This is a genomic window from Pelagerythrobacter sp. Soil_C_18 (genome assembly GCF_057657235.1).
The window spans coordinates 165,448-222,118 of the sequence record NZ_JBDGIU010000004.1; the positions used below are offsets into that span (position 1 = coordinate 165,448).

The window sequence follows — 56,671 nt, forward strand, 5'->3', positions numbered from 1 at the left end:
GGACGGTGCGATCGCGCTCTCGGGCGGCGAGCGGGCGCGCGTCGCCGCCGAGCCGATCGAGCGGGTGGTCGATACGACCGGCGCAGGGGATCTCTTCGCCGCGGGCTTCCTCTACGGCCACGTGAACGGCGAACCGCTCGCGACCTGCCTGCGCCGGGGCGCGATCGCCGCCGCCGAAGTGATCAGCCACTACGGCGCGCGGCCGGAAGCCGACCTGCAGAAGCTGATGGACGAGCGGCTGACCGCCTGACGGCGCACTTTGGGGAGGTCGGGACCCTCCCCCTTTGGATTAGAACCGAGCGTGCCTGGGCGGATCAGTGCACGAAGCGCGCGACCACGTCGCGGTAGCTGCGGCTGACTTTCACTTCCGCGCCGCTGTCGAGCACGAGGAAGCACTCGCCGTTGGTGTGCGGCCGCACCTGCCGGACCTGATCGAGATTGACGATGGTCGAGCGGTGGACGCGCTGGAACTTGCGCGGGTCGAGCCGGCGCTCGAGATCCTTCATCGTCTCGCGCAGGATCAGCGAATTGTCGCCGGTGTAGATGCACATGTAGTCGCCCGCGGCCTCGATATGCTCGATCGAGCCGACCTCGACGCGGAAGATCTGCCCGCGATCCTTGATGTTGATCAGCTTTTCGAACCGATCGCTCGACTCGCTCTCGCTCTCGGCGAATTCCTCGGCCGCGTCGGGCGCCACTTCGCTGAGCACGTTGAGCAGCTTTTCCGCATCTTCGGCGGAGCGCTTCTCCGCCAGGCGCTGGCGTACGCGCTCGATGGTATCGGCCAGCTTGTCCGGATCGACCGGCTTCATCAGGTAGTTGACCGCATTCGCCTCGAACGCGCGGATCGCGTGTTCCTGGAATGCGGTGACGAAGACGAACAGGGGCGGCTCGATCTCCATCACGCCCTTGACCACCGAGAACCCGTCGAAGCCCGGCATCTGGATGTCGAGGAAGACCAGATCGGGTTTCTCGGTCTTGATCTTGCGGATCGCCTCGCGCCCGTTGGCGCAAGTCTCGATCACTTCGACGTCCTCGAAAGCTTCGAGGCGGACCTGAAGGCCCTGTATGGCGAGTTTCTCGTCGTCGACGATGATGGTGCGGATGGTCATGCTTTGGTTCCGATTGGCCGCTTGGTGATCTGCGCGGCGGGAGGGGGAGGCGGAGAATTCCCGGAAATACGCGGTTGAGGGGCGGCAGGTTCCTCCGCCCCGGCGAAATCGTGTGGGATCTCGATCATTACGGTGAAGCCGCCTTCGGGCGGCGTGCGGATTTCAAACAGGTGGTCGTCGCCATAGGCCTGTGCAAGCCGGTTCCTGATATTGGCGAGGCCGACCCCGGTCGAAACCGCCTGACCCTCGCCCGTTATTGCACGCGGAAGGCTGGGACGCATCTGGCTGGCTTGCAAGCCCGGTCCGGTATCGGAAACGGTGACGCGCAGACGGTTTCCGACGAGTCGAGCGGCGACACTGATTCGCGCGCCTTCTTCCTGCGCCGAGACCGCGTACTTGATCGCGTTTTCGACCAGCGGCTGGAGCAGCATCGAGGGGAGCCGGGCGTGCGCGGCAGCCGGTTCGATGTTGAACTCGGTCCGAAGCCGCTCCTCGAAACGCATGCGCTCTATCCCGAGGTAGAGCTTGAGCGTCTCGACCTCCTGCGCCAGCGTGACTTTGCCGCCGGGCTGGCTGATAAGCGTGTGCCGCAGGAACGACGACAGCCGGGTCAGCATCGCATTGGCCGGTTCGGTCTGCTTGAGCAGCACCAGCGTGCTGATCGAGTTCAGCGTATTGAACAGGAAATGCGGATTGAGCTGATAGCGCAGCATGGCGAGCTGCGCGCTCGTCGCCTGCGCTTCCAGCCGTTCGAGCCGGTCGGTCTGCTCTTCGACCTGAAGGAAGTAGTTGATCGCGTAATAGAGCGCCGACCAGGTGCCGAGCAGAGTGAAGGGCAGCATCGAAATGCCCACCAGAATGGTAGCGAAGCTGGATTCGCTTTGCGGCCGGTAGAGCATGAAGACCCAGCCGTCGATCGCCGCGTAAACCCCCACCGCAATGGCAAGTGCGATCGCCGTAATCCCCCAGGTCACCAAAGGGCGGCGATTGATCAGCTTTCGATAGACGACCGACAGGACGAGGCTGATCGAAAAGCCGGTGACGATCTCGATCGCCAGCGGAACCATGAAGTCGAGCGACTGCCCGTTCGCGATCGCGGTCACCGCGCGCAACAGCATCGCTCCGCCCCAACCGGCGAACTGCAGGTTCCAGAAGGCGCTGTTCTTGTTGGCGAAAAACGGCGCAGGTGGTGAAGGCAGCACGGCCATGACCAGCGCTTTAGCCGATTTCCGCCGCATTCGTCAGATTGTTTTGGCGTGCCCGGCGCGGCGCGCTAGGATGCCCGCAAAGGGAGAGCTGGTGATGAACGCAACCGATCACACGCTTCACAGCGCTGCGGAGCGCGCGAAGTTCCGCGAGATGAAGGAAGGCACGGCGCAGGACTGGGCCATCATCGGCGGCGAGTACCGCCAGTTCGCCAAGGGCCTGCCCGACCGCGTGCTCGAACATCTGCGACTGCTCGACGGCGATTTCGGCGGCTTTCCGGTCTGCCGGCTCGAGCACTCGCTGCAGACCGCGACGCGCGCGCACCGCGACGGGCGCGACGAGCAATATGTCGTCATGGCGCTGCTGCACGACATCGGTGACACGCTGGGGAGCTATAACCATCCCGAGGTCGCGGCCTCGATCATCAAGCCCTTCGTGCGCGAGGAACTGCACTGGATCTGCCAGCATCACGGGCATTTCCAAGGCTATTACTACTTCCACTACCTCGGCATGGACAAGGACGCGCGCGAGGCGTTCCGCGGAAGCGAGCACTTCGACGCGTGCGCAGAGTTCTGCGAGAAGTACGACCAGGCCGCGTTCGATCCCGACTACGAGAGCGAGCCGCTCGATTTCTTCGAGCCGATGGTGCGGCGGGTGATGGCGAGGCCGCTGGCGAGCCTCTACCAGCTCGACGAGCAGGCCGAAGCCGCCGAATAAGCGGGCTGCCCGTTCGCCGGCCTAGTCGGCGACCTCGCGCACGAAATGACGGGACCAGTCGGCGCTTCCGTCGGGCGCGCGGACGGCCTCCACCAGCACGATTTCGGCCTCGATCGTCTCGGCGCGCTCGTCCCATCCCTCATGCGTCCGCTTGCGGAACAGGCCGCCGCCGTGGTCAGGGCCCCAGCGGCGCATGAAGCGCAGCGCGGCCCCGGGCTCGTAGCCGGCGTTGGCAAGCAGCCAGGGCATCATGCGGTCGGCCTCGCGCTCGGTGATGCGCACGTTGCGCCACTTGCGCCCATGCTGGTCGAGCCAGACGCGGTGCCGCAGGAGATTGTGCGCGAACTCATGCGCGATGGCCGCGGCGAATTCGTCTTCGGGATAGGAGAGACCCACGAACTTGCGCCCGATCACGACCCGCGCGCCCTCCGCCGCCGCGCCGTCGCCGCCGATGATCTCGAAGCGGCTCGGGCAGGCTTGAACCCCCTCCAGCACGATGTCACCCCGGCCGGGGAGCGTGACGAGCACCTTGCCGTCGGCTGCGAGCGAGGAGTCGATCGCATCGTGCAGGCGCGCGAGGCGGCGCCAGTCTTCTTCCTCGGCCGCAGGAAGCGCGGCGACCACCGTGCCATCGATCGCCGCGATCTCGTCGTTCGCGCGCAGGCCCGCCGTGTGCGCCGGCGAGCCGGGCGCGACGGCCTGGACGGCGATCGGGCCGGCGATGCCGGCCGCCTTGCGCATCGCTTCGGGTTCGGCGTAGCCGGTCATGTCCTGCAGCAGCAGGCCGACGGCGGGCCGCGCATCGCTGCAATAGGCCGCATTCCCGGCGGCGAGCCGCCATCCGATCGCGAGCAGCCGTGCGTCGCTTTGCTGGAGCGCGGCAAGCGCCGCTGCCGCCGGCTCCTCGCGGGATTCGGCCAGCGCCGGCTGCGCCAGCGCCAGGAGCAGCGCGAGCGCCGGCGCAGCGCGGATCACGAGCCGCGCGCTGCGGCGATCGCTTCCTGCAGCGCGTCGTAGCCGATCGCCCCCTGGAGCACGCGGCCGCCGATCACCCAGCTCGGCGTGCCCGAGAAGCCAAGCGTGTCGGCAAGCCCCATGTTCTTCGCCAACTCGCGGGAGGCCTCGTCCGATGCGGCGAAACGCCGTGCCGCCTCCATGTCGAGCGCGGCGGCCTGGGCTGCCTTCTCAATGCTCGCGGCACTGGGCGGGCCGAGTGCGAACATCGCATCGTGGAACGCCTCGTACTTGCCCTGGCGAGCGGCGGCGAGCGCCATGCGTGCGGCCTCCTCGCTGCCCTGGAAGATCGGCCATTCGCGAATGACGACGCGAAGGTCCGGGTTTTCCTCGACCAGACGCGCAACTTCGGGCTGGCTCATCTTGCAGTAGGTGCAGCCGTAGTCGGTGAATTCGACCAGCGTCACTGCGCCTTCGGGATTGCCCAGCACGGCGCCGGGGAACGGCACCTCGACCTCGTCCGCGACCTGCGCGAGCCGTTCCTCCGCCTGCTTCGCCTGATAGCGGTCGGCCATTTCGGGGAGCAGTTCGGGGTTCTCGAGCAGATAGGCGCGCGTGTGCTTGTCGCCGAGCCCGCTCAGCGACCAGGCGGCAGCCCCGGCAAAGCCGAACGCGAGCGCGAGAAGCGCGACGAGAAGGTAATGGCGTATTGTCATGGGGCTGCGAGCGCTACCGGCGCTCCCGCTCGCGTTCAAGCGCGGCGCGGGCCTGGAGCGCAATATCCTGCGCGCGGATCCAGTCGGGCGAGCCCTCGGGAAGGCCCGCCTCTGCCGCCTGTGCGCTGCGGATCGCCTGTGCGTACTGCCGGTTCATGACCTGCTGCTCCGCACTCGCGAGCCGCGCGCGCGGCATGTCGCCCTGCGCGGCGTAAACCACGCCGAGCTGGTACCAGGCGAAGGGATTGAGGCGGTCGCGGCCGACCGCCCCGCGCAGCACCCGCTCCGCCTCGTCGAAATGCGCCCGATCCTCCGTTGCGATCAGCGCATGGCCGAACATCGAGGCAATCAGCGGCTGGTTGCGGGTGAGCTCGGTCGCGCGGCGCAGCGGCTTGATCGCCTCCTCCGGCCTGCCCGATTCGAGCAGGACCTGACCCTTGAGCTCAAGGAAATAGGGATCGTTCGGCGCGGTCTCGAGCAGGGCGTCGGTCTCCGCCAGCGCCTTGTCCATCTGCGCATCCTTGTGCCAAGCGTAGGCCCGGGCATAGCGCGCGGGCACTCCCGTCATGGTTTCCGGGTAGGCCTGCAGGGTCCGCTCGGGCGTCTCCTGATAGCCCGACAGCTTGGCCTTGACCCGCTCGAAGCGCTGCTGCAGCTCGGCATCGTCCGGCGCCTCCCACGCGGGGTCCTTAGTATAGACTTCGCGCAGACGCGCGATCCGGTCGCCCGAGAGCGGGTGCGTGCGGCCGAAGGCGACTTCGTCGTCCTGACTGTAGCCGTAGCGAAATTCCTGGTTCTGCAGCTTCCCGAAAAACGCCAGCGAGCCGCGCCCGGAGATACCGGCCTTGGAAAGATATTCCGCGCCGGCGGCGTCGGCGGAGGATTCCTGCACCCGGCTGAAGGCGAGGTACTTGCCGAGCGCCGCGCGCTGGCCGGCCATGATCATGCCCATGGCCGCGTCGCCCGCACCGGCGAGTGCCGCGCCGACGCCAAGCAGCAGCGAGAGGAGCGAGATATTGGTCGCCGCGCCCGCGCCTTCCGAATGGCGGATGATGTGCCCGCCGGTGATGTGGCCAAGCTCGTGCGCGATCACGCCCTGGACCTCATTGGCGGTCTCCGCCGCGTCGATCAGGCCGGTGTGGATGTAGACCGCCTGCCCGCCGGCGACGAAGGCGTTGATCGAAGGATCGTTGATCAGCACGATCTCTACATTGCCGGACTGGAGACCCGCGGCCTCGACCAGCGGCGCGGCCATGTCGTCTAGCAGCGCCTCGGTCTCGGCATCGCGCAGGATCGACTGCGCCGCCGCGGGCTGCGCCATCAGCGAAAGAACCGCAATCAGCGCGAGGAATCGGGCGAGAAGCTGCATTTGTGCTCTTGCTAGCGGTTCGGGGGCTGAACCGCCAATGAAGATCGCGCGCGCGGCGCTCAGGGCGTCTCGTGCGCCTGCTCGACCGTTTCCACGATCCGTGCCGCATCGCCCTGCGGCCTGAGCCCGGCCGCGCGCAGGAATTCCTGGCCGACGGCATAGCTGTCGCCCAGCCACAGCGGAACGCCCGCCGCCTCGATCGCCGCCTTGCCGGCGAGTTCCTCGGGCGAGAGCGGTTCGGTGGTCGCAGTTCGGATAAACACCGCGGCGATCCGGCCGAGGTTGCCGCTCACCACGTCGGCATAGGCCGGCAGGTCCCCCTGCGTGTCGTCGCCGATCAACGCGAAGCGGATGTCGGGGTACATCGCCATGACCGTATCGATCGCCGCGCGCTTGTGCTCGCCGTGGCTCGCGCTGCCCAGGGTCGCGCGGTCGAAGCCCCAGTCGCGCAGCAGCAGCGGCCCGAGCGGGAGCTTCCGAACCCGCAGAAAGGCGACGAGGTAGGAGAACAGGTTCCACGGGCTCGACGAGACGTAGAAGAACGGCCGGTGCGTGGCGGGGATCGCATCGCCCGCGCCGCCCTTGCCCGGCAATACCGCACCGCCGCCGAGCGCGCCGTAGAATGCGTCCACCCCGGGCACCGCGATCCGCTCGTCCGGCAGCTCGGCCAGCACGCGGCGCCAGTTGCGCATCAACTGACGGAAACCGCCGGTAATGCCGGTCTCGACGATCGTGTCGTCGATGTCGGAGATTACCGCCAGCAGCGTCGCGCTGCCCGGCACGAGAATGTGCCCTTCGACGCACTGCGGCCCCTCCCGGTTCAGCCAGTGGAGGCACACGATCTCCCACGCCGGGTCACGCGGCAGCGGCCAGCCTTCGCCGAGTTCGATCTCGAAACGGACGAAGCCTTCCCGATCGGTGGTGGCGAAATGGTCGGAGGTTTCGCCCTCGGGCGACTTAATCTCGAGCCGTACGTCGAGCCCGGCAGCCTCGCGCGAGGCGAACTGCGCGAGCATCGTACGCATGGCCTGCAGGCGGCCGCCATTCTCGAAGCCGGGCTTGCCGGAGCGCAGCGCCCGCGCCGCGATCACCAGGCGATCGGCACTCCGGTAGCCGAAGTAGGGCTGCAGGCGAACGGGCTGGCCGGAGAAGAAATCCATCGCCTGCGAAGGGGTAGCGCTCGCACGCGTCCGAGGATAGCCCGCGCGGCTCTCAGGCTACCAGCTTGCGCCCCACACGCTCGATCAGGGCCTGATCGTCGGAGACCTCGCCGATCACAGCGACATCGCCGTCGACACGGCGGATCACGACGAGACCGAACTCCGCGCCTTCCGGCGCAATCGCCTCGAACCCGCGCGGCTCGATCGCGCGCAGCTTCCTGGCGAGGCGAGTGTGCGGCGATTCTGACTTGTCCGCCTTGCCACTTTCCTCGCGGCGCAGCTTGCGCTCGGCCTTTACCACGCCCTTGAGGCCGCCCTCGGCCGCCGCGAGGAAGCCGGTGAGCGTCCCGGGCGCCAGACCCAGGCGGTGGGCGTGGCCGAGAACCGCGGCATATTCGGTGAGACGCGTCTTGTCGTAATCGGCACCGAAGACGAGCTTGACGACCGGCGTCATCGGCGCGCGTTCCTGCACCTTCAGGCCGTTCTGCGCCACGAGCGCTTCGAACTCGTCCGACGCGGCCGCCGCGGCGAGGCTGAAATCATATGCCCGCCCAACCGCGTCGTAGAGCGCGCCCCGGCTGCGGTCCTCGCAGCTCAAAGCCGCCTGAACGCAGGCGCGCGCCGCCGCGAGACTGGCGACGAGCCCCTGTTCGGCAGGGTCATGCCCGTGCAGCGCCGGAGCCAGTTCGTCATCGGTGACGAGCGGAATCGCATAGGGCTTCTTCGGCACCGACTGGCGCGCGATCATCGCGGCCATGCGCCAGGCGCCCTGGTCGTCATCTGCGTCGCCGCGCCCGGTCTCGCCGAAAGCCGGCGCGGGATAATCGTCGGCGGGTGCTCCGGGAGCCGAGGAAGCGTCCAGCGTTGCGACTCCGTCGACCGGACCGTCGGCCCAGTTGGTCACCGGGTCGGGATCGCGGGGCCCGTCGTCCGCCAGCTCGTCCGGATCGAGCGCCTGATCGATCTCCAGCATGAGCTCGTCGGTGGTGTGCTGGTCGGCGATCTCCTTCCAGTTGATCACGCCGTAGATGAAGTCGATCGTGTCGTCGTCGCTCGAGAACGGCAGGAGAATGCCGCGGTAGAGGATCGTCGCCCCGCGCTGATTCACGAATTCGGCTTCGAAGCCGATCGGCGCCTGGTTGGCGAGGATCTGCATGTAGTGATCGGTGATCCGGCTCAGCAGAGAGCGCGCAGGCACGTCGGTAAGCGCACCGATCTCGCCGTCGGCGCCGCATTCGACGGCGAGTTCGGCGCCGAGATACAGCACTGCCGGGTTCTCGATACCGGCCGTGAAGTCGAGCAGGATGCTGTAGGGGCCGAAGTCGGGCAGGGCGGCCGGATCGAGATCCTCGACCGAGGGAAAATTGCGATCTGCCAGCAGGCCGGCCCAGTGGTTGTAGGCGCGCACCTGCATCCGGCGCTCGTCGCTGCCGATCGCAGCGGGCGGCGGCTCGTGCGTGCCTTCGTCCCCGGCGTGGCCGAGACCGCGATCGCCTTCACCATAGTCCGGCGAATCGAATGTGCCGCGCAGTGTATCCATCGCCTCGTCGAAGCCCCCGATGCCTATTCCAGGACCGTTCTGGCGCGACGTGGTAAAGTTACGGTTAAGTCGCGCCGGCTGGAGGCGCCAGGCCATCGGACAGGCCCCGGTCGGTTCCGCACAGTCGGTCCCAGACGCGGAAATAGAGGCCGAAATTGCACGCGTAGTGCTCGTGATGGCGCTGGTGGTGGCTGGCGGTGATCAGCCAGCCGCCGAGCCGCGAGCGGACGAGGGCGCGGGGAAACAGCTCCCACCTCATGTGATTGGTCACGCCCATGACAGTCATGATCGCCAGCACCAGCCCCAGCATGGCGACGTGGATCGGGATCAGGAATACCAGAGCGGGGATGACCACCGCTCCGGTCAGCGCCTCGATCGGGTGGAAGCTCATCGCCGCCCAAGCCGTCGGCGGGCGGCTCGAATGATGCACCGCATGGGCGAGGCGGAACAGCCGCGGGCGGTGCATCCAGCGATGCGTCCAGTAGAACCACGTGTCGTGCGCGAAGAGATAGAGGAGCAGCGACAGCGGCAGATACCACAGAGGGTACGCATCCCAGCCGGTGTAGATCAGGGTCCAGCCGCGTTCCTGCCAACCCCAGGCGACCACGCCCGCGGGAATGCCGTAGATCGCGGCGGAAAGCAGCGACCAACCGATCTCGCGCCCGATCTGCGGACCCAAGCGGGCATAGAGCCCCGGCCGCACGCGCGCGGTCGCGAAGGCGAACAGCCCGCTCGCGGCGAAATAGCGCAGCGCCACGATCGCGGTCATCGCCAGGGCGGAGAGGATAACGGCGAGAGTCATCGCAGCCGCATTATGCCGCAGCGGCACGCGACGCGACAGAGCGCATGCGATGCCTTGATGTCATTCCATATGATCCCTATGCGATCCATATACGAATCATATATGGAGAACCCGCATGGGTATCGTCAGCATCGAGGATGAACTGCACGAGCAGGTGCGTCGGGCGAGCAAGGTATCATTCCGCTCGATCAACGCGCAGGCTGCCTACTGGATCAAGATCGGCATGCTGTGCGAGACCAATCCGGCGCTCAACTTCATGGAAATCATCGAGCGCGAACGCAGCTCCGCAGGCGTCTCCGCGCCGCCCCTGGCCGAGATGCGGCATGACGAAGCAGCCTGAGGAACTGGCGCTGCTGGCCGAATCCGGCCGGCTTCTCGCATCGGTGTTCGAAATGCTGGACCGGACGCCGCTCGCAGGCATGTCGACGCTCCAGATCGACGGAATGGTCGAGCGCTTCATCGTCGAGGATCTCGCGGCGCGGCCCGCGAGCAAGGGCCAGTACGGGTACGGCTTCGTCCTGAATGCCTCGGTGAACAACGTGGTCTGCCACGGCGTGCCATCGGCCGAGGACGTGCTGCGGGGCGGAGATATCGTCAATCTCGATATCACGCTCGAGAAGAACGGCTATATCGCCGACTCGAGCAAGACCTACCTCATCGGCGAGGTCGAGCCTTCCGCGAAGAGGCTGGTCCGAACCGCCTACGAAGCCATGTGGATGGGAATCCGGGCGGTCCGCCCGGGCGCGCGACTCGGCGACATTGGCTCGGCGATCGAGCGGCACGCCAAGCGCAGCGGCTATTCGGTCGTGCGCGAATATTGCGGCCACGGCATCGGCCGCGAGATGCACGAGGAGCCGCAGATTCTGCACTTCGGCAAGCCCGGAACCGGCCTGGTCCTGCGCGAAGGCATGGTCTTCACGGTCGAACCGATGCTCAACCGCGGCCGGAGGGGCGTGAGAACCAAGAACGATGGCTGGACCGTAGTGACCCGCGACGGCTCGCTGTCCGCGCAGTTCGAGCACACGGTCGCCGTCACCGCGTCGGGCGTGTCGGTGCTGACCCTGCGCCCCGACGAGCGCGGCATGATCGAGAAGATGAAGCTCGTCGCCTGAGGCGCGACTCAGGCCACTTCGCGCGCGATGTATTCGGGGTAGAAGCTGGGGGCGCGGTCCGACCAGCCGGGCGCGGTCGCGGCGGCCTCGCTCAGCGACTGGAGCAGGACCTTGCGGCGTGCAGGCGCGATCTGCGGCAGGGCGCTCGCGGCGCAGAAGGCGCTCGGCAGCCACGGCCGTGCCTCGGCGCCGAGCAGCCGTTCGTAGAGGAAGCGGAAGGCGGAGAAGCTCTCGATCCGCTCCTGCGCGAGATCGAACGCGGCCACGCGCACGAGCTTGCCGATGAAGCCTTCGATACCGTCGAGTGCGGTGCCGGCGGGGATCGCCGCCCGCAGCGCCTTGAGGTCCTGATAGGCGACGTACTGGCTGCGGATCGCGGCGTTCTCGCCGGCATCGCGCGCCCAGAGCTTGAAGGCGTCCTGCCGGCCGAGCCCGATATCGAGGCTGCGGCGGATGTAGCGCTGCTCGGCAGCCGTGAAGCTCGCGAACTCGCGCATCTCGGCGATCGTCAGCGATGCGGTTCCGGTCTTGGCCATGGGGCGGTTTCCCTGTTGCGCAGAGGCACCATCGCCGGACTCGGTTAAATTCGGGTTAGCCGCACCGATTCTGTGGTCAGATCAGTCCGGCCAGGGGGCTCGATGGGTCGGCATACTTGCGGGTCGCCATGCGCCCCGAGAGATAGGCGTCGCGCCCGGCCTCGACCGCAAGCTTCATCGCGCGCGCCATACGGATGGGATCCTTCGCCTCGGCAATGGCGGTGTTCATCAGCACGCCATCGCAGCCGAGTTCCATCGCGACCGCGGCATCGCTCGCCGTACCGACCCCGGCGTCGACCAGCACAGGCACGCTCGCGCCCTCTACGATCAGGCGGATCGTCACGCGGTTCTGGATGCCGAGGCCCGAGCCGATCGGGGCGCCGAGCGGCATGACCGCGACCGCGCCCGCATCTTCGAGCTGCTTGGCCGCAATCGGATCGTCGACGCAGTAGACCATCGGCAGGAAGCCTTCGCTCGCCAGCGTCTCGGTCGCGCGCAGCGTTTCGCGCATGTCGGGATAGAGCGTGCGCGCTTCGCCCAGCACTTCCAGCTTGACCAGGTCCCAGCCGCCGGCCTCGCGCGCCAAGCGCAGGGTGCGGATCGCTTCGTCTGCGGTGAAGCAGCCGGCGGTGTTGGGCAGATAGGTGACTTTCTTCGGGTCGATGAAGTCGGTCAGCATCGGCGCCTTGGGGTCGCTGACGTTCACCCGGCGCACTGCGACGGTGACGATCTCCGCACCCGAAGCTTCCAGCGCGGCCGCGTTCTGCGCAAAGTCCTTGTACTTGCCCGTGCCGACGATCAGCCGCGAGCGGAACGTGCGCCCGGCGACCGTCCAGGTGTCGTCGCTTCCCGCCGCATGGTCGCCGCCGCCGACGAAGTGCACGATCTCCAGCACGTCGCCGTCGACCAACGCCGTGTCCGCGAGCGTCGAGCGCGGGACGATCTCGCCGTTCCGTTCTACGGCCACTTTCTCGGGTGTGAGGTCGAGCTCGCGCACCAGCGCGGCGATGGTCGGGGCGGAGGAACGGCGGGTCTCGCCGTTGACGGTGAGGGAAAGGGGGGCTGCCATGCCCCGCGAGATAGCGCTCAATGCGCGTGGCGCAAGTTGAGGAAGTGTCCGATCGAAACGAGCGAGACGCCAATCACGGTCAGCACGACCTCGCCCGTGCCGTGCGGCATGGCGAGCGCCCCCCCCATGAAGCTGAGCCCGGTCATAGCCGTTACGAACGGCGCGGCGCGGCGGTGGGTCAGCGCGCCCCAGCCGATCGCGACCGCGGCGATCACGAGCGCTATCGCAAGTCCGACGCGGTGAAAGGCCGGCGCGAGCAGGAACTCGCCGCCGATCCCGAGCGCCGAGACGATGACGATCGAGGCCAGGCAATGCAGCAGGCACAGCCCGGAGAGAACGACGCCTGCACGGTCGAGCCGAGCGCGAATCGAGGAGAGCGGATTACTCATTGGCGAGGCTCATGTATGTGATAATGTATCATAGCGCAAGCGCAAATCGGCAAAGCCCTTGCGATTTGCGGAATGCGGACGCATCAGGCGGCTCCATGGTCTCCAGGACGAATTTCGGCGCCGGCACGGCCGTGCTGACGCCCGCCACAGCCCGCCCCGCCGCTCTCGCCCGCTGGCTATGGATCGTCGCCTGGATGGTCGTGGCGATGATCGTGGTCGGCGGCATCACCCGGCTGACCGAATCGGGCCTGTCGATCACCGAATGGAAGCCCGTCACCGGCGCGATCCCGCCGCTGACCGACGCCCAGTGGCAAGCCGAGTTCGAAGCCTATCAGCAGATCGGCGAGTACCAGCAGATCACCGGCCCGGCCGGAATGACGCTGGCGGATTACAAGTTCATCTACTTCTGGGAATGGGCCCATCGCCTGCTCGGCCGTCTGATCGGGCTGGCCTTCGCCCTGCCGCTCGCCTGGTACTGGATACGCGGCGCGATTCCCAGCGGATACAAGCTGCGGCTGCTCGCGCTGCTCGCGCTCGGCGGCCTGCAAGGGGCGTTCGGCTGGTTCATGGTGCGCTCGGGCCTGTCCAGCGAGGTGACCGACGTCAGCCATTTCTGGCTGTCGATCCATCTGCTCACCGCGCTGTTCACCCTCGGCGGCCTCGCATGGACGGCGTTCGATCTCCACCGGCTCGCGCAGATCCCGGGCGCCCGCCCAGCGCGGCTCGGCGGGCTTGCGCTGGTCACCGCGCTGATCCTGTTCGTCCAGCTCCTGCTCGGCGCCTGGGTCGCTGGCCTCAACGCAGGGTTGGCGTCCGATACCTGGCCGCTGATGCAGGGGCGGTTCGTGCCTGAGTTCGACACGTCGCGCGGCCTGTTGTGGGCGATGACCCACGACCCGTTCCTGATCCACTTCCTCCACCGCTGGTGGGCCTGGGTGGCGGTGGCGGCGCTGGTCGTGCTAGCGCGCAAGGTCCGCCCGCTCGATCGGCGCGCCTCGATCGCGATCCACGCGGCTTTCGGCACGCAGATCATCCTGGGCATTGCCACCGTCTGGACCGGCGTATCGCTGTGGGTGGCGACCGCGCACCAGTTTGTCGGCGCCTTGCTGGTGATTGCCGTGACCTGGGGTGCCCATGTCCTGGGGCGGCGGCCGTGAGCGCGCTCGTCTGGTGCCCCTGCCCGGACGAGGACATTGCGAAGTCGCTTGCCCGCACGCTGGTCGAGGAGAAGCTCGCCGCCTGCGGAAACATCATCGGCCCGATCGATTCGGTCTTCTGCTGGCGCGGCGAAGTCGACGAAGCCCGCGAGTTCGGGCTCCTGCTGAAGACCGACGCGCGCCTGCTGGAGAAGGCCGTTGCGCGGCTCGAGCAAGTGCATCCCTATGACGAGCCGGCGGTGCTCGGCTGGCGCTGCGATGCGGCGGGCGCAGCGACGCAGGCGTGGCTCGGCGCCCTGGCGGGGCCGCGCGGGTGACGGCGCCCTTCAACCGCCGGAGTGCGCTTGTCGCATTGGGGGTCGCGATGGGCACCGCGCTCGTTGGAGCGCGCGTTGGTGCCCAGGTGGCCGAAGCGCCCGGCTTCAGAGCGCCAGGCGAGCCGATGCGGCTCACGCGGGTGCTCGAGCGCGAGCTGGGTGACGGCGCCAAAGTCACGGTCACCCGAACCTGGCGCGTGCGCTTTGTCGCGCATGCGGCCGGCTATACGGTCGAAGGCGAACAGATCGCCGTCGAAGTCGACGCACCGCCGCGCCTGGCCGTCTTGGCGGAGGTCGAACGGAAGAACCCGCACGCAGGCCCCTTTCCGATCGCGCTGGACCAGGCCGGACTGATCCTTGGCGAAGGAGGAGCAGGCGCTGCGTCCATCCCCGGCCTCGACGAAGCGGCGAAGAAGTATCTCGAAGGCGCGCCGCCGGAGCGGCATGCGGACGCGATGCAGTATGTTCGCGCGGTGCAGCAGGCCGGGGCGGCGATGACGAGCCGGTGGCCCGAAGACCTGTTCTATCCGGTTGCCGGGCCGCGCCGCGACAAGCGGACCCTGCCGCTGCCCGGGGGCGGATCGGGCACGATCGTGGTCAGCTTCGAAGGCACTCTCTCCGCCGGTGGACGCCATCTCGCCGCGGCGAAGCGGCGGATCGAGACGACCGTGAACGGCACCGCGCGCGCGTCGCGGGAGATGTGGCGGCTGGAGCCGCTCCAGTAGCACGGTATTATTTTACCTCCTTCAAGAACCCCGCATTTGCTTGACTTTTGGGCGTTCGGACGACAAATGCGCCGCTCCCGCGCCCGCTCTCATGCGGATTCGCGGCGAGAGACATTTCGAAGGAATTGAAGCCATGAAGGCGCTCCACAAGAGCACCCGGTCGATCAAACCGGCCGAGGTCGAGAAGAAGTGGCACCTGATCGATGCCGAGGGTCTGGTCGTCGGCCGCCTCGCTGCGATCGTCGCCAACATCCTGCGCGGCAAGCACAAGCCGAGCTACACCCCCCACGTCGACTGCGGCGACCACGTGATCGTGATCAATGCCGACAAGGTGCGGTTCACCGGCAACAAGCTGGGTGACAAGAAGTACTACAAGCACACCGGCTATGCCGGCGGGATCAAGGAAACGACCCCGGCCAAGGTGCTCGAAGGCCGCTTCCCCGAGCGCGTGCTCGAAAAGGCGGTCGAGCGCATGGTTCCGCGCGGTCCGCTGGGCCGCGACCAGATGCGCGCGCTGCACCTCTATGCCGGGACCGAGCATCCGCACGACGGCCAGAAGCCCGAAGTGCTCGACGTTGCCTCGATGAACCGCAAGAACAAGGTCTCCGCATAATGGCTGATGACGACAAGAACACCGTGTCCGATCTGTCGGACCTCAAGAACATCGCCGGCGACGCCCCCGAGAGCGACGCGGTGACGATCGCCGAGAGCACCGCCCCGCTGCGGGAGCAGGAGCTCGACCAGCAAGGCCGCGCCTACGCCACCGGCCGCCGCAAGGACGCCGTGGCCCGCGTGTGGATCAAGCCAGGCAAGGGCAAGATCACCATCAACGGCCGCGACCAGGAAACCTACTTCGCACGGCCGACGCTGCGCCTGATCATCAACCAGCCCTTCGCGATCACCGATCGCACGGAGCAGTTCGATGTCATCGCCACCGTCAAGGGCGGCGGGCTTTCGGGCCAGGCCGGCGCGGTCAAGCACGGCATTTCGCAGGCGCTCACCAAGTATGAGCCCGCCCTGCGCGCCACGGTCAAGGCCGCCGGCTTCCTCACCCGCGACAGCCGCGTGGTCGAGCGCAAGAAGTATGGTCGCGCCAAGGCCCGCCGCAGCTTCCAGTTCTCGAAGCGCTAAGGCTTCCGCATACCGGACAAACGGAAGGGCGGTCCCGCAAGGGGCCGCCCTTTTTTTGCGCCCCGGCACGTTCGGAATTGACCGGCCCTTTCTCCTGCAAGAATGTGGGCGAAGGACACCAAGGAGACTGAATGCCGCATCACACGCCGCTCATGGGCACAATCGTCGCAGGGTTCGTCGTTGCATTCCTGATGGGAGCGCTCGCCCACAAGCTGCGCGTTTCCCCGGTGGCGGGTTATCTCTTCGCAGGTGTGATCGTCGGCCCCTTCACACCCGGTTTCGTCGCAGACATCGCGCTCGCCAACGAACTGGCGGAAATCGGGGTCATGCTGCTGATGTTCGGCGTCGGGCTGCACTTCTCGCTCCGCGACCTGCTTTCGGTGAAGAACATCGCCGTGCCCGGGGCGGTGATCCAGATCGCGGTCGCGACCGCGATGGGGCTGGGGCTGGCACTCTACCTCGGCTGGTCGATCGCGGCGGGGCTGGTCTTCGGCTTGGCGCTGTCGGTTGCCAGCACCGTCGTCCTGCTCCGCGCGCTCCAGGCGCGCAACTTGGTCGAGACCCAACGCGGGCGCATCGCCGTCGGCTGGCTGATCGTCGAGGATCTGGCGATGATCCTCGCGCTGGTGCTGCTCCCCGCCATAGCCGGCATGCTCGACGGGGGGCCGGACGGCGAGGGCGGCCGCGGCCTGTTGACCGCCGTTGCGCTCACCGTGCTCAAGGTCGGCGGTTTCCTCGCCTTCATGCTGATCGTGGCCCGGCGACTGATCCCGGCCGCGCTGCACTGGACCGCGCATACCGGATCGCGCGAGCTCTTCCGCCTGGCGGTGCTGTCGATCGCGCTCGGGGTGGCGCTGGGCGCGGCTTACGTCTTCGACGTCTCGCTCGCGCTCGGCGCCTTCTTCGCCGGGATGATCCTGGGCGAGACCCAGTTGAGCCGGCGCGCGGCAGAGGAGACGTTGCCCCTGCGCGACGCTTTCGCCGTGCTGTTCTTCGTCTCGGTCGGGATGCTGTTCGATCCCTCTGTGGTCGTAGAGCAGCCGGGGCCGGTCCTCGCGACAGTGGCGATCATCGTGGTCGGAAAGTCGCTCGCCGCCTACGCGATCGTGCGCGCCTTCGGATACGACAACGGCAAGGCGCTGACGGTTGCTGGCAGCCTCGCACAGATCGGCGAGTTCTCGTTCATCCTGGCGGGGCTGGGGATGCAACTCGGGATCCTGCCGCCCGAGGGTCGCGACCTGATCCTTGCGGGCGCGATCTTCTCCATCCTCGTCAACCCGCTGATCTTCACTCTGCTGTCGGGACGCCTCGGTGACGTAAAACGGCGCGAGGAGGCGCACGCGCAGGAGCGCGAGGCAACGCGGCAACGCGAGCGGCGCGAGCACGTGATCCTCGTCGGGCACGGACGCGTAGGGCGGCTGATCGCCGAGGGAGCCGCGCACCCGGGGCGTGCACTGGTCGTGATCGAAGAGCAGGCGCACTTCGCGCGCGAGGCGGAGGAGGCCGGGTGCGAGGTCGTGATCGGCAACGCGACCAACCCGCACATCCTCGACGAGGCGGGAATACAGCATGCCTCCAAGCTGATCATCGCGATCCCTGAAGGTTTCGAGGGAGGAGCGATTGCCGAGCACGCCCGGCGGCTCAATCCCGAGATCGTGATCTTCGCGCGCGCCCATTCGGACGAGGAGGTCGGCCATCTCGAACGGCTTGGCGTCGATCACGTGATCATGGGCGAGCGCGAAATCGCGCGCGCGATCCTCGGTCTAGCGGCGATGACCCGCCCCGCCGCCTGACCGCGCCTGACGGCGGCGATCTTCACGCCATCATCGTTCTGTCACGCAACCGCCACACGCGTGTAATGCCCTGCCCCTAGCGGCCCCTCCAACAAGGTTCAGGAGGGCAACGGGAAATGTTCAGCCGCAAGCGTTATCTGCTTTCATCCGCCAGCGCAGTCCTGGCGGCCGCGATCGCGACCCCGACACTCGCCGGCGACCTCGTCGGCAGCGTCTACGATGCGAGCGAGACAATCGCCCTGCAGGCGGCACAAGTGCGGCTGGTGGAGCTCGATCGCATCGCAACGACGGAGCGCGACGGCAGCTTCCTCTTCTCCGACGTCCCGGCCGGTGAATACACCCTCGAAGTCAACTACGTCGGCGCGCCGAGCGTCCGCCAAACCGTGAGCGTTCCGGCGGACGGCTACGTCCGCACCGACGTACTGATCGGCGGCGACGACGCGCGCGAGATCCTGGTCGTCGGCCAGAGCGCCAATCTCGCCAGCGCCCTGTCGCGCAAGCGCGGGAACGACGGCGTGAGCGACGTGCTGACGCGCGACGCGATCGGCCAGTTCCCCGACCAGAACGTCGCCGAGTCGCTGCGTCGCCTGCCTGGCGTCAACGTGCTCAACGACCAGGGCGAGGGCCGCTTTGTCTCGATTCGGGGACTCGATCCGGAACTCAACGCAACCTCGCTCAACGGCGTGCGCCTGCCGGCCCCGGAATCGGACGTCCGCTCGGTCGCGCTCGACGTCATATCGAGCGACATTATCGAATCGATCGAGATCAAGAAGTCGCTGACACCCGACATGGATGCGGACACGATCGGCGCCTCGATCGAAATCGAGACGACCAGCGCCTTCGACCGCAAGAAGGACCTGCTCACTGCGAAGATCGAGGGTAGCTACAACGACTACGCCGACCACGTCTCGCCCAAGGGCAGCATCGATTTCGCCGCCAAGCTGAGCGACAACTTCGGCGTGTCCGGCGGCGCATCGTACTACAAGCGCAAGTTCGAGACCGACAACATCGAGGCCGACGGATGGGACGACGACGACGGGCTGATCTACGCCGAGGAAGTCAACTACCGCGACTACGACGTGGAGCGGGAGCGGATCAGCGCCAATCTCAACTTCGACCTGCGGCTGAGCGACACGACCGAGCTCTACCTGCGCGGCCTCTACAGCCAGTTCGACGACCAGGAATATCGCCGTGAGGTCTCGCTGAAGTTCGGCGAAGCGCCGAGCTCGGGCAGCGGAACGAGCGTCGAGTTCGACGACGCCGACGGCGAGATCGAGGTGCAGCGCTCGATCAAGGACCGTTTCGAGACGCAGCGCATCCGCTCGATCGTCCTCGGCGGCGAGACCGACACCGGTGACTGGAAGGCCAGCTATTCGGCGAGCTGGGCCAAGTCGACCGAGAACGAGGACGGCTCGGTCGATCCCGCAAATTTCGAGGCAGGCTTCGAGGAAAGCGGCCTGGCGGTCGGCGTCGACTATTCCGATCCGCGCAAGCCGCTCTATTCGGTCAGCGGGTCGAACGCCGCGGCCTTCTTCGATCCCCTCGAATATGGGCTCGACGACATCACCGTCACCGCGCTCTCCGATTCCCAGGACGAAGAGTTTGCAGCGAAGTTCGACCTAGGCCGCGAGTTCGTCACCGACGGCGGCACGTTCACCGTGCAGGGCGGTGCCAAGGCGCGCTGGCGCGACAAGAGCTACAACCTCGAGGCGCGCTATTTCGAGAACGACGATCTGACGCTGGCCGACGTTCTCGGCGAGCAGACCTACCGCCTCACCGACATTTCGCCGGTCCCGAACTATCGCGGCGCGCGTGACCTCCTGTTCGGCAATCCCGACAATTTCACACTGGTCCCGCTCGACAGCGATTTCGACAGTGCGGTGGAGGACTATTCGGTCACCGAAGACATTCTCGCCGGCTACCTGCTCGGCCGCTGGGACAGCACCACGCTGCGGGTGATCGGCGGCGTGCGTTACGAGCGGACGAAGAACGACATCACCGGCAACCATGTCCTGCTGGTGGAGGACGAAGCCGTGACCGTCTCCCCGGTCGCCTACGAGCGCGACTACGATCACTGGCTGCCGAGCCTGACGATCCGCTACGAGCCCACGCCCGATCTGGTGCTGCGCGCCGCCGGCTATCGCAGCCTGGTGCGGCCCAAGCTGTCCAAGCTCGCCCCGATCTTCGTGGTGGAGGAGAACGACGACGGCGAGCGCGAGGGTGAGTTCGGCAACCCCGACCTGCTGCCCTACGAGGCGTGGAACTTCGACGCCGCGGCCGAATGGTACTTCTCCGGCAACGGCGCGATCACCGCAGGGGTGTTCTACAAGGACATTAAAAACTTCATTGTCGACACCGTCCGGGAGAGCGACGTCTATCAGGGGATCGAGTTCGACGAAGCGACGATCCCGATCAACGGCGAGAGCGCGGAAGTCTTCGGCGTGGAGCTTTCGGTCGCACAGAAGCTCGACATGCTGCCAGCGCCGTTCGACGGGCTGCTGATGCAGGCGAACTATACCTATACCGATGCGACCGGGCTCGTCCCGAACGACGGCGATCCAACGGACCTGCGCGAGATCACGCTGCCCTCGACGTCGAAGCACACGGCCAATATCGCGCTGGGATACGAGAAGGGCCCGATCAGCCTGCGCGTCGCGGGCACCTATCGCGACTCCTATCTCAACGAGCTTGGCGACGAGGCTCAGGAAGATCGCCTGGTCGACGACCACTTCCAGGTCGACCTCAGCGCCAAGTACCGCGTCAGCGACAACGTTCAGCTCTTCTACGAATGGGTGAACATCAACAACGCCAAGTACTTCGCCTACAACAACTATGGCGGGCGCCGGAATCTCTACCAGTACGAAGAATATAGCTGGACCATGAAATTCGGGGCGAGGGTGAACTTCTGATGGCAAACGCATTCAAGATCTTTCCGCTCGCCGCGGTTCTCGCGGCGGCAAGCGGCTGCGCGACCGCGCCGATCATGGGTGATCCCGCAGTCCAGGTTAGCGCATCGGCCGAAACACGCCCGGTGGGCACCGCAAATGCGGATGCGGCGGACGATCCGGCGATCTGGCGCAATGCGGATAATCCCGCGGCAAGCCTGATCGTCGCGACGGACAAGAAGGCCGGGCTCTACGTCTACGGGCTCGACGGCGAAGTCCGCCACTTCCTTCCCGGCGGTCTGCTCAACAACGTCGATCTGGTTGAACTTGCCGATGGCACCGTGCTCGTCGGCGCCAGCGAACGGACCGATCCGGCAAATGCCAAGGTGGCGCTGTTCACGCTCGACACCGGGCGCGGCGAGCTGCGCCGCGTGAGCACGATCGATGTTGGCCCCGGCGAAGGCTACGGCTTCTGCATGGGGCCGGGCCGCGGCGGCGCCGACGTCATGCTCTATTCGCCGGTCAAGGATGGTTCGCTCCACGGCCAGGCCTTGCGCTGGAACGGTGGGGAACCCGCAGTCGAGACCGTGTTCCGGCACAAGCTCGCCACCCAGCCCGAAGGCTGCGTGGTCGATCCGCGCGATGGCACGCTCTACGTTGGTGAGGAAATGGCCGGGATCTGGCGCTTCCGCACGGACGGAACGCCTGGTGAACTCGTGGCCACGGTCGACAACGCCATGCTGGTCGCCGACGTCGAGGGCCTCGCCATCGCGCCCGAGGGTGAGAACGGCGGGCTTCTGGTCGCCTCGAGCCAGGGCGACAACGCATACGCCGTGTTCCGCCTGCCCGGAATGGAGCCGGTCGGCCGTTTCCGCATCGCCGCAGGTACGATCGGCGCCGCGGAGGAGACCGACGGCATCGAGCTCAAGCTGGGCGAGTTCGGACCGGAATTTCCCGCAGGGCTGTTCATCGCCCAGGACGGCATGAACGAACCGGAAGCGCAGAACTTCAAGCTCGTGCGCTGGGACAGCGTGCTCGAGGCGCTCGGCGAACGCTGAGCGCGCGCGGCGGGTTCAGTGCACCGGAGGGTCGGTGCGGGGGATCTGCCGCACGGGCGCGACCGGCTCGCCGGGTTCGCGCGGGGGCCGCGCATCCTCTGGCACGTCGTCGATCTGCATGTCACGGGTACGCACGTCTTCCAGATTGCGCACGCGCACGTGCAGGGTGGTGCCGTTCCAGGTGAGCTCGTTGAAGCTCGGCGGGGTCGAGCGAGTCCGCTTCGACAGCGTGCCCGCGCCGATCATGCGAACAGGGCCGTTCGGCGTCTCTTCGACGATATCGAAGGCGTCATGGACATGGCCGCTCAGCACGGCGAGCACCGGGCGGCGGGCGAGCGCGGCGAGCGCCCTGCTTCCGCCGCGGGTCAGCGCCGTGCCGGCCGTGCCGACCTCGCGTAGCGGATGATGGCAGGTGACGAGCGCCTGCACGCCCTCAGGCAAGGCATCGATCGCGGCGAGGCATTTTTTAAGCGCCCTGCGGCTGACCCAGCCCTTCGACCAGTTGAAGCGCGGCTGCGCGCGCACCGCCGTCTTCAGAGGGACGATCGCCAGGCCCGGCATGTCGATCTCACGCTCGATCCGGTCCGCGATCCCGCGGATGCGGCGATAGGGCTCGAAGAACCGCTCGATCAGATTGAAGTAGGGCAGATCGTGGTTGCCGACTTCCACCGTCACCGGCACGTCGAGCGACTTGATCCAGTGGCACGCGGCATCGAACTCGCGGGTGCGGGCGCGCATGGTCAGGTCGCCCGTGATCGCCACCGCATCCGGAGCCTGTTCGGCGATCTCCTGCTTCACCCAGTCAAGCGCGCGATTGTCCTCGAGCCCGAAGTGAATGTCGCTCAGGTGGAAGAGGAGCGTTTTGTCAGCAGCCATTCTCTGTTGCTAGCAGATCGACCTCGCACGCGGCCACGGTGAATTCCTCGTGCGCACGCCCTTGCGCGTGTTCGCCGTCGATCAGGAGGCCGATCGTCTCGCCGTCGCGGTCGGCCACTTCGAGGTGGTCCACGAGCCCCAGCCGGTCATGCGGCCCCTCGCGGAACTGGCGGCGCAGGAGCGCCCAGCCCTGCTGGAGGAATTCACCCGCGTTCTCGGCATGATAGGCGTCGATCTGAAGGCCCCACTGGCCGGGGGTGATCTCGATCAGAGGGTAGCCGTCGTCGGAGCCGAAGCGGGGCTTGACGCAGCGCAGCATCGAACCGCCGGTGGTTTCCGCAAGCGCCTCCCCCGCACTTTCGGCAGCGGCGGCGATGTCGACCTCGCGCAAGGCCTCGCGCACGGCATACCAGGCGGTGCCTGGCCCGGCGAGAAGCCCCGCCAGCGCATCGCCATGAGTCGTCCGTGCCACCATCGGCCTCACCCGCCGCGCGGCGCCCGCGCCGGCGCGAGCGACAATCTCCTCGGTCGGCGATTCTCCGTGGAGCCGCTTGGCCAGCAGGTTCATCGTTCCGCCGGGCAGCACGAGAATCGCTCCGCTCCAACCGTAGAGGCCCGTTACCGCGGCGTTGACCGTCCCGTCGCCGGCGTAGATCGCCAGCGTCTCGACGCCGGCCGCGTCGAGCGCGGCAGCATCGGGCAGTGGTTCATCCGGAAAGGCTATGCGCCGTTCGAGTGCAAAGCCGTTGTCGCCGCAGCAGGTCTCCAGCGCCTCCACCGCGGCCGGGCTGTTGCTGCCGCTTGCGGGGTTGGCGATCAGCCAGATCGGGCGCGCTTCGTTCATGACCCGATAGCGCCGGAAGCGGCCATGCGTTCCGGCGCTCAGACCCGGCCGCTCAGGATCAGCCAGGCCGAAGCCATGTTGAGCGCGGTGTAGAGCAGATAGGCCCAGGCCAGCGCCGGCCAGCCGTTAGCTACCAGCAGCATTGCGGCGAGCAGCACGAGGAATTCGGTCACCAGCGTGATCCGACCGCCGAGCATGTGCACGAACCACGGCATCCGGCCGAGGAGCGGATGGCCGCTTTCGAGCACCGCCTTGTGCAAGGCGAAGTTTCCGATCCCGAGAATGAAGATGAGGATCACGACCATCACCGCATCATGCACCAGCGCCGGTCGCTTGCCAAACGCGGTTCGTCGGGCGGTTCGGTGCATCGGTCGGGAGGGCGCATCCCCGGTCGACGGTTGGCGGCACGCAGTCGATGGACGCGCGCGGACATGGCCCGGCAGGCGTATCCATCGATCTTGCGAGAGGGCCTTCTCCCCTCACACGGCCCTCTCGCAAGATGGAGGACACGAACCATGAAACGCCACCTTATCGCCATGACCGCAGCCGCCGTTCTCGGCGCGGCTGCCAGCCCGGCTGTCGCGGAAAGCCTGTCCATTCCCTACAAGGATCTGAACCTCGCCTCGGCCGAAGGGCAGAAGACGCTCGATCACCGCATCGAGAGCGCGGTGCGCGATTTCTGCGGAATGAACGAGACGACGACCGGTTCGCGCATCGTCTCGGGCGAATCCCGGCAATGCTACACCGAGACGAAGAAGCAGGCGCAGAAGCAATTCGCCGCCATCGTCGAGCGGCATCGGCTCGGCGGCTGAAACACTCCACAGCCGCTGCTCGGCCCGAACCGGTTCAGTCCCCCGGTTCGGGCCGACTTGCGTCTGGGCGGCAGCTAGCGGCCTGCCATCGCCTTGACCTTCGGCAGATAGGTCCGCCCGATCCGCAGGGCGTCACCGCCTTCGAGTTCGGCCGACCATACCCCCAGCCCGTCATGGCGCAGACCGCGGATGCGATCCTTGCGCAGGATCGTGGACCGGTGGATGCGGATGAACGCCCCCGGATCGAGCCGCTCTTCCAATCCCGCAATCGTCTGCAGCAGCAGATAGCTGCGATCGCCGAGATGAAGGCGCACGTAGTCGCGCTCGGCATCGATCCGGTGGACCTGATCGACGTCGACCCGCAGCAGCTCGGAACGATGCGGCACCCACAGTTCCTTTAGCCACCGGCTTTCGCCACGCGTCGGGCGCGCACCGCGCGAGACCGCGCGTTCGATGGCGCGTGCCAGCCGGTCGTGCGCGACGGGCTTGAGAACGTAGTCGACTGCATCGAGATCGAACGCCTCGACCGCGAAGTGATCGTGCGCGGTGACGAAGATCACTGCCGGCCGCCGGTCCCGCTCCGCCAGCTTGCGCGCCACGGCAAGCCCGTCGACCTCCGGCATCGTCATGTCGAGCAGGACGAGGTCGGGTGTCAGCGCCTCGATCAGCCTTAGCGCGGCGGCCCCGTCGCTCGCCGTGCCGACCACGGCCAGTTGCGGCAGCTTGGCGCAGATCACCTGCATGCGTTCGACGGCGAGCGGCTCGTCGTCGACGATCAGGGTGCGCAGCGGTTCGGTGTCTTTGTCGTCAGCCATGATTCACCAGCGGAATGCGGATTTCGGTGAGATAGCCACCATCGACCGGGCCGGAGGTGACCGTCGCCTCGTTGCCGAAGCGGGCCTGGAGGCGGTCGCGGACGTTTGCGAGGCCGATGCCGAAGCCCGAATCGCAGGCGTGCGATGCACCGGGCCCGTCGTCCTCGACGGTGATCGCCAGCCGGCCGTAGTCCTCGCGCGCGGCAATGCGGATCGTCACCGGCGCCTTGTGTGGGGCGACGGCGTATTTGACCGAATTCTCGACCAGCGGCTGCAGGATCATGCCCGGCACGCGCGCCTCGGCGAGCTCCTCCGGCAAGTCGAACACGGCCGCGAGCCGATCAGGGAAGCGAACCGCCTCGATTGCAAGATACTGGCGCTGCAGCTCGAACTCGTCGGTCAATGCGACGTCGCCGGTCGGGTCGTCCGCGAGGCTATGGCGGTAGAAGGTCGAGATCGTCTGGATCATCGTCTCGGCGCGCTCGGCCTTGCCCGTCATGACCAGGGCGGACAGCGAGTTCAGCGTGTTGAACAGGAAATGCGGATTGACCTGGTAACGCAGCGACCGAAGCTCGGCCGCCTTGGCGGCGCTGCGGAACCGCTCCTCGCGCCGCTCTGCCGCCCGCGCCTGCGCGCCGGCAACCATCGCGAAATAGAGCGAAGCCCAGGCGAGCAGGAGGAAATAGCGCCCCAGCGCGATATCGACGACCTGCAGCCACTGGTCGACCTTGGACGGAGCAGGGGCGATCATGACGCTGGTCGGCGCTGTCGCCGCAACCCCATCGCGGACTCCCAGGCCGGTCAGATCATGGAACCGTTCGGGCGGGATATCGACCAGGAGATTCCCGGCCTCGTCACGGCGAATATTGATCCCGCGCTCCTCGCCGTAGTTTTTTTCGACCTGACGCTGGATATCGGCGAAGATCCACTGGTTGGTCTGCGCGATCGGGATCGAGATCGGAATGGCCACCAACACCGCGGCGAGAATCTTCATCCACAAGGCGCGATCGTCGAACAGCCGGAGGATCGCCCACAGCAGTATCGTCATACCGATGCCGACCAGCGTGACGACGCCGCGGCGCCAGAGCATTTCCGCGTGTGGCTCGAACCCGAGAATAGTGCCGCGCACGGTGGTGAGCACGAGGTAGCACAGCCACAACCCGGTCATCGAAGCGAGGACGGTGACGACCGGCACGCGGGTGCGGTCTTCGGAGGATATCTGTCGAGCCATGATCCGGACTTTCGCTCTAGCCGCGAACGGTCCCGCCCGACCAGCGCGGTCGTCGGAACGCTTCTGCGCTTCGTCGAACAGCCGTCACGCGCCTTCGAGCAGGCCCTCGCGTGCGATCCGCTCCTTCCACTGCGCCGGCGCGAGGGTATGGACGTTGTTGCCCTGGGCATCGACCGCGACCGTCACCGGCATGTCCTCGACGGTGAACTCGTAGATCGCCTCCATACCGAGATCCTCGAACGCGACGACCTTGGCTTCCTTGATCGCACGCGCGACGAGATAGGCCGCGCCGCCGGTCGCCATCAGGTACGCGACCTTGAACCGGCTGATCACCTGAACCGCATCATGCCCGCGCTCGGCCTTGCCGATCATCGCGAGCAGGCCGAGGTCGAGCATCATCTCAGTGAACTTGTCCATTCGCGTCCCGGTGGTCGGGCCCGCAGGGCCGACGACCTCGCCCAGGACGGGATCGACCGGGCCGACGTAGTAGATCGCGCGGCCGCGAAAATCGACCGGCAGCTTCTCGCCCTTCGCCAGCATGTCGTGAATGCGCTTGTGCGCCGCATCGCGCCCCGTGAGCATCTTTCCGGAAAGCAGCAGCCGGTCGCCGTGCTGCCAGCTTTCGACTTCTTCCTTCGTCAGCGTGTCGAGATTCACGCGCCGGGCGGCCGCGTCGGGCTTCCAGTGCACGTCCGGCCATTCGTCCAGCTTCGGCGGCTCGAGATAGGTCGGCCCAGAGCCGTCGAGCGTGAAATGCGCGTGGCGCGTCGCCGCGCAGTTCGGAATCATCGCCACCGGCTTGCCCGCTGCGTGACAGGGGGCGTCGAGGATCTTCACGTCGAGCACCGTCGAAAGCCCGCCGAGGCCCTGTGCGCCGACGCCTTGCGCGTTCACCGCGTCGTAGATCTCGATCCGGAGCCGCTCGATATCGCTTTGCGGCCCGCGCGCCTTGAGCTGCGCCATGTCGATCGGCTCCATCAGGCTCTGCTTGGCGAGCTTGACGCAGTGCTCGGCCGTGCCGCCGATGCCGATCCCGAGCATGCCGGGCGGGCACCAGCCGGCGCCCATCGAGGGGATCTGCTCGAGCACCCAGGCGACGATGTTGTCGCTCGGGTTCATCATCTTGAACTTCGACTTGTTCTCGCTGCCGCCGCCCTTGGCCGCGACGTCGACCGACACGGTGCTCCCCGGCACCATTTCGACCGAGAGCACGCAGGGCGTATTGTCGCGCGTGTTGCGGCGGGTGAAAGCTGGATCGGCGAGGATCGACGCGCGCAGCTTGTTGTCGGGGTGGGTGTAGGCGCGCCGCACCCCTTCGTCGACGACGTCCTGCAGGCTCCGGGGCGAATCGAGGCGGCAGTCCTGCCCCCACTTGATGAAGACGTTGACGATCCCGGTGTCCTGGCAGATCGGCCGGTGCCCTTCGGCGCACATGCGGCTGTTGGTCAGGATCTGCGCGATCGCATCCTTCGCGGCCGGGCCCTGCTCCGCTTCGTAGGCGGCGCCGAGCGCACGGATATAGTCCATCGGATGGTAGTAGGAGATGTACTGGAGCGCGTCCGCCACGCTCTCGATCAGGTCCCCCTCGCGGATCGTTACGAGGGGCCGCCCATCAAAGTCGCTCATCGAAGCCAGGTTCCTTCCTATCGATTGGCGAATCCCATAGGCGCGCTCCCCACCTAGCGTCAAAGCGCTTGGCCGGGCGGGGCGATACGCCTAAAGCCATGCCCGATTGACCAACTGTATTAAGCGTGTAATACAGCGCGCCGAGGCCCATATGACACTTGCCGAAACCCGCACCCTACAGACCAGCGCCGGCCAGACCAGCGCCGCTCAGGCCGGCTTCGCCGCCGCTCGCCGCGCGATGATCGACAGCCAGCTCCGCACCAGCGGCGTCAACGACGCGGGCGTGCTCCAGCGCATGGCAGCCGTGGCGCGCGAGGCGCACGTTCCGGAAGGCGCGCGCGGGGTCGCCTACATGGATCGCGGAATCGCCTTCGACGATGGAGGGCACATTGCCGCACCGCTGTTCTACGGAATGGCCATGCAGGAAGCGCGCCCCGACGCGAGCGACGAGGTTCTCGTGGTCGATGGCGGCAGCGGCTATCTGCCGGCGCTGATCGATCCGCTGGTCAAGTCGGTCAAGGCGATCGCGCCCGAACAGGCGCTCGGTTCGCTGCGCGGCACGTTCTCACTGATCCTGATCGACGGGGCGGTTGAGCAGTTTCCCGACACGCTGACCCGGCGCCTCGCGGAGGACGGGCGAGTCGTGGCCGGCCTCGTCGAGGATGGCGTGACCCGGCTCGCCGCGGGGCGCCCGGCGGGCGGCGCGATCGGCTGGCTCCGCCTGGCCGAGATGGGCATTCCGCGCCTGAGGCAGTTCGACACGCCGAAACGATGGAGCTTCTGACAATGAGGAGGAGGGGGGCGAAGCTGGCCTTGCTGGCCGGGGCGACGCTCGTCGCTGCGCCGGCGAGCGCCGATACGCTGCGCGAGGCGCTGGTCGAAGCCTATCGCGGCAATCCGACCCTCCAGTCGGCCCGGGCGCAGCAGCGCGCGACCGACGAGAACGTCCCGATCGAAAAGTCCGCGGGGCGCCCCGACATCGGCGCGACCGGACGATACACCGAATACCTCAAGCAAAGCTCGACCGATTTCGCCGCGCCCGAGCGCGTAGTGAATCTCGGCGTCGAACTCGGCGTGCCGATCTATTCGGGCGGCGCCGTGAAGAACGCCGTGCGCGCGGCCGAGGAACGGGTCCAGGCCGGCCAAGCCGATCTGCGCGGCACCGAATCGACTGTCTTCAACCAGGTCGTCGCCGCCTACATGGACGTGATCCGTAATGAAGCGATCGTCGGGCTCGCTGCCAATCAGGTCGACGTGCTGTCGACCAACCTGCAGGCGACCAGCGACCGGTTCGAGATCGGCGATCTGACGCGCACCGACGTGGCACAATCCGAAGCGCGCCTCGCAGTCGCCCAAAGCGACCTACGGGCGGCCCAGGCGAACCTGATCGCCGCACGCGAGGACTACATCGCGCTCGTCGGCCAGGCGCCGACCGATCTGCAGCCGCCCCCGCCGCTGCCCGGACTGCCGAGCACCCCGGACGAGGCCGTGGCCGTGGCGCTGGAGAACAATCCCGACCTCATCGCGGCGCGCGAGCGTGCCGAGGCAGCCGGATACGACATAGAGGTCGCCGGCGCGGGCCGGCTGCCGCGCGTTTCCCTGTTCACGGGCTACACTTACGACAACTACCTCGGCACGCTCGGCGGCGCGATCGTCGACGATCCGACGGTTCCCCGCGATGACGTCTCGCAGACGTCCTCGGGCGCGCAAGCCGGCGTTTCGATCTCCATCCCGATCTTTCAGGGCGGGCGCCCCGCCGCGTTGCAGCGGCAGGCGCAAGCACGCGCCTCGGCTGCGCTGGAGGACATCATCGCGGCCGAGCGCGATGTGATCGCACAGGTCCGTGCCGCCTACTCAAGCTGGCAGGCCTCGCTCGCGATCATCGAGAGCTCGCAGGCCGCCGTCTCCGCCGCCGACCTGAGCCTCGAAGGCGTGCGCGCGGAAAATTCGATCGGCAACCGCACCATCCTCGACGTACTCAATGCCGAGCAGGAACTGCTGAACGCCCAGGTCGAGCTCGTGACCGCGCGGCGCAACGCCTACGTCGCAGGATTCAGCCTGCTTGCCGCCATGGGCCGCGCCGAGGCGCGCGATCTGGGGCTGGATAGCGAAGGGCTGCTCTACGACCCGCAGCTCAACTTCGAACGGGTCGAAGGCAAGTGGTTCGACTGGGACCGCGATCCCGACCCGGTGCCGCAATCGACGAGAACCGTTGACATCCCCGCACAGGATGCGGAGATTCTCGGCAGTGAATCGCAGCCCGCCTCGGTAATCGACTGAGCGGGTGGAACCCGGGGTACTCGGCAACATGCGTCAGCAGGGCGAAGCGTCCGTCGAGGAGATCCTCGAATCGATCAAGAAGGTGATCGCGCGCGACAATCGCACGATCGCGACGGAGACGCGCCGCCGGCGCGAGGAAGAGGGCTTGGCAAATCCCAGCCCGGTCGGCGAAGGGGGCATGGAAGAGGTCCTCGACCTCGGTGCGGCCGAATTCGTCGAACAGGCGGACGACGATGACGAGAGCTCGCCCCTGACGACCGATGCGGTGCGCGATTCGCTGCGCGAGAACCTCGCCGCGCTCGCCATGCTGGCAGAGCCGGGCGTGCCGCCACAGATCGTCCGTTCCGGCGAGACCTCGCTCGAGGGGCTGGCGCGCGACATGCTGCGCCCGATGCTGGCGGAATGGCTGGACCGGAACCTGCCCGAAATGGTCGAAAGGCTGGTGAAGGCGGAAATCGCGCGGATTGCCGGCAAGCGCGGCTGACGCGCGGCCTAAACCGCTTTCCCCATGCTCGCCGAGCCGCTAGGCCGTGGCGCATGATCAGAAGAACGGGTTTCGCAATCTCGCTCGCCGCGCTGGCCTTCGCCGCGCCTTCCCTTGCCCAGGACACCGCGCCGATGACGGCGCAGGATCTCGTGACCATGCCGCGCCTCGGTGCGCCAGTCGCATCGCCCGACGGCCGGTTCGCGATCTACGCCGTCACCTCGACCAATCCCGAAAGCTACGCCCGCACGACGACGCTCTACCTGCGCGATCTCGCGGCGCCCCAGGCGAAGGCGCTCGCACTCGATCTGGGCGGCAGCGCGAGCAGCCCGGCCTTCGGCGCCGACGGCTCGCTCTACTTCCTCTCCGACCGCGGCGCCGGCGGAACGAGCCAGGTGTGGCGCGCCGCGCTGGACGCGAGCGGCACCGCCGGCAGCCCTGCTCAGGTGACCAATGTCGCTGCCGACGTCGCGGGCTTCGAACTCTCGCCCGACGGCCGCAAGATCGCGCTGTTCGGCGACGTGGCGCGCGACTGCCCGACCTTCGGCTGCGAAGGCGATGGCACCGCACATCTTCCTGGGCCGGGCGACGGCCTCCTTTACAGCTCGGAAGACGGTTTCGTCCGCCACTGGGATACCTGGGAGACACCCGGCACTTTCGGCCGCGTGTTCGCCTTCGACCTCGTCGACGGGAAGGCCGCAGGCGCCGGCATCCCGCTCGACGGCCCCGCCGGGGAGGGCGCGCTCGTGGGCGACACCCCGACCAAGCCGTTCGGTGGCGGAGAGGAGATCGCCTGGGCGCCCGACGCCTCGGGCCTGTTCTTCGCTGCGCGGCGATCGGACGCGGCCGAACCGACGTCGACCAACGTCGACATCTGGTGGAATGATCTGACCGGCGGTGCGCCGGTCAACCTCACCGAGACCAACGAGGCGACCGATACGCTACCCGCACCGTCGCCCGACGGTAAGTGGCTCGCCTACGCCGCGATGGCGCGCCCGGGCTATGAGGCCGACCGGCTGGTGATCCACCTGCGGAATCTTGCGACCGGGGAAACCCGCGCGCTGACCGAGAGCTTCGATCGCTCGTTCGGCTCGCTCGCCTGGACGCCCGACTCGCGCTGGATCGTCGCCACCGCGCAGGACGTGCTCGACACGCCCGCGTTCCGCATCGACCCGGCGAGCGGCGAAGTCCAGGAACTCGACCTCATGGCCGGCAACGAGGCGCACGTCGGCAATGTCGTGCCGCTCGCCGGCGAGCGGCTGCTGTTTACCCGCGATTCGATCGGCGCACCGCCGGAGCTGTTCCTCTCGCACGGCTGGCAGCAGGCCATGCCGCTGACGGAAGTGGCCGGGCGCCACCTCGGCCGGCTGGCGCCGATCGTCAGCCACCGCTTCAGCTTCATCGGCGCGGGCGGCGATACGGTGTGGGGCCAGATCACCAAGCTCGACGGTCGCGACGGCCCCATGCCCGCGATCCTCTACGTTCATGGCGGGCCGCAGGGCTCGTTCAACGACGCATGGTCCACGCGCTGGAACCCGCGCGTGGTCGCTAGTCAGGGCTATGCCGTGATCTCGGTCGATTTCCACGGGTCGACCGGCTACGGTCAGGCCTTCACCGACGCCATCAACCGCGACTGGGGCGGCAAGCCGCTCGAGGACCTGCAGAAGGGCCTCGCCGCTGCGCTCGCACTCGATCCGCAGATCGACGGCACGCGCGCCTGTGCCATGGGCGCGAGCTACGGCGGCTACATGATGAACTGGATCGCCGGGCGCTGGCCCGACCGGTTCGACTGCCTGGTGCAGCACGACGGCCTGTTCGACATGCGCAGCTTCTACTACGCGACCGAGGAACTGTGGTTTCCCCGCTGGGACTTCGGCGGCTCCTACGCCGAGAACCCCGAACTCTACGAGAAGTGGAACCCTGTGCACCACGTCGGCAACTGGAAGACGCCGATGCTGGTGGTGACGGGCCAGAAGGATTTCCGCGTCCCCTACACCCAGGCACTAGGCGCCTTCACCGCCCTGCAGGAGCAGGACGTGCCGGCGCAGCTGCTCGTCTTCCCGGAGGAGAACCACTGGGTGCTGGACGCGAAGAACTCGCTGCAATGGCACCAGACGGTCTTCGCCTGGCTCGACCGCTGGCTCGGGAAGGAATGACCGGGGCGACGGATCTCGCCAAGGCGCGGACGGCGCTCGCCAAGATCGGCGGCGAGACGATCGAGCGCCACATCTTCCTCTGCGCACTGTCGGAAAAGCAGAAATGCTGCCGGCGCGAGGAGGGCGAACGGGCCTGGAAGTATCTCAAGAAGCGGCTGAAGGAGCTCGGCCTTGCCGGGCCGAAGCGGGCCGACGGCTCGGGCGGCGTGCAGCGAACCAAGGCCGATTGCCTGCAGATTTGCGAGGCGGGGCCGATCGCGCTCGTCTGGCCCGACCGGGTCTGGTATCACTCGTGCAGCGAGCCCGTGCTCGAGCGGATCATCCAGCAGCATCTGATCGGCGGCGAACCGGTCGAGGAGTTCCGCCTGCAAGCGCCCGAAGGCGGCTAGCGCGCGCTAGGCCGGCGTTCCCCAGGGCGTGCAGTCGGGGTCGAGACCGACCAGATTCCGCCTGAGCGCGGCGCGCGCCAGCCGCTCCACCTCGACCTTGCGCCGCGCGGCGGCGAGCGGGTGCGAGGGCGCAGGCCGGACGATCTCCGCATCGTAGCCGTCGGCGACGATCACCCCGCAGCAATCGGGCCGGTAATCGGCACCCTCGAGCGGGCCGCGGTCGAGCCCCACGGGCAGCCCCCAATAGAAACGGTCGCAGAAGTCGAGGTAGTCGGGCCACTTGCCGTCGCCGAGCAGGTCGGCGCGGCTCACCTTGATCTCGACGATCACGATCCGCCCTTTCGCGTCGATTCCCATCAGGTCCGCCCGGCGGCCGTTGCGCAGCGGCATCTCGGACAGGCACCAGACGTCATTGCGCGCGAAGAGGCGGCAGATGCCGCGCGCGACATCGGCGGCGGTGGCATTCGCGGCGGCCGGGACGGCAGCAGGCTGCGAGTTCAGAACGCGATTCATGCCCCATGACTGGAACAAACGGCGAACTCGGTCAACCGGTTTGCGGCGGATACATGCGGATCAGGCGCTGCGGCGCGGGCCCATGATCCCGGCTTCCGGCGCGAGCGCGAGCAAGGCGTCGCGTGCGGCGCGGTATTCCTCCCACAGCGTGAGCGCGGCGCCGCTGGCGTCGTGCCCGCGCGCCTTCACGGCGAGCAGGGCGGAGAGGCCCGGCTGGAGCATCGCGCTCAGATCGGCCATGCCGTCGCGCGCCAGTTCGAGCCGCCAGCCGCCGGCATCCCGGACGGCGGCGACAAAGCCGCGCTCGGCCGCACTCGGGTTCTCCGCTGCAACCCCTGCCAGCATCGCGACTGCCGTGCCCGCATCGAGCATGGCCGACCACTGCGCGCTCAGCGACGCTTCGCCGCCGCGCAGCTCGCGCTGGGTCTGATCGGGAGGAAACGGCGCATTCATGCCGTCCGCCTAGCATCCATCGACTTGCCAAATCGCTAATGCCGCGTCCGCGCGCAGCCGGACCGGCAAATTCGCCTAGCAAGCCGCCGTCGCCTTTGCTAAGCGCCGCGCTCGCTCACGCACCCGTAGCTCAGCTGGATAGAGCGCTGCCCTCCGAAGGCAGAGGTCACAGGTTCGAATCCTGTCGGGTGCGCCATTGCTCATAGATCCAGCGCGACGTGCGCATCTCGCCGAAGGGCGACCGAATCTCGGTCAGCCGCCTGCGTGGTCGCTCCGGCACAGACTGTGGTCGGCGAGCGTTTCGATGATGCGGCAGTTCCCGACCGAACCGCCGCGGCACTGGCCGATCATACGGTTCAGTTCCTCCCGCAGCAGAACCAGGCGCGCGATCTTGTCCTTGACGGCGCGCAAATGGCCCGACGCGATCCGGTCCGCGTCGGCGCAGTCGCGCTCGGGCTGGTCGGCCAGGTCGAGGAGCGAGCGGATATCGGCGATGTCGAAGCCGAGCCGGCGTGCGTGGCGAATGAAGTTCAGATGGTCGAGATGCGCCGGCGTGTAGCTGCGATAGTTGCCGCTCGTCCGTTCTGCCTGGGGCAGCAGGCCGATGCGTTCGTAGTACCGCACCGTTTCGACCTTGGTGCCGGTCGCCTTCGCCAGTTCGCCGATTTTCAGACGCATGCTCTTGACCCTGTAGCAGCTACAGGGTGCATATGGGGCGCCGACTCGGAAATTGTCCAGGAGACGGCATAATGGCAGGCGGGTGCTGCAGCAGCTCGTGTTCGAGCACCGGCGGAAACAACGATCCGCGCTGGCGGCGCGCGCTGTGGATCGCGCTCGCGGTAAACTTCGGAATGTTCGGAGCGGAGATCGTCGCCGGCGCAGCCGCGGACTCGCGCGCGCTGATGGCCGACGCGCTGGATTTCTTCGGCGACGCCGCCAACTACGCGATCAGCCTGGCCGTTGCCGGCCTCGCGCTGACGTGGCGTTCCCGCGCGGCGCTGTTCAAGGGGGGCACGCTGATCGTGCTCGGGCTGTGGGTGCTCGGCAGCAGCATCTACGCCGCGATAGCCGGGGCCGACCCGCACGCCGGCACCATGGGCGCCATCGGCGTGCTGGCCCTGCTTGCCAACACCGGCGTCGCTCTCCTGCTCTACCGCTTCCGGACGGGGGACGCGAACATGCGCTCCGTCTGGATCTGCTCGCGCAACGACGCGATCGGCAACATCGCGGTCGTGGCCGCCGCGGCGGGCGTCTTCGGCACCGGCACAGCCTGGCCCGACCTGATCGTTGCGGCGGTGCTCGCGGCGCTGGGTCTCTCGGGCGGCGCACAGATCATGCGCGAGGCCTCGAAGGAATTGCGCCGCGAGCGCGCACCGCAGCCGGCGGAATAGTCCGCGCGTCGGTGCTTGGGCTAGGCGCCCGCCAACTCCGCCGCGTTGGCCGCGAGCGCGATCGAGCCAAGCGGCCCGGCCAGGACGCCCAGCTTGGGCTGGACGATGAAATCGCCCGAGTCCGGCAGATCGATATAGCCGTTCAGGCTGTCGATCAGCCGCGCCTCGATCCGGCCGAGCAGGTGAGCCTGGCTCGACACGACGCCGCCGCCGATCGCAATGCGGTGCGGGCCGGTCGTGCAGACGAGATCGTGGCACATCGCAGCCAGCGCATCGACGATCGCGGTCCAGACCGGATCGTCGGGCGCGATGTCGCGCACCCGCTGCTCGCCCAGACGGGCCTTCAAGGCGGTGCCCGATGCGAGGCCCTCGACGCAGTCCTCGTGGAAACGGCACACGCTGCGGTGCGCATCGCCCGGAGTGCGGGGCACACGCAGATGCCCGATCTCGCTGTGGCCGATGCCCCGCGTCGGGCGGCCGTGGACGATCAGCCCGACGCCGACGCCGGTCCCGACGGTGACATAGGCGAAGTCGTCGAGCCCTTGCGCACAGCCCCAGCGGATTTCGGCAAGGGCGGCGCCGTTGACGTCGGTATCGAAGGCGGTCGGCACGTCGAACGTGGTCGACAGGCGATGCAACACGTCGGTGCCGGACCAGCCGGGCTTGTTGGTTCTCAGGATCTGTCCGTACCGTTCGGACGCGGGCCTCAGCTCGATCGGCCCGAAGGACGCGATGCCGAGAGCGCGAAACCCGCCGTCGAGCCGCCACTTGTGCAGGATGCCCGCGATCGCCGGCAAGGTCTCGTCGGGCTCGGTCGTCGGAATCGTCCGCTGATCGAGCACGGCGCCGGGACCATGCGCGAGGGTGACGATGCATTTCGTCCCCCCCAGCTCGACACCTGCGAACGGTAACTGTCGTATCTGGCCATCGTCCCTGGCGCTCATTCGCATGCCCCCGGAGCGTCGAAGTGCATCAGTCTCTCCTTGTCAATCGATCTGGCGCGCGAGAGCGCGGAACGAAGTCGCGCATCGCGTGCGAACGCTGCGCCAATCATGATGGATTTCCGGCCGCTCGCCCGAAGGAGGGCGGACGATCCGCCACGGCCGTACCGAAGCGCGACGGCTGCGCGCCCATCTCGAACACCAGCTCGCCGCCCTTGGCGAGCTCGGCATGGTCGATCCAGTTGCGGGTCCAGGACTTGCCGTTCCATCGGACCGACTGGACGTAAGGCGCGCTCGGTCCATTGCCCGGAGCGCGCACGCGCAGGGTCTTGCCGCCGCCGAGGTCCATCTCGGCCTCGTCGAACAGCGGCGAGCCGAAGACGTAGGCGGCGCTCACCGGATCGACCGGGTAGAAGCCGAGCGCGGACATGATGAACCAGGCGCTCATTTGGCCGCAGTCGTCGTTGCCGATCACGCCATCCGGGTCGGCCTTGTACATCTCGGTCAGCAGGCGGCGGACCATCGCCTGCGTCTTATGCGGCGCGCCGGCATAGGCGTAGAGATAGGCGACGTGGTGGTTGGGCTCGTTGCCGTGGGCATATTGCCCGACCAGCCCTGAGATGTCGGGCGGCGCATTGTCGGGCAGGGTCGACGGCGCGTTGAACAGGTCGTCGAGCTTCTTCTCGAACGCAGCGTCGCCGCCGAACAGCTCGATCTGGCCGTAGATGTCGTGCTGGTTGAGGAACGTCGCCTGCCAGCCGTTCGCCTCGGTATAGTCGCGCCACCACGGCTCGGGCATGTGACCGATCTGGATCGGATCGTAGGGCGCCCACCAAGTTCCGTCGGAGAACTTGGGCCGCGCGAAGCCGATCGAGGCGTCGAGCACGTTGCGATAGTTGAGGCTGCGCTTGCGCAGCGCCTCGGCATCGTCGTGCGCGCCAGCCGCTTCGGCCAGAACGACCATAGCCCAGTCGTCGTAGGCATATTCCTGCGTGCGGCTGACCGATTCCCATACTTTGTCGGCGGGAATGTAGCCGAGGTCGTAGTAATGGCCGCGGCCAAGCGAGCTGGGGCTGTCCTTGAACTCACGGTCGAATGCGCGCTTGCGGACGTTGGGCCAGGCGGCGGCATAGTCGGCCTCGATGCCCTTTACCTTTGCTTCGGCGAGCGTGACCACCGAGTGCCAGCCGATCATCGTGCCGGTCTCGACGCCCTGGAGCGGCCAGACGGGCGGTCCATAGGGGCTCTGCTCCGTCTGCCGGATCAGGTCGCGGGTGAAGACCGCCGCACGCTCGGGCTGCACCAGCGTCAGCAGCGGGTGGAGCGTGCGATAAGTGTCCCACAGCGAATAGGTGCTGAAGGCCGCTTCCCCTTGGGGCGCCTGATGCTCTTCCCCGTCGAGGCCGATGTAGCGGCCGTCCCGGTCGGTGAAGAGCGTGGGGGCGAGGAAGGCATGGTAAAGCGCGCTCGCCATGATCGTGCGCTGCGCCTCGGTGCCGCCTTTCACGCGCACGCAACCCAGTTCGCGTGCCCAGGCGGCGCGAGCGGCCTTGCATGCGCCGTCGAAGTCCCAGCCGGGCGCCTCGGCCGCCAGTGCGGCTTTCGCGCCTTCGACCGAGACGCCCGAGAGGCCCGTCTTGATCAGGATTGGATCACCGCCGGCATCGTCGAAGAACAGCGCGACCTTGAGGGTCCTGCCCTGGACCCCGGCCGAGCCTTCCATCGCAGGCGTGTCGCCGTCGTCGAAGAACTGGACACGGTCGGGCTTGCGGGACAGCTCCATCGCGAAATGGATGTGGCGTCCCTTGGCCCAGCGGTTGACCTGGCGGTGGCCGGTCAGCATCCCGTCGGGCTGGAGCAGGAGCGAGGCCTGCTCGATCAGCGCGCCCGTGTCCCAATCGTCGAGGATCATGTGCGCGAAGTCGATCAGGATATGCCCCGGCCCGCTGGGGAAGCGGTAGCGATGGAGGCCACACCGTTCGGTGACCGTCAGCTCCGCCTGAACGCCCGATTCGAGGAGCACGCGGTAGTAGCCGGGCTCGGCGAACTCGTCGGTGAAGCGCTGGCGATAGCCGGTGTCGGGGCTGCCGAGCTTGCCGGGGGTCAGCTCCAGCTCGCCGCGCGTGGGCACCACCAGCACGTCGAGCATGTCGCCGATGCCGGTGCCCGAGAGGTGTGTGTGGGAGAAGCCCATGATCGAGCCGTCGGTGTCGTGATAGCCCGAGCAGGCGTCCCACCGCGCGTTGTCGGTATCGGGGCTGAGCTGCGCCATACCGAAAGGCAGCGAGGCGCCGGGGAAGGTATGGCCATGCCCGCCCGTGCCGACGAACAGGTTCGGCCTGCCCGCGCTCGGCGCCTGCGCCCAGGCGGTGCGCGGAGCGAGGCCCGCCAGAGCGGTGAAACCGGTTCCGGCGAGCAGTTGACGGCGACTGGTACGCAGCATGGGTCCCTCTCCGTTAGATACGGCCGGCGATCAGCGCCGGCTTGCGGCGGTCCAGATCGAGGATCAGGTCGCCGAACAGGCCGTTCGCCCAGGCGAACCAGCTGCGCGTGAAGTTGGCCGGATCGTCCTTGTGGAAGGACTCGTGCATGAAGCCGGTGCCGCCATGCGTGGTCTTGAGCCACTTGAGGCACTGGCGGATTTCGGCGTCGTCGTCGCTCAGCAGACCGCGAGTGATGATCGACATCGGCCAGACCATGTCCATGCCGATGTGCGGCCCGCCGATCCCTTCCGCCGCCGTTCCCTTGAAGAAATAGGGGTTGCGCTCGGACCAGGCGAGATCGGCGGTGCGGCGGTAGAGCGGATCGTTGCGATCGGCCGAGCCAAGCAGCGGTAGAGCGGACAGGCTGGGGACGTTGGCGTCGTCCATGAAGATGGCATTGCCGTAGCCGTCGACCTCGTAGGCCCAGACTTCGCCGCCCTTGCCGTCGGACATCTTGCCATGGGCGTGGAGCGCGGCCTCGACCTCACTCGCAAGCGCTTCGCAGTCGCGGGCGAAGGCCGCGTCGTTGCGCGTGTCGCGCAGCACCGCCGCCAGCATGCGCAGCGCCGAAACGGCGAACAGGTTCGACGGGATCAGGAACGGGAAGCGGCAGGCATCGTCCGACGGGCGGAAGCCCGAATGGATCAGCCCAACCTTGCGCGTCGGTGCGCCGTAGCCGCCGAACATCAGCGTCTCGGTCGGCGATTTGTCGACCCGCTGGAAGTGATAGGGCCCCGGTCCGTCCTTGCGCTGCTGAACGCGCAGGGTGTCGACCGCGGTGCGCATCGCTTCCGCCCAGACGTCGTCGAACGGCGCCTTGTCGCGCGTGTTCGTCCAGTAACCGTGCGCGAGGCGCATCGGGTAGCAGAGCGAGTCGATCTCCCACTTCCGCTCGGCCACGCCCGGCTTCATGTCGGTCAGATCGTTGATCGCTGGTAGGTTCGACTTGGCATTCGGATCGTGCGTGTAGGCGTTGGCATACGGATCGATCAGGATGCAGCGCGCCTGACGCTGGATCGCGCCGTGGAACAGCCGGCGAAGCTCAGGATCCTCACCGGTCAGATGCACGTAGGTCTGGAGCTGCGCCGAGCTGTCGCGCAGCCACATCGCATTGATATCGCCGGTGATGACGAAAGTGTCGGGCTTGCCGCCCACCTGCCCTGCGAACACGGTCGTATCGAGGGTGTTCGGGTAGCAGTTCTCGAACAGCCAGGCGAGTTCGGGGTCGCCGATCTTCGCCTTCACCCGCGCGATCTCGGCCTCGACGGCCTTGCTGGTGAAGCGGCGCTGGGCCTTCGGGGGGCGCTGCGACACCCCCTGCTGGGCGGCCATGGCGGCGCCGGGCAGCGTCGCCGCCACGGCAAGGGCACCTGCACTCGACAGCATGTCGCGGCGGCTGAGGTTCATCACGGTCTCTCCCACTGGTTTTCGATGCGCCGCGGTCACTGACCGGCAGGCGCGCTCATCGAGAAGGGCGCGGCATCCTGGCCGGTGCCCCATTGCTTGTTGGGTTCGGGTCCCATCACGAAAGTGAGCGTGCCGCCCTGCTGCAGCGCCTCGCGGTCGAGCCAGGTCACCTCGTGCGGCTGGCCGTTGAACGTCACCGACTGGATGTAGACGTTCTCGTCGCTGTTGTTCTCGGCGATGATCGCCAGCGCCTTGCCATTGGGCATGGTCAGGTCGACCCGGTCGAACAGCGGACTGCCGATCGCGTACTCGCCGACCGCCGGCGTCACCGGGTAGAAGCCGAGCGCGGAGAAGACGTACCAGGCCGAAGTCTGGCCGTTGTCCTCGTCGCCCGGGTAGCCGATCGGCCCGTGCGAGTAGAGCTTCTCCAGCACGTTGCGCACATGGTACTGCGTCTTCCACGGTGCGCCGGCCCAGTCGTAGAGATAGATCATGTGCTGGATCGGCTGGTTGCCATGGGCATATTGGCCCATGTCGACGATCTGCATCTCGCGGATCTCGTGGATCGTCTGGCCGTAGTAGCTGTCGTCGAAGATCGGCGGCGTGGTGAAGATCGAATCGAGCCGCTCGATGAACTTCTGGTCTCCACCCATCAGATCGATGAGACCTTGGACGTCCTGCATCACCGACCAGCTGTAGTGTAGCGAATTGCCTTCGGTGAAGGCATCTCCCCACTTGTACGGATTGAACGGCGTGGCCCAGCTGCCGTCCTGGTTGCGGCCGCGCATCCAGCCGCTCTCAGCGTCATAGAGATTGCGGTAGTTCTGTGCCTGCTTGGCGTACTTCTGGGCATCCTCGGTCTTCCCGAGTGCCGCTGCGAGCCGCGATAGCGCGAAGTCGGCCGTCGCATATTCGAGCGTACGCGCGGCATTCTCGTTGATGCCGACGTCGTAGGGCACGTAACCGAGGCGGTTGTAGTACTCGACGCCTTCGCGCCCGACTGCGTTGATGACCCGCCCCCGGTCGTCGCGCGGACGGCCTTCGGACGTGGTCGCGTTCTTGACCATCGCCTCGTAGAGCTTCTCGACATCGAAGCCGCGCACGCCGTTGAGGTAGGTGTCGGCGATGATGATTGCCGAGTTCGAGCCGATCATCACGTTGCGGTGGCCGGGGCTCGCCCACTCGGGAAGCCAGCCCGACTCCTCGTAAGTGTTGACCAGCCCCTGCATCACCTTGCTGTCGAAGTCGGGATACATCAGCGCGAAAAAGGGGAAGACCGCGCGCCAGGTGTCCCAGAAGCCGTTGTCGGTGTAGAGATAGCCGTCTTCGACCTTGCCGTTGTACGGGCTGTAGTGGACGGTCTTCCCGTCGGCCGTGATCTCGTGCAGCGGCCGCGGGAACAGCAGCATGCGGTAGAGCGCCGAGTAGAACGTCTTGCGGTTGTCGATGTCGGAATCGGTCACGCGGATGCGCGAGAGTTCCTTCTCCCACTCGGCGCGTGCTGCGGCTTCGGTCTGTTCGAAGCTCTTGCCGCCGACTTCGCGCTCGAGGTTGAGCAGCGCCTGCTCCGGGCTGATAAAGGACGAGGCGACCTTGACGCCGACCTGATCGCCCTTCTCGGTCTTGAAGCTGACGACTGCGCCGACGTGACCGCCTTCGCTCTTCAGATCGTCGTGCAACTGGAAGTTCTCGTCCCAGGTCCGCGTGACGGTGAAGTCCCGGTCGAACTCGAGCACGAAGTAGTTGTGGAAGTTCTCGGGCACGCCGCCGCTATTGTTGCGGACATAGCCGGTGATGCGGCGACGCCTCGGATCGACCGTCACCATCGAGCCTTCGTTGTAGGCGTCGAGGACGATGTGCGCGTCGTCGCTTTCGGGGAACGTGAAGCGGAACTGCGCCGCGCGGCTGGTCGGCACGACCTCCGCCGTCACGTCATGATCCGCGAGATAGACCTGGTATTTGTAGGGCTTGCTCACCTCGGCCATGTGGCTGAACCACGAGGCGCGCTCTTCCTGCTTGATGCGAACCGGGCCGGTTACCGCCATCAGCTCGAACGCGGCATAGTCGTTCATCCACGGGCTGGGCTGGTGGGTCTGCTTGATGCCGCTGATCTTGTGCGCATCGTAGGTATAGCCCCAACCGCTGCCCATCTCGCCCGTCACCGGAGTCCAGAAGTTCATGCCCCACGGCACCGCGACGGCGGGATAGGTGTTGCCGTAGGACAGCGCGAACTCGCTGTCGGTGCCCATCAGCGGGTTGACGAGATCGACCAGCGCCTCGCCTTCGCCCGCGCTCGGTTGCGCGCTCTGGGCGGCGGCGGGCAGCGGCAGCGAGAGGCTGACCGCAAGCAGCATTGTGGTCGCGCGGCGCAGCGTGCGGCTCAGGCTGTTTCTCAAGGTTTCCCTCCCCATCATCGTTTAGTCCGAACCTGCCGCCGCGAACGGCCGCGGGTCGACTCCTTCGTTGGTCATCACGACCGGACGGATCGTCCCGTCCTCGTTGAAATACATGCGATCGATCGCGATCTGCCGGTGCTCGCCCCGATCGGTGTCGAGCGGACGGCGGTGGTAGGCGATATACCACTCATCGGTCCCCGGCACATTGACCACCGAGTGGTGGCCCGCGCCGCGCGCGATGCTGAAATCCTGCTCGAGAATGACGCCCTTGGGCTCGAACGGCCCGGTCGGGCTCGGCCCCATCGCGTAGGCGACGCGGTAGTCGGGGCCGGTCCAGCCCCCTTCGGACCACATCAGGTAGTAGATGCCGTTCCGCTCGACCATGAACGACCCCTCGACATAGCCGGGAGGGGTGATCTCCTTGAACATCGTGCCGTCCTCGAACGGCACGATCGAGGTCAGGTCGTCGCCCAGGCGCACGACGTTGCAGTGCTTCCAGCCGCCATAATAGAGGTAGTGCTGGCCGTCCTTGTCGCGGAACACGAACTGGTCGATCGGCTGCGCGCCGTTGTGGAATTTGCCGATGAGCGGCTTGCCGATCGCGTCCTTGAACGGCCCGGCGGGGCTGTCGCTGACCGCGACGCCGATCCCGCCGAGCTCGTCGTCCGACTGGATGTCGTTGGCGCCGAAGAACAGGTAATATTTGCCGTCCTTCTCGATCGCCGACGGCGCCCAGACCGCGTAGGCGGCCCACTCGACGTTCTCGACGTCGAGGACGTGACTGTGCTTGGTCCAGTTGACCAGGTCGGGCGAAGAGAACGCGTTGAAGAAGGTTTGGATGTAGTATGAAGGCCGCAGCGCCTGCTGCTGGCGCAGTTCCTGCTGCTTCTCGCTGAAATGCTCCGACACGTCGGGCGTCTCGGTATGATCCGAGTACGTCGGATAGATCCAGTAGCGGTCACCGAAGACCCGAATTTCGGGATCGGCATACCATCCCGGAACGACCGGGTTCTCGGCCGCTGCGGGGCCGCCCCAGACAAGCGTCGCCGCAACCAGAACCGACTTCAACCAACCGCGCGTCACGACCCTCTCCTTGCCCGCTGATCCGAGCGGACGATGTAGTGATAATCTCGACTCTCCCTTACCCCGAAAAAGGGGGGTGGCTCCTTTCGGAGCCACCCAGGGGGGAGAGAATGGCAGGTGCCTGCCTCAGAAGTTGTAGGACAACCCAATGTAGGCACGCCGACCGAAGTAGTTGTTCCGGTAGAAGCGATCGTCGGTGTCGTTGCCGAGATGCATGCTCTCCTCCGACTTGGTCAGATTGATGACCGCGGCGGTGAGGAGCAGGTTGTCGAACAACTCGTACGATGCGTTGATATCCACCTGATCGTAGGGGTCCGTATAGACGTTCAGGCCCGACGAGAGACCGCCCACAACTTCGCCCCGGCGGTTGTACGATGCGCGCAGAAGCAGCCGGTCGGTTTCGTAGAATACCGAAGCGTTGAGCTGCGTCTTTGAGCTTCCGACCAGTGCGGACTCGCCGACCTTCTCGCCGTCGAGCGTGATATCGGCGACCGAGGTGTCGTTGTAGGTGAAGTTCACCTGCGCACCTAGGCCGAAGGGCAGTGTGTGCTGGGCGTAGACTTCGATACCCTGCGACACAGCGTTCGATCCATTTGCAACCGTCGAGTAGGGCTGGATCAGCACCTGCTCACCAGCCACTTCGCGCGTCACGTCGAGCACCAGCGGCACGATGAAGTCAGACACGTCCTTGCGGAACACCGTCGCGCCGACCACCGAACCAGGCTGGAAGTACCACTCGATGCCGAGATCGTACTGCCAGGCTGAGAAAGGCTTCAGGTCGGCATTGCCGCCGCTGCCGGACCAGCCCGCGAACTCGCCGAACTCGCCCCGATCAAAGGCATATGCTTCGGAGCGATAGGTGAGCGAGCGTGCCGATGCGAGATCGCCGAACGATGGCCGAGCGATGACCTTGGCGACTGCACCGCGTACCAGCAGTGTGTCAGTGACTTCGTAGACGAGGTTCAGGCTCGGAAGCCAATCGGTATAGCTCTTCGATTCCTGGACCCGCGTGTTGACGATTTCCCGACGTTCTTCGAGCGGGATCACCTCGCAGTTGCCGTCGGGCCCCAGAGGCTTGTCGGGATCGAACGGGCCGCCAGGCCCATCGACGCAATAATCGTTGAGATACTCGAGGCGATCTGAGGTCACTCCAGACTGCTTGGTGTTCGCCATCCGCAAGCCGATGTTGCCCCGCAGACCACCTGTCTGGAAGTTCGCCTGGACGTAACCGGCCCAGACGCGTTCGGTGATGTTGTAGAGGTTGTTTGGCTCCGGCACCCGCACTGAGGGGCCGTAGGTCGAGTTGATGTAATCCAGGTAACGATTGAAATCGATGCCCGGGAACAGGTTAGCATTGAAACCGCCGATGATGTTGCCCATCGGCTGATCATAGAAGTATTCTGGCCGTGCGATCGCGCCTTCCGGCGTATCCTGATAGCGGAGTTCGGTTGCCGGATCGGCGTACCATTCGTTGCGGCCGGTCTCGCGCCGGATGTCCAGTTCCCGCCACTTCGCGCCAACCTGAATCGAGCTCAGGAAGCTGTCGAAGTGCCGAGTCATATCGAGCTGCGCATAACGCTGCTCGAGCTCGCTGTTGGTGAAGCCGGAACCGGTCGAGCCGATATCGATCTGCGCGATACCGTTCTTGATGTTCTCCTGCAGCTCCGGCGAGAACTCCATGTTCAAATTGCCGCCCGTGATATCCCAGGCGCTGTAGAAGTTGCCGTTCTGCTCCGCGCCGCTGGTTGTCAGACGCGGCTTGGCGGCAACGCCGAACCGCATTGACGGTCCGCCGGTGGCCTTCGTCTTGCCGAACTTCGCCACTGCCTCGAAGTTGTCGCCTTCGTATGCCACCTCGGTTTCGAAGGTGTTCGAGACCTGCTTCTCACGGCTGTAAGTGCCGGCGATCTGCGGCGTCTCCATCGTGCATGGCGTGGCATTGGCGAGGCACTCCGTTCCGGCCGGCGGCACTTCGAACGCAGCCGACTGGAAGATCGTCCCGCTCGGATCGAACGTCGGGCCGGTGAAGAAGTTGCCGTAGCCCCACTCGGGAATCTTCAGCACGTTGCTGACGAAGTCGCTGCTGTACTCGAAGCGGAAGTAGTTCGAGGTGACGGTGACATTGTCGAACGGCCGCACCTGCAGGGTCGCCTGGATGCCGTAACGCTCGCGCTTTTGGTCGAACACCTCGGTGTTCACCGACTGCGGCGCCCAGTAGCCCGAGTAGTGCTCGCCGTCGCGCGTGGTCACGCCCTGACCGGGCCAATAGGAGATGGCGTCGTCGTTCGCGAAGGGATTGCCGTTGACGTCGGTGGCCGGCGTGATGATGTTGCCATCCTCGTCACGATCGCTCCACCAGCGCCAGGTTTCGGTGTAACCGCGCAGTTCGCGGTTGGAACGCTCCTGGTAGACGCCGCCAACGAGGAAGCCGAGCGTCTCGGCGTCGTTCTTCCAGGATACCTGGGCGGCCAGCTGCGGCTCAAACTTTTCGGTCGTGTCGGAGTACGTGCCCTCGACCGAGGCGAACCCCGACCATGCGTCAAGGTCGAGCGGACGCCGCGTGTTGAGGATGATCGTACCCCCGACGCCGCCTTCCTCGAGCCGCGCTTCGGGCGACTTGTAGACTTCGGTGCTGGCGATGAAGGTCGACGGCAACATGACGTAATTGAACGAGCGCTGCGGATCGCCGCTGTCGGCGCCGGCAAGGAAGTTACCATTGAGCAACGTAAGGGTGAGACCCGGCTGCAGGCCGCGGATGCTGACCCGGCTGCCTTCACCGCCGTCGCGCGTGATCACCACACCGGGCACGCGCTGCAGCGCGTCGGCTACGTTCTTGTCGGGGAACTTACCGATGTCTTCGGCATTGATCACTTCGACGAGCGCGTTCGCCTCCCGCTTCTGGCGCAGACTTTCCTCGATCGAACCACGATAGCCAGTGACGACGATCTCACCCGAGGTACCGGCGGACTGCGCCTCGTCCTGCCCCTGTGCGGCGTCGTCCGCCGTCTGGGCATGCGCGGTACCGGCAAAGCCGACGATCATGCTCGCCGATAGCATCAATTCCCGTGCGAGCCGCCCGTTGCCGTAGCGCCGCGAAATCTGCCTGTCATTCATGTCGGTCGTTCCTCCCTACTGTTGTGGAGCTCGTGGCTCCCCTTCCTGTTCATCTCCGCGGCGCTTCGTCGGCTATGCCTTCGCGAGTCGGCGCGAAACTCCATCTCAGAATAAAAAAATCAAATTTCCAATAGAATTCACCGAGGGCTGCCGCATTCGCCTTGGCCTGTGGCGAATGCGCGCCACCCCTTAGGGATCGCCTCCTTCTTCCCAGAGCGGAGCTGCAATCTCCGCGAGGGTTTCCGGCGGTGCTTTCGGACGTGCCCGGTCGTAAGTGAGCAGGCCGTTGATCTCGTCCTCGACATCGGTGGTCTGGGTATAGACCGCAGCGCTGAGGCCGTGCTCCTTCGCCTGACGGATCACCGCGTCGAGCTTGCGGCGATAGCGGGCGATGTAGTCGGCTTCGTCCGTGGCCGTCTGATAACCCCAGTTGCGCTCGCTCTTACGCCAGAGATGCCCTTCGACCGGCAGGCCGATGCCGCCATATTCGCCGAGTACGATCGCGCGGTTGCTCTTGCGCTCGGGCGTCCTCGGCTCATCCTCGTAAGTGTGGATGTCGAACACGTCCGACACTTCTGGCGCGACATCGAGCCAGCCGCTGTCGGCATTGACCAGCCGGCCCGGATCGATGCCCCTCACCAGCTTGGTCAGAGTCTCCGAGTCGTACTGCCCCCAGCCTTCGTTGTTGATCACCCACATCACGATCGACGGGAAAGCGTGGAAGTCGCCGATCATGCGGGTGAGCTCATCCTGATGCTGCGCCATCGTGTCGGAAGAGAGCACCGCCTGACTTTTGCTCGTGCCGGTGACGAATTGGTCTTCGCCGCCGCCCGAGGGCATGTCCTGCCAGACCAGCATGCCGAGACGATCCGCATCGTAGTAGTAGCGCGCAGGCTCGGTCTTGATGTGCTTGCGGACCATGTTGAAGCCGGCCTTCTTGAGGAAGACCAGGTCGCTCACCATCGCCTCTTCCGAAGGCGGGGTGTAGAGCCCGTCCGGCCACCAGCCCTGGTCAAGCGTGCCGTGCTGGAAATACGGCTTGTTGTTGAGCAGGATCACGGGCTGGCCGTGTACCAACCCTGGGCCGATCGAGATCTTGCGCATGCCGAAGTAGGTTTCGACCCTGTCACGCGGCGCGCCGACGATTTGAGCTGCGGCATAGGTGTTCTGCTCGCGTTCGGTGAAGCGTGCATCGTAGGAGACGCGGTTGCGGTCCTCCATCCCGGCATAGGGATCCCGCACGGTGACGAGTTCAGCGGTCAGGTCGTAAAGGAACGGGTCCTCGGGCGACCAGAGCCGCGCGTCCGGGATTTCGAGGGTCGCATGGCGATTGGCGCGGATGATCGTGGACGCGATCGTCTTGCCGCCCGCACTCGCGGTCAGTCGCACCGCATCGGTATCCTCGGCCCAGCCGCTCAGCGCCACGTCGACTTCGATCACACCGCGGTCGATGTCGGGCGTGGCGCGCACGTCGGCGATGTGCAGCTTGGGCACCGGCTCGAGCCAGACCGTCTGCCAGATGCCGCTGACCGCGGTGTACCAGATGCCCGCGGGTTCGAGGATCTGCTTGCCTCGCGGCTGCGTGCCCGCGCTCGTCGGATCGGCGACCTGGATCAGCAGCTCGTTCTCGCCGCTGCGGAGGTAAGGGGTAATGTCCATGCCGAAGGCATCGAAGCCGCCCGTGTGTGAGCCGACCATCGCGCCGTTCACCCAGACATGCGCCTCGTAATCGACCGCGCCGAAATTCAGCATCACGTTCTGACCCGCCCAGTCGGGGGGAACGGTGAAGCTGCGGCGGTACCAGATCCGGTCTTCGGGGCCGACCCGGCGCGCAACGCCCGACAGGCGCGATTCGACCGCGAAGGGGACGAGAATCTGCCCATCCATCCGCTCCGGCCGCACCACGTCGGCCGAAGTGATCGCATAGTCCCACAGCCCATTGAGGTTGAGCCAGGCGTCGCGCTTGAGCTGCGGGCGCGGATAGCTGCGCCACGCGTTCTCGGGCGTGACCCCGCGGCCCCAGCTGGTCATCACCTCGCCGGTAAAGACCTTGTCGCCGGCCGGCTCCTGCGCCTGCAGCGTAGGCGCGGCGCCGAATCCCGCGACCGCGCAGAACAATGCCAGGAGTATCCGCATACCCGGGGCTCCGATCATCCGCTTCATCGTGCCGGCTCCGACATGGAGGGCGGCGCTGCATTCGGGGCGCTGCCCCAGTTCGGGTTGGGCTGCGGCCCCATCGTCAGCACCAGTTTCGCGCCGTCCTTGACGTCGTCGTGGCTGAACCACGGCTTGTTCCACGCCCGGCCGTTCAGCGTCGCCGACTGGATGTAGATGTTCTCGGCCGAATTGTTCTCGGCGACGATCTCCAGCGCCTTGCCGTTGCCCATGCTCAGGCTGACGGTATCGAACACGGGACTGCCGATGATGTAGTGCGGCGTGGAGGGATCGACGGGATAGAAGCCCATCGCACTCATTGCGTACCACGACGAAGTCGCGCCCTGGTCGTCCATGCCGGGATAACCGTAACCCGCGGCGTCGCTACCGTAGAGCGTGTCGAGGATTTCCCGCACCAGCTTCTGCGTCTTCCACGGCTGGCCGCTCCAGGCGTAGAGATAGGGGGCGTGCTGGTCGGGCTGATTGCCCTGCACGTACTGGCCCAGCATGCCGGTGCAATCGCGGCAGATGCCCTTCGGATTGTACGGCGTCTCGAAGAACTCATCCAGTTTGGCGTTGAACGCCTCGCGCCCGCCCAGCAGGTCGATGAGCCCCTGCACGTCGTGCGGCACCAGCCACAGCGTCGACCAGCCCGAGGCCTCCTTCATCATGAAGTTGTAGTAAGGCTCGCCCGGATCGAAGGGGGAGATCCAGTTCCCGTCCTCGGTCCGCCCGCGCATGAAGCCGGTCGAGCTGTCGAAGACGTTCCGGTAGTTGCCCGCACGCTGCAGGAGCATGCGGTAATCGTCCATCTTGCCGAGGCGGTGCGCCATCAGCGCCAGGGCGTGGTCGTCCCAGGCATATTCGAGCGTCTTGTCGGCGCCCGCCTTGCCGCCTGCGTAGGGGGGACTGGGATTGCCGTCGGGCACGATATCCGAGATCCAGCCCTTGGTCAGATACTCGTCCATGTAACCGCGCGGCCCTTCCGGGTCGGTCGCGTTCTTGCGGAGATATTCGTAAGCCGCCTCGTAGTCGAACGGGATGCCCCGCTCCATTGCGCCGAGGTAGAGGAACACCGCGTTGTCCCCGTGGAACGAGGTGTTCATGAACCCGCGCTCGCGCGCCATGTCGAGCTCGGAGCGCATGACGTCCTGCACCAGCTCGGGCTCCATCAGCTCGAGCAGCACGATCTGGTTGCGGCCGGTATCCCAGAACGGAACCGGGCTGTAGCGGTCGTAGGTCGCCGTCTTCACTTCGCCGTCGCGGCTGGTGAAGGTGTCGCCCTTCTCCGCGAGGAGGCGCGGGCTGGCGAAGGACTGGAACAGCGTCGAGTAGAACAGCTTGCGCTGCTTGGGCGTGCCGCCTGTCACCTGCACGCGGTCGAGGAGTTCCGCCCATTCCGCGCGCGCGGAATCGTGGACGCGCTGGAAGTCCCAGCCGGGATTCTCCTCGCGCAGGCGCTGCTCGGCTTCGGCATAGCTATTGCCGTGGGCGATCTTCATCAGCACCTGCTCGCCTTGGTCGGTGGCGAAGGTGATGTAGGCACCCGCATAGTTGCCCGAAATCTCGCGCCGGCCCGGTTCGACATCCTTGGTGCCGATGCCCCAGCCCTTGTCCTCCAGGTTCGCGCGGAACGTGCCGAGCGCCGCGAAGGGCTTGGAGAATTCGGCCACGAAATAGGGCCCGTCGGCGCTGCTCCGCTTCTCGGCCGAGACGCCGCGCACGGTCCGGTCGCCGATGATCTCGACCTCGCCGCCTTCCCGCGGCAGGTTGACGATCACGTTCGCCCGGTCGGTTTCGGGGAAAGTGAACCGCATCATGCTGGTCCACTGCGTCGCCGTCAGCTCCGCCTGGGTGCGGAAGGTGTCGAGATAGACCGAATAGTAGCCGGGCGAAGCCTTCTCCCGCGCCTTGTCGTAGTACGACGGGGTGTAGGCGGGCGGCACCGTCCAGTCGCCGACCACCGGCATGATGAACGGCTTGGCGTTGCCGCCGTAGGTGGCGCCGCCGCCGCCGGTGAAGGCGATCATCGTCGGGTTCGGATAGTGGTACGGCGCCGGGACGCCGTTCGGATAGGTGAGCTCGAGATTGACGTTGACGGGCGATGCCTCGACCGAACTGTGCGGCAGCCGCGCACCCGGCGAGGTCTGTCCGGAATAGAGCGGCTCGCCCGGCGGCGGCGCATTGCCGATCAGATCGCCGTCGTCCAGCGGGGCCGTGCCGACCAGCGGATCGGCCAGTTCGACGGGCTGACGATCGGATTGCGCGCTGTCGTGCGTCTGCGCCACGCTTGACGCACTGACGAGGCTGACGCCGGCCATGAGCAGCGCGATGGTCGGTGACCACTTTCCGATCCGCGGTGCGCGAAGCGCAGGGCGTGCATGATCGTTCCTCATTACGTGCTCCCTCTCCCAAGGGCCCATGACGGGGCCCCCTCGCCCGGACGGATTTGCTCCGTTCCGGACCTGTCGGGAGTGAGTCCTCAATTAATTAAATCATTTTGTCAAATGAAATGGTCGCCGTGGGTTTGATGCATGTTTTGCAGCGCCCACGCGCGCGGCTCCTGCGGTCAGGCAAGTGCGGCGGCAGACAATGTCAGGGGCCTGGCCGGCGCTAGACGCGCGCCGGGGCTTTCCAGAGGGCGTTCGGCTTGGGCAGCAGGAAATGGCTGAACGGCAGGATCGCCGCGCCGACTGCCGGCGCATCTTCGGCCAGCATCGCTCGCTTGATCGGCGCGAGCACCGGCGCGTTGGTCGCGCGCTGGCGCAGCAGAACGCTGAGCCGGTCGGCCAATCGGTCAACATAAGGACCGGGCAAACGTCCGCCAATCAGCACCGCGGCAGGATTGATCAGGCAGTTGATCGCAGTCAGCGGCTCGGTCAGCCGTTCGACGGCTTCCTCGATCCAGGCGTCCACGATCGGCTCAATCTTATCATTCCGCCCTTGCGACTGCAGCATGTCGACGATGCTGAAACCGACCGCCTCCAGCGGCCGGGAAAGGCCGGAGAGCGACACGAAGTTCTGTATCTGGCTGCGCCCCCCCCGGCCGTCGTCGCTCATCAGGAAGCCCATCTCCCCACTGCGCCCGTTCGCGCCGCGGAAGTAGGCCCCGTCGACCACCAGGCCGCCGCCGAGGGCGGACGAGATCAGCATATAGAAGAAGCTTGAGAAACCCTGGCCGAGGCCGAGCTGAAGTTCGCCCATAGCCGCTGCCGCGGCGTCGTTTTCCACGAACACGGGAAGGTTGAGCGGTTCGGCGAACAGGCTCGCGACATCCAGGTTCTCCCACTCGGCGTAGGCCGGGGGGCGCCCAGGCAGGTCGACCAGCCCGAGATCGTCGGGCTGGGCGATGCCCACCCCCACGAGCTGCGAAACGTCGATCTTCGCCTGCTTGAGGAGCTTGTCGACCGAATGCAGATAAAAGGACCTGACCTCGTCCGGCAGTGCGAATTCCACCTCGCGGGAGACGCGCGCGATCGTCTGGCCGAGGAAGTTCACCACCACGATCGTAACGTGGTCGCGGTCGATGTTGACGCCCAGCGCGTAGCAGGCGTTCGGATTGACAATCAGCTTGGCCGGCGGCTGTCCGCGTCCGCCGCGCAGACGCCCGGCTTCTTCGATAAGTCCTTCGGCGAGGAGGCGCTTGGTTATGTTTGCTATCGTTGCGTGTGTGAGGCCTGTAATGTTTGCCAGGTCGACCCGCGTGAGCGGCCCGTTGACGCGGATCGCGTGGAGCGTGACGCGCTGGTTGTGGTCCGCCGCACGCTCGAGATTGGTGCCGGACAGCCCGATGCGGGGGCGCTGAGCCTCGGTCATAGCCGGCCTCCGCGAACCCGCAAGCACTTGTAAATACAGTCAGATATCACGCACCAACCTCTTCTCGGGCTGCGTCAATGGGGCACGGCCGCGGCCGGCGCACGCGAGGGCGACTTCGCCCGCACGGCGGCGACCGCGAAAATGCAGATGAGGAGATAACACACCATCGGGACGCTGAAGGAGAACGAATATCCCGCCAGCTGCGAGACGCTGCCCGTCAGGACCGGAATGAAGGCTCCGCCGACGATCGCGGTGCAGAGCAGCCCCGAGGTCGCCGCCTGGCTCGCACTGGAGCGCTCGAGCGTCAGCGTGAAGATCGTCGGGAACATGATCGAGTTGAACAACCCGATGCCGAGCGCGACGAAGCCCGCCTGGACGCCGCCGATCAGCGCGACATAAGCGCAGGCCGCCGCGGCGATCGTCGAGAAGATCGCGAGCAGCCATCCTGCGTTGAACCGGGCGAGGAGGGCGGAGCCAATCAGGCGGCCGACCATCGCGCCGCCCCAGTAGAGCGACACCGCGCGGCCGGCTTCCTGAAGCGACACGCCGGGCGTGCCGTCGAGCTGCATGAAGCGAGCCAGCGCCCCGATCTCGGCAGGAGCGTCCGATCGCCCCCACACGTCCGGCGAATTCAGGAACAGCGCCATCTGCGTCCCGATCGCGACCTCCGCCCCGACATAGAGGAAGATCGCGAGGGCGCCAAAGATTGCCCACGGCGACTTCATCGTCTCGCGCAGAGTAGCGCCGATGCTGGTGGACACATCCGCCGCAGCCGCAGGCGCGGCACGGTCGACCCGCTTGCGCTGCAGGAAGAAGAACAGGAACAGCGCCGCGATCATCGCCGCGATCCAGAGGAACGCCGAATCGATGCCGGCGAGCGAGTTCCGCCGCGCCGCTTCGGTTACGGCCCCGCCGCCTTCGACGTGGACGCCTTCGAGGAACAGGGTCGCACCCAGATAGGGCCCGATGAAGGTGCCGACGCTGTTGAAGCTCTGGCTGAGTGTCAGCCGGAAGTGGCTGTACTTGGGATTGCCGAGCGCCGCCGCCAGCGGGTTCGCAGCGACCTGCAGGATCGTGATCCCGCTCGCGACGACGAACAGCCCGAGCAGCACGATCGCATAGCTGCCGGCATTCGTGGCGACGAGCATCACCAAGCACCCGGCCAGCATCGTCGCCAGCGCAATCAGGATCGAGGCGCCCGCTTGCCGGCGGTGGAGCAGCACGGCCGCCGGAAGCGAGACGAGGCCGTAGGCGATGAAGAACGCCGACGCCGACAACTGCGCCTCGACGTCGGTGAGCGTGAAGACGCCCTTCACCGCAGCGACCAGCGGATCGATCAACGAGGTGATGAAGCCCCAGGCGAAGAACAAGGTCGTGACCGCGAGGAAAGCCCCCAGGGTCGATCGCTGCGATGACGTCAAAGGGCGCACTCCTCGTCGCTTTATCCGGCCGGGCGGAGCCGGCGCAATCTGCTTGCCCCCCGCGGAGCCGATCCCGACGTAACCCGCCAGGCCCGCCGAGACCAGCGCGTTTACCCGGAGTTCGCCCGTTGCATAGCAAAATATCCCAAATGATTTGGATTATTCGTTCCGTGCCGCTACGTCCGCCTGCCCGTAAGACGACCATCGTAGCCAGTGCGACTCGCGACCGATTCGCATTTGGGGAGGAGTTGAGATGAAGCTTGTTGCGCGCCACGTCGAAAAGCCATGGGGCCGCACCACATTGCCGATTCCGATCGATGGCCACGAGGGCAGCGAGCGGATCGGGGAGATCTGGTTCACCCGCGACGACGCGGAGCCGATGCCACTGCTGGTCAAGCTGCTCTTCACCAGCGAGCGCCTCTCGATCCAGGTCCACCCCGACGACGAGCAGGCGCGGGACCGCGGGCTCGCCGCCGGCAAGACCGAATGCTGGTACGTGACCGCCGCCGAGCCCGGCGCCGTGCTGGGAATCGGCACGCGCGAGGCGCTGGACGGCGAGCGGCTGCGCGCGCTGGCGCTGGACGGCGGCATCGAGGAGATGATGGACTGGAAGCCGGTCCAGCCGGGCGACTTCTTCCTCATCCCCGCAGGCACGGTCCATGCGATCGGCGCGGGCGTGTCGCTGGTCGAAGTGCAGCAGAATTCCGACGTCACCTACCGGCTCTACGACTATGGCAGGCCGCGCGAGCTCCATTTGGAAGACGGCGTAGCCGTGTCGCGGGCGGAGCCATATGCCGGCGACCTCTTCCTGCGGACCGGCGACAGCCGGGCCGATTGCCAGCTCCTCGTGAAGAGCAGCCACTTCGCCGTGGCCAAGGGCACCGATGCTTCCGCCATCATGTCGCGCCTGGGCCCAGGTCCCGTGTGGATGGTGCCCATCGAAGGCGAGATAACCTGTGGCGCCGATCGCGCAGGGCCGGGCGAGTGCCTTCTGATCGAGGGAGAGGAGCCGGCCTTCGGCCCCGGGACGCTCGCCCTCGCCGCCAGCCAGTCCTTCTGAGCGCGATCCCGCCCGCCGCATCGGGTGCAGCAACCCGGCAGGCGACATGACGCGGATCCGCGCACGCCGGTGATCCGCGTAATCGCCTAACCCGCGAACCGCTGGAAACTCTGCGACTCGGCGGACCTTTCGGACATCCATTTGCGAGAGAATCTCGCGCCGAGACGGTGCGCGGGTGCGGTCTGCCGCGCCATCTTTGTGTGGTTCATCCATCATGCTGCACGTTTCGTCGCACAAAAGTCGTTGCCTGTCGCAGTAGAAAGAAAGTAACTATTCCGAAAACGGAACGACCGCCGTGACCCCGGTTGCTTATACAACCCCCGAGCTATAGATCCTATCTATAAGAAATGGCTATAGTTGCGTGTAGGACGTTAGTTTTACGCGGCTAACTGCTCGTTTCACTAAAACAACTATATTTAATACGCTTCCGTTACAGGAAACAGGGGAGTTGCACATGGCTGCCGAAGTTTACGACAAGGCTACTGGCGTGAGCCGTACCGTTGCACTGGACGCGATCGACCTGACTGGCCCCAGCATAGTCAAGCTGCAGCTCGAACGTGCCGACATCGCCAGTCTCGAACGCGAGGGCGATGACCTCCTGATCCGCCTCAAGTCCGGCGAAGTCATCCGGATGGCCAACTTCTATGCGCTGACCGACGACTATAGCGAAGTCGTGCTCGAAGAGGCTGACGGCTCCATGTGGGTCGCCCGGCCCGGAGACGGCGTGCAGTTCTACGAGCTCGGCGAAGTGGGCGATCTCTTCACCCAGGTCGCCGCTGAATCGGCCGGCGCATCGGGCTCGGGCGCCGGAATGATCCTGCCGCTCGTCGGCCTGCTCGGAGCCGCCGGAATCGCAGCGGCTGCCGGCGGCGGCGGTGGCAGCGACGGCCCTGACGATACGGACGCGGATGCAGATGCTGATGCTGACGCTGATGCAGATGCCGATGCTGACGCGGACGCGGATGCAGACGCAGACGCTGATGCCGACGCGGATGCAGACGCCGACGCGGATGCAGACGCGGACGCGGATGCAGACGCAGACGCAGACGCTGATGCCGACGCAGATGCCGATGCTGACGCTGATGCCGACGCCGACGCGGATGCAGATGCCGACGCTGATGCTGATGCCGATGCTGACGCGGACGCGGATGCAGACGCAGACGCTGATGCCGACGCGG

At 66.5% G+C, this 56,671-nt stretch carries 51 protein-coding genes and 1 tRNA gene (2 of these 52 running past the window's edge); 22 read left to right on the top strand and 30 right to left on the bottom strand.

Features of this window, described 5'->3' with window-relative positions:
• On the top strand, positions 1–250 hold the final stretch of the coding sequence (locus AC3A5N_RS11025) for an adenosine kinase (RefSeq protein WP_487737372.1). It extends 761 nt beyond the left edge of the window; 250 of the gene's 1,011 nt are visible here — the last part of the coding sequence; its start codon lies off the left edge, out of view; its stop codon occupies positions 248–250.
• 64 nt (positions 251–314) lie between these two features.
• Here the strand turns inward: AC3A5N_RS11025 and AC3A5N_RS11030 are convergent, their stop codons facing one another.
• Together AC3A5N_RS11030 and AC3A5N_RS11035 are read right to left on the bottom strand one after the other, a co-directional pair.
• The gene (locus AC3A5N_RS11030; RefSeq protein ID WP_119514824.1) at positions 315–1,112 is read right to left on the bottom strand and encodes a LytR/AlgR family response regulator transcription factor; all 798 of its coding nucleotides are present in this window, start codon (positions 1,110–1,112) and stop codon (positions 315–317) included.
• The gene (locus AC3A5N_RS11035; protein WP_487737373.1) at positions 1,109–2,320 is read right to left on the bottom strand and encodes a sensor histidine kinase; all 1,212 of its coding nucleotides are present in this window, start codon (positions 2,318–2,320) and stop codon (positions 1,109–1,111) included. The genes AC3A5N_RS11030 and AC3A5N_RS11035 overlap by 4 nt, the downstream gene beginning before the upstream one ends.
• 94 nt (positions 2,321–2,414) lie before the next feature.
• On the opposite strand from AC3A5N_RS11035, the gene AC3A5N_RS11040 reads away from it, so the two are divergent.
• Positions 2,415–3,035: an HD domain-containing protein gene (locus AC3A5N_RS11040; RefSeq protein ID WP_487737374.1), complete on the top strand. Its 621-nt coding sequence runs from the start codon at positions 2,415–2,417 to the stop codon at positions 3,033–3,035.
• A gap of 21 nt (positions 3,036–3,056) precedes the next feature.
• Here AC3A5N_RS11040 and AC3A5N_RS11045 read toward each other — a convergent pair whose 3' ends face one another.
• From AC3A5N_RS11045 to AC3A5N_RS11070, 6 genes are read right to left on the bottom strand one after another with little or no spacing between them, the layout of a single operon-like run.
• A complete protein-coding gene (locus tag AC3A5N_RS11045) occupies positions 3,057–4,010 on the bottom strand; it encodes a PDZ domain-containing protein (protein WP_487737375.1) in 954 nt (317 codons plus the stop codon).
• On the bottom strand, positions 4,007–4,705 hold the full coding sequence (locus AC3A5N_RS11050; protein ID WP_487737376.1) for a DsbA family protein: 699 nt from the start codon (positions 4,703–4,705) through the stop codon (positions 4,007–4,009). The genes AC3A5N_RS11045 and AC3A5N_RS11050 overlap by 4 nt, the downstream gene beginning before the upstream one ends.
• 13 nt (positions 4,706–4,718) lie before the next feature.
• Entirely contained in the window at positions 4,719–6,074 is a 1,356-nt protein-coding gene (locus tag AC3A5N_RS11055) for a M48 family metalloprotease (RefSeq protein WP_487737377.1), read from the bottom strand.
• A 59-nt stretch (positions 6,075–6,133) separates the two neighbouring features.
• A complete protein-coding gene (locus tag AC3A5N_RS11060; RefSeq protein ID WP_487737378.1) occupies positions 6,134–7,234 on the bottom strand; it encodes a phosphatase domain-containing protein in 1,101 nt (366 codons plus the stop codon).
• A gap of 52 nt (positions 7,235–7,286) precedes the next feature.
• On the bottom strand, positions 7,287–8,870 hold the full coding sequence (locus AC3A5N_RS11065) for a PAS domain-containing protein (protein WP_487737379.1): 1,584 nt from the start codon (positions 8,868–8,870) through the stop codon (positions 7,287–7,289).
• Entirely contained in the window at positions 8,839–9,576 is a 738-nt protein-coding gene (locus tag AC3A5N_RS11070; protein WP_487737380.1) for a sterol desaturase family protein, read from the bottom strand. Before AC3A5N_RS11070 ends, AC3A5N_RS11065 begins: the two co-directional genes overlap by 32 nt.
• 115 nt (positions 9,577–9,691) lie before the next feature.
• Between AC3A5N_RS11070 and AC3A5N_RS11075 the strand changes: the two genes are divergently transcribed.
• Positions 9,692–9,916: a ParD-like family protein gene (locus tag AC3A5N_RS11075; RefSeq protein WP_487737381.1), complete on the top strand. Its 225-nt coding sequence runs from the start codon at positions 9,692–9,694 to the stop codon at positions 9,914–9,916.
• Positions 9,900–10,688, top strand: a complete 789-nt coding sequence (gene map, locus AC3A5N_RS11080; protein WP_487737382.1) for a type I methionyl aminopeptidase — start codon at positions 9,900–9,902, stop codon at positions 10,686–10,688. The genes AC3A5N_RS11075 and map overlap by 17 nt, the downstream gene beginning before the upstream one ends.
• Positions 10,689–10,696: 8 nt before the next feature.
• On the opposite strand, the gene AC3A5N_RS11085 is transcribed toward map, so the two are convergent.
• The 3 genes from AC3A5N_RS11085 to AC3A5N_RS11095 all read right to left on the bottom strand — a co-directional run bounded on the left by AC3A5N_RS11085 (position 10,697) and on the right by AC3A5N_RS11095 (position 12,682).
• Positions 10,697–11,224, bottom strand: coding sequence for a hypothetical protein (locus AC3A5N_RS11085; RefSeq protein WP_487737383.1), 528 nt, complete (start codon positions 11,222–11,224; stop codon positions 10,697–10,699).
• 76 nt (positions 11,225–11,300) lie between these two features.
• Positions 11,301–12,293: a sulfur carrier protein ThiS gene (gene thiS / locus AC3A5N_RS11090; protein WP_487737384.1), complete on the bottom strand. Its 993-nt coding sequence runs from the start codon at positions 12,291–12,293 to the stop codon at positions 11,301–11,303.
• A 17-nt stretch (positions 12,294–12,310) separates the two neighbouring features.
• Positions 12,311–12,682 (bottom strand): MerC domain-containing protein, encoded by a 372-nt coding sequence (locus AC3A5N_RS11095; protein ID WP_487737385.1) that lies wholly within the window; start codon positions 12,680–12,682, stop codon positions 12,311–12,313.
• 95 nt (positions 12,683–12,777) lie between these two features.
• Between AC3A5N_RS11095 and AC3A5N_RS11100 the strand changes: the two genes are divergently transcribed.
• The 8 genes from AC3A5N_RS11100 (at position 12,778) to AC3A5N_RS11135 (ending at position 21,748) form a co-directional block, all read left to right on the top strand.
• The gene (locus tag AC3A5N_RS11100; RefSeq protein ID WP_487737386.1) at positions 12,778–13,839 is read left to right on the top strand and encodes a COX15/CtaA family protein; all 1,062 of its coding nucleotides are present in this window, start codon (positions 12,778–12,780) and stop codon (positions 13,837–13,839) included.
• Positions 13,836–14,156 carry a divalent-cation tolerance protein CutA gene (gene cutA, locus AC3A5N_RS11105; RefSeq protein WP_487737387.1) on the top strand — a complete coding sequence of 107 codons (321 nt, stop codon included), beginning with the start codon at positions 13,836–13,838 and terminating at the stop codon, positions 14,154–14,156. Before AC3A5N_RS11100 ends, cutA begins: the two co-directional genes overlap by 4 nt.
• Positions 14,123–14,881, top strand: coding sequence for a hypothetical protein (locus AC3A5N_RS11110; RefSeq protein ID WP_487737388.1), 759 nt, complete (start codon positions 14,123–14,125; stop codon positions 14,879–14,881). Before cutA ends, AC3A5N_RS11110 begins: the two co-directional genes overlap by 34 nt.
• A gap of 133 nt (positions 14,882–15,014) precedes the next feature.
• The gene (gene rplM / locus AC3A5N_RS11115; RefSeq protein WP_487737389.1) at positions 15,015–15,494 is read left to right on the top strand and encodes a 50S ribosomal protein L13; all 480 of its coding nucleotides are present in this window, start codon (positions 15,015–15,017) and stop codon (positions 15,492–15,494) included.
• Positions 15,494–16,012 (top strand): 30S ribosomal protein S9, encoded by a 519-nt coding sequence (rpsI, locus tag AC3A5N_RS11120; RefSeq protein ID WP_487737390.1) that lies wholly within the window; start codon positions 15,494–15,496, stop codon positions 16,010–16,012. Before rplM ends, rpsI begins: the two co-directional genes overlap by 1 nt.
• A 131-nt stretch (positions 16,013–16,143) precedes the next feature.
• Positions 16,144–17,805, top strand: coding sequence for a cation:proton antiporter domain-containing protein (locus AC3A5N_RS11125; RefSeq protein WP_487737391.1), 1,662 nt, complete (start codon positions 16,144–16,146; stop codon positions 17,803–17,805).
• 116 nt (positions 17,806–17,921) lie between these two features.
• A complete protein-coding gene (locus AC3A5N_RS11130) occupies positions 17,922–20,714 on the top strand; it encodes a TonB-dependent receptor (protein ID WP_487737392.1) in 2,793 nt (930 codons plus the stop codon).
• Positions 20,714–21,748, top strand: a complete 1,035-nt coding sequence (locus AC3A5N_RS11135) for a phytase (protein ID WP_487737393.1) — start codon at positions 20,714–20,716, stop codon at positions 21,746–21,748. Before AC3A5N_RS11130 ends, AC3A5N_RS11135 begins: the two co-directional genes overlap by 1 nt.
• A gap of 15 nt (positions 21,749–21,763) precedes the next feature.
• Here AC3A5N_RS11135 and AC3A5N_RS11140 read toward each other — a convergent pair whose 3' ends face one another.
• Genes AC3A5N_RS11140 through AC3A5N_RS11150 form a run of 3 tightly spaced genes read right to left on the bottom strand, consistent with a single transcriptional unit; the run spans position 21,764 to position 23,773 of the window.
• Positions 21,764–22,624 (bottom strand): metallophosphoesterase family protein, encoded by an 861-nt coding sequence (locus AC3A5N_RS11140; RefSeq protein ID WP_487737394.1) that lies wholly within the window; start codon positions 22,622–22,624, stop codon positions 21,764–21,766.
• Complete coding sequence (locus AC3A5N_RS11145) at positions 22,614–23,468, bottom strand: diacylglycerol kinase family protein (protein ID WP_487737395.1); 855 nt, start codon at positions 23,466–23,468, stop codon at positions 22,614–22,616. The genes AC3A5N_RS11140 and AC3A5N_RS11145 overlap by 11 nt, the downstream gene beginning before the upstream one ends.
• Positions 23,469–23,506: 38 nt before the next feature.
• Positions 23,507–23,773 (bottom strand): hypothetical protein, encoded by a 267-nt coding sequence (locus AC3A5N_RS11150; protein WP_487737396.1) that lies wholly within the window; start codon positions 23,771–23,773, stop codon positions 23,507–23,509.
• Between the two features lie 210 nt (positions 23,774–23,983).
• Between AC3A5N_RS11150 and AC3A5N_RS11155 the strand changes: the two genes are divergently transcribed.
• A complete protein-coding gene (locus tag AC3A5N_RS11155; RefSeq protein WP_487737397.1) occupies positions 23,984–24,280 on the top strand; it encodes a UrcA family protein in 297 nt (98 codons plus the stop codon).
• Positions 24,281–24,354: 74 nt separating this feature from the next.
• Here AC3A5N_RS11155 and AC3A5N_RS11160 read toward each other — a convergent pair whose 3' ends face one another.
• From AC3A5N_RS11160 to AC3A5N_RS11170, 3 genes are all read right to left on the bottom strand, one after another.
• On the bottom strand, positions 24,355–25,095 hold the full coding sequence (locus tag AC3A5N_RS11160) for a LytR/AlgR family response regulator transcription factor (protein ID WP_487737398.1): 741 nt from the start codon (positions 25,093–25,095) through the stop codon (positions 24,355–24,357).
• Positions 25,088–26,326, bottom strand: a complete 1,239-nt coding sequence (locus tag AC3A5N_RS11165; RefSeq protein ID WP_487737399.1) for a sensor histidine kinase — start codon at positions 26,324–26,326, stop codon at positions 25,088–25,090. The genes AC3A5N_RS11160 and AC3A5N_RS11165 overlap by 8 nt, the downstream gene beginning before the upstream one ends.
• 84 nt (positions 26,327–26,410) lie before the next feature.
• Positions 26,411–27,952 carry a fumarate hydratase gene (locus AC3A5N_RS11170; RefSeq protein ID WP_487737400.1) on the bottom strand — a complete coding sequence of 514 codons (1,542 nt, stop codon included), beginning with the start codon at positions 27,950–27,952 and terminating at the stop codon, positions 26,411–26,413.
• 151 nt (positions 27,953–28,103) lie between these two features.
• Here AC3A5N_RS11170 and AC3A5N_RS11175 point away from each other — a divergent pair, with 151 nt between their 5' ends.
• From AC3A5N_RS11175 to AC3A5N_RS11195, 5 genes are read left to right on the top strand one after another with little or no spacing between them, the layout of a single operon-like run.
• Complete coding sequence (locus AC3A5N_RS11175) at positions 28,104–28,736, top strand: protein-L-isoaspartate O-methyltransferase family protein (protein ID WP_487737401.1); 633 nt, start codon at positions 28,104–28,106, stop codon at positions 28,734–28,736.
• A gap of 2 nt (positions 28,737–28,738) precedes the next feature.
• Positions 28,739–30,232 (top strand): TolC family outer membrane protein, encoded by a 1,494-nt coding sequence (locus AC3A5N_RS11180; RefSeq protein WP_487737402.1) that lies wholly within the window; start codon positions 28,739–28,741, stop codon positions 30,230–30,232.
• Between the two features lie 28 nt (positions 30,233–30,260).
• Complete coding sequence (locus AC3A5N_RS11185) at positions 30,261–30,716, top strand: DUF2497 domain-containing protein (RefSeq protein ID WP_487737403.1); 456 nt, start codon at positions 30,261–30,263, stop codon at positions 30,714–30,716.
• A 53-nt stretch (positions 30,717–30,769) separates the two neighbouring features.
• Entirely contained in the window at positions 30,770–32,872 is a 2,103-nt protein-coding gene (locus tag AC3A5N_RS11190; RefSeq protein ID WP_487737404.1) for a dipeptidyl-peptidase 5, read from the top strand.
• Entirely contained in the window at positions 32,869–33,261 is a 393-nt protein-coding gene (locus AC3A5N_RS11195) for a (2Fe-2S) ferredoxin domain-containing protein (protein WP_487737405.1), read from the top strand. Before AC3A5N_RS11190 ends, AC3A5N_RS11195 begins: the two co-directional genes overlap by 4 nt.
• A gap of 6 nt (positions 33,262–33,267) precedes the next feature.
• Here the strand turns inward: AC3A5N_RS11195 and AC3A5N_RS11200 are convergent, their stop codons facing one another.
• Positions 33,268–33,774 carry an MmcB family DNA repair protein gene (locus AC3A5N_RS11200; RefSeq protein WP_487737406.1) on the bottom strand — a complete coding sequence of 169 codons (507 nt, stop codon included), beginning with the start codon at positions 33,772–33,774 and terminating at the stop codon, positions 33,268–33,270.
• 60 nt (positions 33,775–33,834) lie between these two features.
• Positions 33,835–34,227, bottom strand: a complete 393-nt coding sequence (locus tag AC3A5N_RS11205) for a hypothetical protein (protein ID WP_487737407.1) — start codon at positions 34,225–34,227, stop codon at positions 33,835–33,837.
• A 119-nt stretch (positions 34,228–34,346) separates the two neighbouring features.
• On the opposite strand from AC3A5N_RS11205, the gene AC3A5N_RS11210 reads away from it, so the two are divergent.
• Positions 34,347–34,423: transfer RNA gene (locus tag AC3A5N_RS11210), tRNA-Arg, on the top strand.
• A gap of 56 nt (positions 34,424–34,479) precedes the next feature.
• Here AC3A5N_RS11210 and AC3A5N_RS11215 read toward each other — a convergent pair.
• Positions 34,480–34,905, bottom strand: a complete 426-nt coding sequence (locus AC3A5N_RS11215) for a MerR family transcriptional regulator (protein WP_487737408.1) — start codon at positions 34,903–34,905, stop codon at positions 34,480–34,482.
• Between the two features lie 71 nt (positions 34,906–34,976).
• On the opposite strand from AC3A5N_RS11215, the gene AC3A5N_RS11220 reads away from it, so the two are divergent.
• A complete protein-coding gene (locus tag AC3A5N_RS11220) occupies positions 34,977–35,618 on the top strand; it encodes a cation efflux transmembrane domain-containing protein (RefSeq protein ID WP_487737409.1) in 642 nt (213 codons plus the stop codon).
• Positions 35,619–35,638: 20 nt separating this feature from the next.
• Here the strand turns inward: AC3A5N_RS11220 and AC3A5N_RS11225 are convergent, their stop codons facing one another.
• From AC3A5N_RS11225 to AC3A5N_RS11270, 10 genes are all read right to left on the bottom strand, one after another.
• Positions 35,639–36,562, bottom strand: coding sequence for an ROK family protein (locus tag AC3A5N_RS11225; protein WP_487737410.1), 924 nt, complete (start codon positions 36,560–36,562; stop codon positions 35,639–35,641).
• A 106-nt stretch (positions 36,563–36,668) separates the two neighbouring features.
• A complete protein-coding gene (locus AC3A5N_RS11230; protein WP_487737411.1) occupies positions 36,669–39,002 on the bottom strand; it encodes a GH92 family glycosyl hydrolase in 2,334 nt (777 codons plus the stop codon).
• 13 nt (positions 39,003–39,015) lie between these two features.
• Positions 39,016–40,449 carry a glycoside hydrolase family 125 protein gene (locus AC3A5N_RS11235; RefSeq protein WP_487737412.1) on the bottom strand — a complete coding sequence of 478 codons (1,434 nt, stop codon included), beginning with the start codon at positions 40,447–40,449 and terminating at the stop codon, positions 39,016–39,018.
• 35 nt (positions 40,450–40,484) lie between these two features.
• Complete coding sequence (locus AC3A5N_RS11240; protein WP_487737469.1) at positions 40,485–42,803, bottom strand: GH92 family glycosyl hydrolase; 2,319 nt, start codon at positions 42,801–42,803, stop codon at positions 40,485–40,487.
• A 63-nt stretch (positions 42,804–42,866) separates the two neighbouring features.
• Positions 42,867–43,928, bottom strand: coding sequence for a glycoside hydrolase family 43 protein (locus tag AC3A5N_RS11245; RefSeq protein WP_487737413.1), 1,062 nt, complete (start codon positions 43,926–43,928; stop codon positions 42,867–42,869).
• Positions 43,929–44,054: 126 nt separating this feature from the next.
• Positions 44,055–47,042, bottom strand: a complete 2,988-nt coding sequence (locus tag AC3A5N_RS11250; RefSeq protein ID WP_487737414.1) for a TonB-dependent receptor — start codon at positions 47,040–47,042, stop codon at positions 44,055–44,057.
• 189 nt (positions 47,043–47,231) lie between these two features.
• Complete coding sequence (locus tag AC3A5N_RS11255) at positions 47,232–49,178, bottom strand: glycoside hydrolase family 2 protein (protein WP_487737415.1); 1,947 nt, start codon at positions 49,176–49,178, stop codon at positions 47,232–47,234.
• A 23-nt stretch (positions 49,179–49,201) separates the two neighbouring features.
• Complete coding sequence (locus AC3A5N_RS11260; protein ID WP_487737416.1) at positions 49,202–51,592, bottom strand: GH92 family glycosyl hydrolase; 2,391 nt, start codon at positions 51,590–51,592, stop codon at positions 49,202–49,204.
• A 217-nt stretch (positions 51,593–51,809) separates the two neighbouring features.
• Positions 51,810–53,012, bottom strand: a complete 1,203-nt coding sequence (locus tag AC3A5N_RS11265) for an ROK family transcriptional regulator (RefSeq protein ID WP_487737417.1) — start codon at positions 53,010–53,012, stop codon at positions 51,810–51,812.
• A gap of 74 nt (positions 53,013–53,086) precedes the next feature.
• The gene (locus AC3A5N_RS11270) at positions 53,087–54,442 is read right to left on the bottom strand and encodes an MFS transporter (RefSeq protein ID WP_487737418.1); all 1,356 of its coding nucleotides are present in this window, start codon (positions 54,440–54,442) and stop codon (positions 53,087–53,089) included.
• A 244-nt stretch (positions 54,443–54,686) separates the two neighbouring features.
• Here AC3A5N_RS11270 and AC3A5N_RS11275 point away from each other — a divergent pair, with 244 nt between their 5' ends.
• Entirely contained in the window at positions 54,687–55,493 is an 807-nt protein-coding gene (locus AC3A5N_RS11275) for a type I phosphomannose isomerase catalytic subunit (protein ID WP_487737419.1), read from the top strand.
• 454 nt (positions 55,494–55,947) lie between these two features.
• Positions 55,948–56,671 carry part of the coding region annotated (locus AC3A5N_RS11280; protein ID WP_487737420.1) for a BapA/Bap/LapF family prefix-like domain-containing protein on the top strand (this coding region is incomplete at its 3' end). 587 nt of the annotated region lie beyond the right edge of the window, so 724 of the 1,311 annotated nt are shown.

Coding starts and splice junctions, on each gene's coding strand:
- AC3A5N_RS11125 (WP_487737391.1), top strand. CDS start 16,144: ATGCCGCATCACACGCCGCTCATGGGCACAATCGTCGCAGGGTTCGTC.
- AC3A5N_RS11145 (WP_487737395.1), bottom strand. CDS start 23,468: ATGAACGAAGCGCGCCCGATCTGGCTGATCGCCAACCCCGCAAGCGGC.
- AC3A5N_RS11215 (WP_487737408.1), bottom strand. CDS start 34,905: ATGCGTCTGAAAATCGGCGAACTGGCGAAGGCGACCGGCACCAAGGTC.
- AC3A5N_RS11170 (WP_487737400.1), bottom strand. CDS start 27,952: ATGAGCGACTTTGATGGGCGGCCCCTCGTAACGATCCGCGAGGGGGAC.
- AC3A5N_RS11185 (WP_487737403.1), top strand. CDS start 30,261: ATGCGTCAGCAGGGCGAAGCGTCCGTCGAGGAGATCCTCGAATCGATC.
- rpsI (WP_487737390.1), top strand. CDS start 15,494: ATGGCTGATGACGACAAGAACACCGTGTCCGATCTGTCGGACCTCAAG.
- AC3A5N_RS11275 (WP_487737419.1), top strand. CDS start 54,687: ATGAAGCTTGTTGCGCGCCACGTCGAAAAGCCATGGGGCCGCACCACA.
- AC3A5N_RS11040 (WP_487737374.1), top strand. CDS start 2,415: ATGAACGCAACCGATCACACGCTTCACAGCGCTGCGGAGCGCGCGAAG.
- thiS (WP_487737384.1), bottom strand. CDS start 12,293: ATGGCAGCCCCCCTTTCCCTCACCGTCAACGGCGAGACCCGCCGTTCC.
- AC3A5N_RS11130 (WP_487737392.1), top strand. CDS start 17,922: ATGTTCAGCCGCAAGCGTTATCTGCTTTCATCCGCCAGCGCAGTCCTG.
- AC3A5N_RS11230 (WP_487737411.1), bottom strand. CDS start 39,002: ATGCTGCGTACCAGTCGCCGTCAACTGCTCGCCGGAACCGGTTTCACC.
- AC3A5N_RS11265 (WP_487737417.1), bottom strand. CDS start 53,012: ATGACCGAGGCTCAGCGCCCCCGCATCGGGCTGTCCGGCACCAATCTC.
- AC3A5N_RS11165 (WP_487737399.1), bottom strand. CDS start 26,326: ATGGCTCGACAGATATCCTCCGAAGACCGCACCCGCGTGCCGGTCGTC.
- AC3A5N_RS11085 (WP_487737383.1), bottom strand. CDS start 11,224: ATGGCCAAGACCGGAACCGCATCGCTGACGATCGCCGAGATGCGCGAG.
- AC3A5N_RS11100 (WP_487737386.1), top strand. CDS start 12,778: ATGGTCTCCAGGACGAATTTCGGCGCCGGCACGGCCGTGCTGACGCCC.
- AC3A5N_RS11195 (WP_487737405.1), top strand. CDS start 32,869: ATGACCGGGGCGACGGATCTCGCCAAGGCGCGGACGGCGCTCGCCAAG.
- AC3A5N_RS11220 (WP_487737409.1), top strand. CDS start 34,977: ATGGCAGGCGGGTGCTGCAGCAGCTCGTGTTCGAGCACCGGCGGAAAC.
- AC3A5N_RS11075 (WP_487737381.1), top strand. CDS start 9,692: ATGGGTATCGTCAGCATCGAGGATGAACTGCACGAGCAGGTGCGTCGG.
- AC3A5N_RS11055 (WP_487737377.1), bottom strand. CDS start 6,074: ATGCAGCTTCTCGCCCGATTCCTCGCGCTGATTGCGGTTCTTTCGCTG.
- AC3A5N_RS11250 (WP_487737414.1), bottom strand. CDS start 47,042: ATGAATGACAGGCAGATTTCGCGGCGCTACGGCAACGGGCGGCTCGCA.
- map (WP_487737382.1), top strand. CDS start 9,900: ATGACGAAGCAGCCTGAGGAACTGGCGCTGCTGGCCGAATCCGGCCGG.
- AC3A5N_RS11240 (WP_487737469.1), bottom strand. CDS start 42,803: ATGCTGCTTGCGGTCAGCCTCTCGCTGCCGCTGCCCGCCGCCGCCCAG.
- AC3A5N_RS11140 (WP_487737394.1), bottom strand. CDS start 22,624: ATGGCTGCTGACAAAACGCTCCTCTTCCACCTGAGCGACATTCACTTC.
- AC3A5N_RS11030 (WP_119514824.1), bottom strand. CDS start 1,112: ATGACCATCCGCACCATCATCGTCGACGACGAGAAACTCGCCATACAG.
- AC3A5N_RS11235 (WP_487737412.1), bottom strand. CDS start 40,449: ATGAACCTCAGCCGCCGCGACATGCTGTCGAGTGCAGGTGCCCTTGCC.
- AC3A5N_RS11060 (WP_487737378.1), bottom strand. CDS start 7,234: ATGGATTTCTTCTCCGGCCAGCCCGTTCGCCTGCAGCCCTACTTCGGC.
- AC3A5N_RS11150 (WP_487737396.1), bottom strand. CDS start 23,773: ATGGTCGTGATCCTCATCTTCATTCTCGGGATCGGAAACTTCGCCTTG.
- AC3A5N_RS11065 (WP_487737379.1), bottom strand. CDS start 8,870: ATGGCCTGGCGCCTCCAGCCGGCGCGACTTAACCGTAACTTTACCACG.
- AC3A5N_RS11175 (WP_487737401.1), top strand. CDS start 28,104: ATGACACTTGCCGAAACCCGCACCCTACAGACCAGCGCCGGCCAGACC.
- AC3A5N_RS11070 (WP_487737380.1), bottom strand. CDS start 9,576: ATGACTCTCGCCGTTATCCTCTCCGCCCTGGCGATGACCGCGATCGTG.
- rplM (WP_487737389.1), top strand. CDS start 15,015: ATGAAGGCGCTCCACAAGAGCACCCGGTCGATCAAACCGGCCGAGGTC.
- AC3A5N_RS11255 (WP_487737415.1), bottom strand. CDS start 49,178: ATGCGGATACTCCTGGCATTGTTCTGCGCGGTCGCGGGATTCGGCGCC.
- AC3A5N_RS11135 (WP_487737393.1), top strand. CDS start 20,714: ATGGCAAACGCATTCAAGATCTTTCCGCTCGCCGCGGTTCTCGCGGCG.
- AC3A5N_RS11050 (WP_487737376.1), bottom strand. CDS start 4,705: ATGACAATACGCCATTACCTTCTCGTCGCGCTTCTCGCGCTCGCGTTC.
- AC3A5N_RS11205 (WP_487737407.1), bottom strand. CDS start 34,227: ATGAATGCGCCGTTTCCTCCCGATCAGACCCAGCGCGAGCTGCGCGGC.
- AC3A5N_RS11095 (WP_487737385.1), bottom strand. CDS start 12,682: ATGAGTAATCCGCTCTCCTCGATTCGCGCTCGGCTCGACCGTGCAGGC.
- AC3A5N_RS11180 (WP_487737402.1), top strand. CDS start 28,739: ATGAGGAGGAGGGGGGCGAAGCTGGCCTTGCTGGCCGGGGCGACGCTC.
- AC3A5N_RS11155 (WP_487737397.1), top strand. CDS start 23,984: ATGAAACGCCACCTTATCGCCATGACCGCAGCCGCCGTTCTCGGCGCG.
- AC3A5N_RS11160 (WP_487737398.1), bottom strand. CDS start 25,095: ATGGCTGACGACAAAGACACCGAACCGCTGCGCACCCTGATCGTCGAC.
- AC3A5N_RS11035 (WP_487737373.1), bottom strand. CDS start 2,320: ATGGCCGTGCTGCCTTCACCACCTGCGCCGTTTTTCGCCAACAAGAAC.
- AC3A5N_RS11225 (WP_487737410.1), bottom strand. CDS start 36,562: ATGAGCGCCAGGGACGATGGCCAGATACGACAGTTACCGTTCGCAGGT.
- AC3A5N_RS11190 (WP_487737404.1), top strand. CDS start 30,770: ATGATCAGAAGAACGGGTTTCGCAATCTCGCTCGCCGCGCTGGCCTTC.
- AC3A5N_RS11260 (WP_487737416.1), bottom strand. CDS start 51,592: ATGAGGAACGATCATGCACGCCCTGCGCTTCGCGCACCGCGGATCGGA.
- AC3A5N_RS11200 (WP_487737406.1), bottom strand. CDS start 33,774: ATGAATCGCGTTCTGAACTCGCAGCCTGCTGCCGTCCCGGCCGCCGCG.